The sequence below is a fragment of the Nitrospira japonica genome, from assembly GCF_900169565.1.
GTDB classification, from domain to species: Bacteria; Nitrospirota; Nitrospiria; order Nitrospirales; family Nitrospiraceae; genus Nitrospira_C; species Nitrospira_C japonica_A.
Map to the genome: position 1 here is coordinate 2,736,690 of NZ_LT828648.1, position 57,671 is coordinate 2,794,360.

The 57,671-nt window shown below is 59.1% G+C and carries 46 protein-coding genes (2 of these 46 cut by a window edge); 40 read left to right on the plus strand and 6 right to left on the minus strand.

Annotated elements, in window-relative coordinates:
- Both atpG and pfp read right to left on the minus strand, forming a co-directional pair.
- A protein-coding gene (atpG, locus tag NSJP_RS13140; protein WP_080887333.1) for an ATP synthase F1 subunit gamma crosses the window boundary here: on the minus strand, nucleotides 1–574 show its 5' portion. It extends 323 nt beyond the left edge of the window; the window shows 574 of its 897 coding nt (coding positions 1–574); its start codon is at nucleotides 572–574; the stop codon falls past the left edge of the window.
- Nucleotides 575–920: 346 nt separating this feature from the next.
- Complete coding sequence (gene pfp, locus NSJP_RS13145; RefSeq protein ID WP_080887334.1) at nucleotides 921–2,183, minus strand: diphosphate--fructose-6-phosphate 1-phosphotransferase; 1,263 nt, start codon at nucleotides 2,181–2,183, stop codon at nucleotides 921–923.
- 242 nt (nucleotides 2,184–2,425) lie between these two features.
- Between pfp and NSJP_RS13150 the strand changes: the two genes are divergently transcribed.
- The 34 genes from NSJP_RS13150 to NSJP_RS19765 all read left to right on the plus strand — a co-directional run bounded on the left by NSJP_RS13150 (nucleotide 2,426) and on the right by NSJP_RS19765 (nucleotide 48,778).
- Entirely contained in the window at nucleotides 2,426–4,837 is a 2,412-nt protein-coding gene (locus NSJP_RS13150) for a phosphoketolase family protein (RefSeq protein WP_080888595.1), read from the plus strand.
- Nucleotides 4,838–4,849: 12 nt separating this feature from the next.
- Nucleotides 4,850–7,018 (plus strand): glycogen debranching protein GlgX, encoded by a 2,169-nt coding sequence (gene glgX / locus NSJP_RS13155; protein ID WP_080887335.1) that lies wholly within the window; start codon nucleotides 4,850–4,852, stop codon nucleotides 7,016–7,018.
- Between the two features lie 43 nt (nucleotides 7,019–7,061).
- Complete coding sequence (locus NSJP_RS13160) at nucleotides 7,062–9,563, plus strand: glycogen/starch/alpha-glucan phosphorylase (protein WP_080887336.1); 2,502 nt, start codon at nucleotides 7,062–7,064, stop codon at nucleotides 9,561–9,563.
- A gap of 165 nt (nucleotides 9,564–9,728) precedes the next feature.
- Nucleotides 9,729–10,532, plus strand: a complete 804-nt coding sequence (gene ppk2, locus NSJP_RS13165) for a polyphosphate kinase 2 (protein ID WP_080887337.1) — start codon at nucleotides 9,729–9,731, stop codon at nucleotides 10,530–10,532.
- Between the two features lie 28 nt (nucleotides 10,533–10,560).
- Entirely contained in the window at nucleotides 10,561–13,296 is a 2,736-nt protein-coding gene (locus NSJP_RS13170) for an MGH1-like glycoside hydrolase domain-containing protein (protein ID WP_155970191.1), read from the plus strand.
- 118 nt (nucleotides 13,297–13,414) lie between these two features.
- The gene (locus NSJP_RS13175) at nucleotides 13,415–13,780 is read left to right on the plus strand and encodes a hypothetical protein (protein WP_080887338.1); all 366 of its coding nucleotides are present in this window, start codon (nucleotides 13,415–13,417) and stop codon (nucleotides 13,778–13,780) included.
- A 103-nt stretch (nucleotides 13,781–13,883) separates the two neighbouring features.
- The gene (locus NSJP_RS13180) at nucleotides 13,884–14,735 is read left to right on the plus strand and encodes a DUF481 domain-containing protein (protein WP_080887339.1); all 852 of its coding nucleotides are present in this window, start codon (nucleotides 13,884–13,886) and stop codon (nucleotides 14,733–14,735) included.
- Between the two features lie 326 nt (nucleotides 14,736–15,061).
- A complete protein-coding gene (locus NSJP_RS13185) occupies nucleotides 15,062–16,876 on the plus strand; it encodes a mechanosensitive ion channel family protein (protein ID WP_080887340.1) in 1,815 nt (604 codons plus the stop codon).
- A gap of 104 nt (nucleotides 16,877–16,980) precedes the next feature.
- Complete coding sequence (locus tag NSJP_RS13190) at nucleotides 16,981–18,438, plus strand: patatin-like phospholipase family protein (RefSeq protein ID WP_080887341.1); 1,458 nt, start codon at nucleotides 16,981–16,983, stop codon at nucleotides 18,436–18,438.
- Between the two features lie 103 nt (nucleotides 18,439–18,541).
- On the plus strand, nucleotides 18,542–19,819 hold the full coding sequence (locus tag NSJP_RS13195; RefSeq protein WP_172834335.1) for an OmpP1/FadL family transporter: 1,278 nt from the start codon (nucleotides 18,542–18,544) through the stop codon (nucleotides 19,817–19,819).
- A gap of 63 nt (nucleotides 19,820–19,882) precedes the next feature.
- Nucleotides 19,883–20,656 carry a bestrophin-like domain gene (locus NSJP_RS13200; RefSeq protein ID WP_080887343.1) on the plus strand — a complete coding sequence of 258 codons (774 nt, stop codon included), beginning with the start codon at nucleotides 19,883–19,885 and terminating at the stop codon, nucleotides 20,654–20,656.
- A gap of 141 nt (nucleotides 20,657–20,797) precedes the next feature.
- A complete protein-coding gene (locus NSJP_RS13205; RefSeq protein WP_407938657.1) occupies nucleotides 20,798–23,158 on the plus strand; it encodes an arylsulfatase in 2,361 nt (786 codons plus the stop codon).
- 26 nt (nucleotides 23,159–23,184) lie between these two features.
- Nucleotides 23,185–23,622 (plus strand): hypothetical protein, encoded by a 438-nt coding sequence (locus tag NSJP_RS13210; protein WP_080887345.1) that lies wholly within the window; start codon nucleotides 23,185–23,187, stop codon nucleotides 23,620–23,622.
- Entirely contained in the window at nucleotides 23,619–24,167 is a 549-nt protein-coding gene (locus NSJP_RS13215; RefSeq protein ID WP_080887346.1) for a DUF4136 domain-containing protein, read from the plus strand. The genes NSJP_RS13210 and NSJP_RS13215 overlap by 4 nt, the downstream gene beginning before the upstream one ends.
- A gap of 69 nt (nucleotides 24,168–24,236) precedes the next feature.
- Nucleotides 24,237–25,067 carry a hypothetical protein gene (locus NSJP_RS13220; protein ID WP_080887347.1) on the plus strand — a complete coding sequence of 277 codons (831 nt, stop codon included), beginning with the start codon at nucleotides 24,237–24,239 and terminating at the stop codon, nucleotides 25,065–25,067.
- Nucleotides 25,068–25,127: 60 nt separating this feature from the next.
- A complete protein-coding gene (locus NSJP_RS13225; protein ID WP_080887348.1) occupies nucleotides 25,128–29,216 on the plus strand; it encodes a hypothetical protein in 4,089 nt (1,362 codons plus the stop codon).
- A gap of 342 nt (nucleotides 29,217–29,558) precedes the next feature.
- Nucleotides 29,559–30,035, plus strand: a complete 477-nt coding sequence (locus tag NSJP_RS13230; protein ID WP_080887349.1) for a hypothetical protein — start codon at nucleotides 29,559–29,561, stop codon at nucleotides 30,033–30,035.
- A 148-nt stretch (nucleotides 30,036–30,183) separates the two neighbouring features.
- Complete coding sequence (locus NSJP_RS13235) at nucleotides 30,184–31,056, plus strand: universal stress protein (protein WP_080887350.1); 873 nt, start codon at nucleotides 30,184–30,186, stop codon at nucleotides 31,054–31,056.
- 57 nt (nucleotides 31,057–31,113) lie between these two features.
- Nucleotides 31,114–32,646 (plus strand): arylsulfatase, encoded by a 1,533-nt coding sequence (locus NSJP_RS13240; RefSeq protein WP_080887351.1) that lies wholly within the window; start codon nucleotides 31,114–31,116, stop codon nucleotides 32,644–32,646.
- An 82-nt stretch (nucleotides 32,647–32,728) separates the two neighbouring features.
- Nucleotides 32,729–33,142, plus strand: a complete 414-nt coding sequence (locus NSJP_RS13245; protein ID WP_080887352.1) for a DUF4870 family protein — start codon at nucleotides 32,729–32,731, stop codon at nucleotides 33,140–33,142.
- 37 nt (nucleotides 33,143–33,179) lie between these two features.
- A complete protein-coding gene (locus tag NSJP_RS13250; RefSeq protein ID WP_080887353.1) occupies nucleotides 33,180–33,761 on the plus strand; it encodes a lipid-binding SYLF domain-containing protein in 582 nt (193 codons plus the stop codon).
- Between the two features lie 81 nt (nucleotides 33,762–33,842).
- Entirely contained in the window at nucleotides 33,843–34,898 is a 1,056-nt protein-coding gene (locus NSJP_RS13255; RefSeq protein ID WP_080888597.1) for a DUF1254 domain-containing protein, read from the plus strand.
- A gap of 25 nt (nucleotides 34,899–34,923) precedes the next feature.
- Complete coding sequence (locus tag NSJP_RS13260; protein WP_080887354.1) at nucleotides 34,924–35,505, plus strand: HdeD family acid-resistance protein; 582 nt, start codon at nucleotides 34,924–34,926, stop codon at nucleotides 35,503–35,505.
- Between the two features lie 150 nt (nucleotides 35,506–35,655).
- Entirely contained in the window at nucleotides 35,656–36,381 is a 726-nt protein-coding gene (locus tag NSJP_RS13265; RefSeq protein ID WP_080887355.1) for an outer membrane protein, read from the plus strand.
- Between the two features lie 42 nt (nucleotides 36,382–36,423).
- Complete coding sequence (locus NSJP_RS13270) at nucleotides 36,424–37,413, plus strand: AAA family ATPase (protein WP_080887356.1); 990 nt, start codon at nucleotides 36,424–36,426, stop codon at nucleotides 37,411–37,413.
- A 115-nt stretch (nucleotides 37,414–37,528) separates the two neighbouring features.
- A complete protein-coding gene (locus NSJP_RS13275; protein ID WP_407938658.1) occupies nucleotides 37,529–39,082 on the plus strand; it encodes an arylsulfatase in 1,554 nt (517 codons plus the stop codon).
- Nucleotides 39,083–39,147: 65 nt separating this feature from the next.
- Nucleotides 39,148–41,679 (plus strand): fused MFS/spermidine synthase, encoded by a 2,532-nt coding sequence (locus NSJP_RS13280; protein ID WP_080888598.1) that lies wholly within the window; start codon nucleotides 39,148–39,150, stop codon nucleotides 41,677–41,679.
- On the plus strand, nucleotides 41,666–42,622 hold the full coding sequence (locus tag NSJP_RS13285; protein ID WP_080887358.1) for a DUF58 domain-containing protein: 957 nt from the start codon (nucleotides 41,666–41,668) through the stop codon (nucleotides 42,620–42,622). Before NSJP_RS13280 ends, NSJP_RS13285 begins: the two co-directional genes overlap by 14 nt.
- Nucleotides 42,623–42,631: 9 nt before the next feature.
- Nucleotides 42,632–43,135 (plus strand): DUF4381 domain-containing protein, encoded by a 504-nt coding sequence (locus NSJP_RS13290; RefSeq protein WP_080887359.1) that lies wholly within the window; start codon nucleotides 42,632–42,634, stop codon nucleotides 43,133–43,135.
- Nucleotides 43,122–44,162, plus strand: a complete 1,041-nt coding sequence (locus NSJP_RS13295) for a vWA domain-containing protein (RefSeq protein WP_080887360.1) — start codon at nucleotides 43,122–43,124, stop codon at nucleotides 44,160–44,162. Before NSJP_RS13290 ends, NSJP_RS13295 begins: the two co-directional genes overlap by 14 nt.
- 232 nt (nucleotides 44,163–44,394) lie before the next feature.
- Nucleotides 44,395–46,245 carry a VWA domain-containing protein gene (locus NSJP_RS13300; protein ID WP_080887361.1) on the plus strand — a complete coding sequence of 617 codons (1,851 nt, stop codon included), beginning with the start codon at nucleotides 44,395–44,397 and terminating at the stop codon, nucleotides 46,243–46,245.
- Entirely contained in the window at nucleotides 46,242–47,591 is a 1,350-nt protein-coding gene (locus tag NSJP_RS13305) for a BatD family protein (protein ID WP_080887362.1), read from the plus strand. The genes NSJP_RS13300 and NSJP_RS13305 overlap by 4 nt, the downstream gene beginning before the upstream one ends.
- A gap of 73 nt (nucleotides 47,592–47,664) precedes the next feature.
- The gene (locus NSJP_RS13310) at nucleotides 47,665–48,258 is read left to right on the plus strand and encodes a hypothetical protein (protein ID WP_080887363.1); all 594 of its coding nucleotides are present in this window, start codon (nucleotides 47,665–47,667) and stop codon (nucleotides 48,256–48,258) included.
- Nucleotides 48,259–48,310: 52 nt separating this feature from the next.
- A complete protein-coding gene (locus NSJP_RS19765; RefSeq protein ID WP_080887364.1) occupies nucleotides 48,311–48,778 on the plus strand; it encodes a glycine zipper domain-containing protein in 468 nt (155 codons plus the stop codon).
- A 27-nt stretch (nucleotides 48,779–48,805) separates the two neighbouring features.
- Here NSJP_RS19765 and NSJP_RS13320 read toward each other — a convergent pair whose 3' ends face one another.
- Together NSJP_RS13320 and NSJP_RS13325 are read right to left on the minus strand one after the other, a co-directional pair.
- Entirely contained in the window at nucleotides 48,806–49,087 is a 282-nt protein-coding gene (locus tag NSJP_RS13320; protein WP_080887365.1) for a hypothetical protein, read from the minus strand.
- A 30-nt stretch (nucleotides 49,088–49,117) separates the two neighbouring features.
- Complete coding sequence (locus NSJP_RS13325; RefSeq protein WP_080887366.1) at nucleotides 49,118–49,513, minus strand: DUF3597 domain-containing protein; 396 nt, start codon at nucleotides 49,511–49,513, stop codon at nucleotides 49,118–49,120.
- A 332-nt stretch (nucleotides 49,514–49,845) separates the two neighbouring features.
- Between NSJP_RS13325 and NSJP_RS13330 the strand changes: the two genes are divergently transcribed.
- Nucleotides 49,846–51,285: a DUF1254 domain-containing protein gene (locus tag NSJP_RS13330; RefSeq protein WP_080887367.1), complete on the plus strand. Its 1,440-nt coding sequence runs from the start codon at nucleotides 49,846–49,848 to the stop codon at nucleotides 51,283–51,285.
- A 22-nt stretch (nucleotides 51,286–51,307) separates the two neighbouring features.
- Nucleotides 51,308–52,825 (plus strand): DUF3943 domain-containing protein, encoded by a 1,518-nt coding sequence (locus tag NSJP_RS13335; RefSeq protein ID WP_155970193.1) that lies wholly within the window; start codon nucleotides 51,308–51,310, stop codon nucleotides 52,823–52,825.
- 72 nt (nucleotides 52,826–52,897) lie between these two features.
- Here the strand turns inward: NSJP_RS13335 and NSJP_RS13340 are convergent, their stop codons facing one another.
- Nucleotides 52,898–53,434, minus strand: a complete 537-nt coding sequence (locus NSJP_RS13340) for a hypothetical protein (protein WP_080887369.1) — start codon at nucleotides 53,432–53,434, stop codon at nucleotides 52,898–52,900.
- A 428-nt stretch (nucleotides 53,435–53,862) separates the two neighbouring features.
- Nucleotides 53,863–54,441, minus strand: a complete 579-nt coding sequence (locus NSJP_RS13345) for a lipid-binding SYLF domain-containing protein (RefSeq protein ID WP_080888599.1) — start codon at nucleotides 54,439–54,441, stop codon at nucleotides 53,863–53,865.
- Nucleotides 54,442–54,773: 332 nt separating this feature from the next.
- Between NSJP_RS13345 and NSJP_RS13350 the strand changes: the two genes are divergently transcribed.
- The 4 genes from NSJP_RS13350 to NSJP_RS13365 all read left to right on the plus strand — a co-directional run.
- The gene (locus NSJP_RS13350) at nucleotides 54,774–55,439 is read left to right on the plus strand and encodes a hypothetical protein (protein WP_080887370.1); all 666 of its coding nucleotides are present in this window, start codon (nucleotides 54,774–54,776) and stop codon (nucleotides 55,437–55,439) included.
- A gap of 107 nt (nucleotides 55,440–55,546) precedes the next feature.
- On the plus strand, nucleotides 55,547–56,155 hold the full coding sequence (locus NSJP_RS13355) for a BON domain-containing protein (RefSeq protein WP_172834336.1): 609 nt from the start codon (nucleotides 55,547–55,549) through the stop codon (nucleotides 56,153–56,155).
- 17 nt (nucleotides 56,156–56,172) lie between these two features.
- Entirely contained in the window at nucleotides 56,173–57,159 is a 987-nt protein-coding gene (locus NSJP_RS13360; protein ID WP_155970195.1) for an HAD family hydrolase, read from the plus strand.
- A gap of 18 nt (nucleotides 57,160–57,177) precedes the next feature.
- Nucleotides 57,178–57,671, plus strand: the 5' portion of a protein-coding gene (locus NSJP_RS13365; RefSeq protein WP_155970197.1) for a hypothetical protein. Its footprint extends 523 nt past the window's final position; the window shows 494 of its 1,017 coding nt (coding positions 1–494); it begins with the start codon at nucleotides 57,178–57,180; the stop codon falls past the right edge of the window.

Here is a 57,671-nt window from a genome sequence, read left to right on the forward strand (position 1 = left end):
GGAGCAGCCGTTCAACGACCACCCGTTGTTGTATGGCCGACTTGAACTCGTTGTAAATCGCATAGACCGCGTCGATGCGATTCGCCGAGTAATTCTCAAGGGCCTGGAGTTCGTTGCCCAACAACATTCCATGCTCAAATGAGAGTTTGTCGAAGACGTCCACGATCTCACGACGCACTGTCCAGCCGCGTCGTCGGAAAAAATCGCGTCCTTTCCGGCCGATGACGATGACCTGGACCTTGGCTCCGGCCGACTCGAATTCTTTCAAGGCCGCCGCCGCCGTTCGCAGGATGTTGGCATTGAAGGCGCCGCACAACCCTCGGTCGCTCGTGACCACGGCTACCTCGATACGATGACCTTCCCGCTTCTTGAGAAGGGGGTGTGCGTCCCGGTTCACGCGCCGGCTGAGGGTGCGAATCGCGTCACGCATCTTCAGCGCATAGGGCCTGGCGGCAAGAATGCGTTCCTGCGTACGCTTGAGCTTGGCCGCCGCGACCATTTTCATGGCTTTCGTGATCTTTTGTGTTTTCTTGACGGAGTCGATTTTGCGTCGGACTGATTGAAGACTCGGCATCGATTACCCTCGGCGGCTTGCGTCGGAATACGCGTAAAATCGCGAAAGGCTATCATCGGTGTCGAAAAGGGTCAAGCCGTTGATCCGAGGACTTGGAGTATCCTCGACAGAGAAATCACCGGATCAAGAGGGTGGAGCATCGAGGCCCCGCATCGGGGGGCGCCGATTCCGGACAGCAACAAGCCGAGTTCCGGTCCGATCCCCAGACGGCGAGCAATGGGGATCATGACGGCGCAGATCGCCAAAAGAATGGTGAGGGGTTGCGACTGGACCGATTCGTGGCCTGTGGCAGAGCACCGAGCCGCGCTGAGTTGAGAGAATCTCCAGGGACGTCGGGCTCTACACGTCAGCGACGTGTCTCGCGCTCGTGTTCGGCTACGGAAGCGAATCGGTTCAGGAATACCTCCGGGGTTGCACACGCTGCTCGGGCCACGGAAGTCAGCCTCTCGGTGTCCTCAAAATCTTCTCGTTCCAAGCGGGTCATGTAGCGGCGGGCGATACGATAGGAATCGGCTTCGATATCCACCATTCGGACACGGGTCCGTCCAGTCACGGGATCCAAAATTCCATGGAACGGCATGGGTCGGAATTTGCCCTCGACGATGGATACCATTGCGCCTGTTCCCCCGGACATCAGATATTCGGCGGCGCAGCATCCCAAGTCCCGACAGTACTCCATGTCGAATGGTATGGGGTCGGCGCAGCGCAGCTCAAAGCCGATATCTTTCACCCTGATCCTCGGAGCGAGGCTGCAGAGCGCCAATCGCTTGACGACTTCGCCCTTCAAGACGTGTCCCAAGTCCAGTTCGGCCAATTCCATGTGGCCGTGCTCGTCCCGGGAGACGGTCGATACGGCGGCCAAGTCTTGAGGCGCGATGATTTCTGCGAGCCCCTCTGCGAGGACGACGACTCCGTCTTCTCGTCCCTGAGCAAGCCGCTTGATGATCGAGCCCGTTACGAGATCCGCGATCTGGCCCAATCGGACCGGGCGATTGGGAAACTCCTCCGCTATCAGCGTGAGGGTCGCTCCGGCTGCTTTGCCGATTCCCAAAGCGAGGTGCCCGGCTTTTCGTCCCATGGCGACGACGAAAAACCAATCGGAGGTTGTCGAGGCATCTTCGAGAATGCTCTTGACCGCATGGGTGCCTTCATGGCGGGCCGTTTGAAAGCCGAATGTCGGGACGCCGGGCGGCAAATCGAGATCATTATCGATGGTCTTGGGCACGTGCACGACGCGCAACCGCCCTTCTGCGGCCCGTTCGAGTGTCAGCGCCGAAAAACACGTGTCGTCCCCTCCGATGGTGATCAGTCCGGTCGCCCCCAGACTCTCCAGGCTTCGCAAGGTCTGGAGGAGATGCGCCTGATTCTTGGTCGGATTGGCTCGTGCGGTTTTGAGGATGGAGCCGCCTTGAAAGTGGAGGCGGTCGACATGGGACAGCGTCAGGGGCACAATCCTGCTGACGTCGCCGTACATGATGCGTTTGAAGCCGTGCTCGACCCCCAAGACCGTGTTGCCTTCCGCAAGGCAACGCACGGTTGCGGCGGCGATGACCGCGTTGATGCCCGGTGCCGGACCTCCACCGACGAGTATAGCAATGGTCGTGCTCATGGAATTCCCTCGCGCATAAATGAATCGCCCGATGCGGGCCGCATTCGCGGCCGATCGGCCATGATCAGGCCGGAAACGTTCGAGAGACAAGAGACAGGCTTGGTCTCACATGATTGGTATCAGAGGTGCGCGGCGTTCTCAAGAGCCGACGCCTCGGTCCAAAAAATCCTTTGGAATTCGTTTTGGGTTTGAGCGACAATTGCCGCCAGTCGTTTCATGGTACGCAACGGGAAGGAGCAATGATGGCTAATGAGTTGTCAGAAAAAGAACTCAAGTTGATCCACGCCTATTGGCGTGCCGCAAACTATCTTTCGGTCGGACAGATCTATCTGTACGACAATCCCTTACTCAGAAAACCGCTAAAAAAAGAGCACATCAAGCCCCGTCTCTTGGGTCATTGGGGTACCACTCCCGGGCTGAATTTCATCTATGCCCACTTGAACCGAGCCATCAAGCAACGGGATCTCAGCACGATCTATATCACGGGACCCGGCCATGGCGGACCGGGGCTCGTGGCCAACGCCTATTTGGAAGGGACCTACAGCGAGGTCTATCCGAGTATTTCACAGGATGAAGAGGGGCTGAAACGGCTGTTCAAGCAGTTTTCGTTTCCGGGGGGGATTCCCAGTCACGTCGCTCCGGAAACGCCCGGGTCGATTCATGAAGGCGGCGAATTGGGCTACGCGCTGTCACATGCCTATGGAGCGGCCTTTGACAATCCGGATCTGCTCGTCGCCTGCGTCGTCGGGGATGGAGAGGCGGAAACGGGACCGATGGCGACGTCCTGGCACTCCAACAAGTTTCTGAACCCGGCGTCCGACGGCGCCGTGCTTCCTGTCCTGCATCTGAACGGCTACAAGATCGCCAATCCGACCGTGTTGGCCCGCATCAGCCATGAAGAATTGGACCAGTTGTTTCGCGGGTATGGATACCGGCCGTACGTGGTCGAAGGGCACGAGCCGGCGAAGATGCATCGGCTCATGGCCGCCACGCTCGACACGTGTCTGGATGAGATCCGCCGCATCCAGACACGTGCGCGAAAGAACGGTGTGACGGAACGGCCCCGCTGGCCCATGATCATTCTCCGATCGCCCAAAGGATGGACCTGTCCCAAGACCATCGATGGAAAACGCACGGAGGATTACTGGCGGTCGCATCAAGTCCCGATGGGTGAAATGCATGAGCAGCCCGGGCACGTAAAGATTCTCGAAAAATGGATGAAGAGCTACAAACCGGACGAGTTGTTCGACAAGGCCGGCCGGCTCAAGCCCGAGCTCGCCGACCTGTCACCCAAAGGCGATCAGCGTATGAGTGCCAACCCGCACACCAATGGAGGTCTCCTTCTCAAGGAATTACATTTGCCCGACTTCCGTGACTATGCCATTCCGGTGAAGCAACCGGGCGGCATCATGGTTGAGTCGACCAGGGTGATGGGGAAGTTTCTGCGCGACACGATGAAATCGAACATGCAGAACAGAAATTTCCGTTTGTTCAGTCCGGATGAAAACAACTCCAACCGCTGGCAGGACGTGTTGGAGGTCACCAATCGCGCGTGGATGGCGGAGCGCTTTCCTTTTGACGACCATCTGGCGCCGGATGGCCGCGTCATGGAGATGCTCAGCGAACATCAGTGCCAGGGATGGCTGGAGGGATACCTGCTGACGGGGCGCCATGGATTTTTTTCCTGTTATGAAGCGTTCATCCACATCATCGATTCCATGTTCAACCAGCATGCCAAGTGGTTGAAAGTGTGCCGTCACATTCCGTGGCGGCGATCTATTGCGTCGCTCAATTATCTGCTCAGTTCGCATGTCTGGCGGCAGGATCACAATGGGTTCAGCCACCAGGACCCGGGGTTCATCGATCACGTCGTGAACAAGAAAGCCGAGGTCGTGCGCGTCTATCTGCCGCCGGATGCCAACACGCTGCTGTCCGTCACGGATCACTGCCTGCGCAGCCGCAACTACGTCAACGTCGTCGTCGCCGGCAAACAGCCGGCTCCCCAGTGGCTGCCGATGGACGAAGCGATCAAGCATTGCACGGCCGGCATCGGGATATGGAAATGGGCCAGTAACGATCAGGGGAGCGAACCGGACGTGGTAATGGCCTGCTGCGGCGACGTGCCCACTCTCGAAACGTTGGCCGCCGTGGAGTTGCTTCACCAGCATCTTCCCGCTCTGAAAATTCGGGTGGTCAACGTCGTCGATCTGATGAAGCTCCAGCCCGCCAGCGAACATCCGCACGGCCTCACGGATCACGACTTCGACGCCCTCTTCACGAAGGACAAGCCGGTCATCTTTGCCTTCCACGGCTATCCCTGGCTGATACACCGCCTCACGTACCGTCGTGCGAATCACGATAATTTTCACGTTCGCGGGTATAAGGAGGAAGGAACCACGAGTACGCCGTTCGACATGGTGGTGATGAATGACTTGGACCGGTTTCATCTGTTCGGCGACGTGATCGATCGTTTGCCGCAGTTGGGACCGCGCGCCGCCTATGCCAAACAGGCGATTCGCGACAAGTTGATCGAGCATAAGCAATACATCTCGACGTACGGTGAAGACATGCCCGAGGTCACGAATTGGCAATGGGGAAAAGCGGCGGCGGCGCGGACCAAGCGCAGGAGCTCGACTGAGGGCGACAACGCCTGAGGGGGGGGTAGATTGCCGGGCAGAGGCGTAGCGGTAGGAACGAGTGCTCCCCTGGGAGCCACGGTCTCTCCTCACGGTGTGAACTTCAGTCTGTATTGCCGGAGCGGTTCTCTCGTCGAATTGTTGCTGTTCGATCGGGTCGATGATCCGGCACCCAAAGAGATCATCGCGCTGGATCCGTCGCGGAACCGCACGTTCCATTACTGGCACATCCATGTTCCCGGTCTTTTCGCCGGTCAGCTCTACGGCTATCGCGTACATGGAGCCTCGGATCCGGAACGCGGGTTGAGGTTGGACTCCCGCAAGATCCTGCTGGATCCGTATGGCCGTGCCGTTGCCGTCCCCGAGCGCTATTGCCGTTTTCCCGCATCTCGCTCCGAGTTGACCTGCGATCGTGCCATGAAGAGCGTAGTGGTGGATCCGGATACCTACGATTGGGAAGGAGATCGTCCGCTCAAGCGACCGTCGGCTCGAACGATCATTTACGAAATGCACGTACGAGGGTTTACCCGTGATCCCAGTTCCGGTGTCGCACAAAAGTCTCGTGGAACGTACGCGGGGTTGATCGAGAAGATTCCGTATCTCAAGCAACTGGGTATAACCGCAGTGGAGTTGTTGCCGGTATTCCAGTTCGATGCCCAGGATTGTCCTCCCGAGCGGGTGAACTACTGGGGGTATTCGCCGGTGTCTTTTTTTGCTCCTCACCAGGCATATAGTTCACGTCAGGATCCGGTGGGAGCGATCGATGAATTCCGCGACATGGTCAAGGCGCTGCATCGGGCGGACATCGAGGTCATCCTGGACGTCGTCTATAACCACACGGCGGAGGGAAATGAGGACGGTCCGACCTTCTGTTATCGAGGGCTGGATAATGCCGCGTATTATCTTTTGGAGCAGGACCAACGCCGCTACAGCAATTATACGGGGACCGGCAACACGCTCAATGCCAATCATCCCATCGTGCGCCGTTTGATCGTCGACAGCCTTCGTTACTGGGTCGAAGTGATGCACGTGGACGGTTTCCGGTTCGACCTGGCCTCGATCCTCACGCGCGACGAAAGCGGTCGTCCGTTGAGCAATCCGCCGATCCTCTGGGACATCGAATCGGACCCCGTTCTGGCGGGGACGAAGTTGATCGCCGAAGCATGGGACGCGGCGGGACTGTACCAGGTCGGATCGTTCGTAGGGCACGGTTGGAAGGAGTGGAACGGCCTGTTCCGTGACGATGCGCGGGACTTTTTCAGGGGTGAGCGCGGATCGGCCAGGCGATTCGCCGACCGTCTGGTCGGCAGTCCCGAGCTCTACGGTCATAAGGAAAGGGAGCCCGAACAGAGCGTCAACTTTGTCACCTGCCATGACGGCTTCACGCTGAACGATCTCGTTTCGTATAACGACAAACACAACGAGGCCAATGGGGAACACAATCGCGACGGCTCCGATGACAATAAGAGTTGGAACTGCGGCGTCGAGCGGCCGGCAATCGATCCGAACGTTGAACGGTTGAGAAATCGGCAGGTCAAGAACCTTCTGGCCGTCACGCTCTTGTCGTTGGGGATGCCGATGATCGCCATGGGTGACGAGGTCCGGCGCACGCAAGGCGGTAACAACAATGCCTATTGTCAGGACAACGAAACGAGTTGGTTCGACTGGAGGCTCGTCGACAAGCATCCCGACATTCATCGGTTCGTGGCCTTGTTGAATGCCCGGCGGGCCTTGAGGGATGTCGAGCATGAACACCGGCAAACGTGTCTGAGCGACCTCATCCGCCATGCCACGAAAACCTGGCATGGAATCAAGCTCTACCAGCCGGATTGGAGCGTCGATTCGCACAGCATTGCCTTGACCGCTGCGCTGAAGCAGGAAGGATTGCTGGTTCACATGATCCTGAACGCGTATTGGGAGCCGCTGACATTCGAGCTCCCGGTTGTACGTGACGGCGCGTCTGCATGGCGACGTTGGATCGACACCGCGTTGGACGCGCCGCTGGACATTGTGCCTTGGCAAAGTGCCCCGGCCATCGCTGCATCCCATTATCGGTCGGAAGGCCGTTCCGTCGCCGTGTTGTATTTGCGTTCGAAGGAGCCGATTCAGGTTCGCGAGTTCGATCAATCCTTCTCGGCCCGATATGGTCGTCACGACGAGGACGTTGCCCTGACGCCGCAACTGGGGAATGCGGGTTGAGCAGTGGCGGAGTCGGTCATTTGTATGGAAGGGGGTATCCGGTATGGCGACAGGAAAAGGCGAACAACCATCGGCGGCATCCGACCAGCTGCAGCCGTTGCGTGATCTCTATGGGTGCGGACCCGTCGAAATCACCGGTACAAGGGACGCGCTGTACGAACGGCATCTGACGTTCGATCATGTCGTCGACGTCAATCGGGCTACTGACCGCCAACAGTTTGAATCCGCCGCCCGTTCGATCCGCGACGTCCTTTCCCAGCGCTGGCTTCGCACCGAGCAAACGTATGCCGCGGTCAATCCGAAGCGTGTGTATTACCTTTCCATGGAATTCCTTCTTGGCCGGTCGTTCGCCAATAACGTCATGAATGCGCTGCTTCATCCGGCGGTCATAGACATGGCTCGACAAAAGGGCCTTGACGTCATGGCGTTGACAGAAATGGAGCCGGATGCCGGATTGGGAAACGGAGGGCTCGGGCGGTTGGCCGCCTGTTTCATCGAATCGATGGCCACCCTCCAGATTCCCGGCATGGGGTACGGGTTGCGGTATGAATACGGAATATTCCGACAGTCGCTTCAAGACGGATGGCAAGTCGAACAGCCGGACAACTGGCTGCGAAGGCCGGATCCTTGGGAGGTGGCGAGAATCGATGAAGCCGTCGAAGTCAGACTCAATTGTTCGTTCGAATTGCAGGCCGGTGCGCTGAAACCGGTGTTCGGACGGCCGTCGATCCTGCTGGGCATTCCGTTCGATCGTCCGGTCATCGGATACGGGGGAAAAACGATCAACACGCTTCGACTGTGGGCAGCCGGGACGCCCGACTATTTTAATTTTCAGCGATTCAGTCGAGGCGACTTTGTCGGCGCGTTCGCGGAATCGCTCGGCGCGGAGTCCCTCACCCGTGTTTTATATCCCGATGACTCCACCTCCATGGGGCAGGGATTGCGCTTCTTGCAGGAGTATTTTTTGGTCGCCTGCGCGTTGAGCGATCTCATACGGCGCTTTAGAAGCGGAAATTCCGATTGGAATGTATTGCCGGAGAAGGTCGCCATCCAGCTGAACGATACCCATCCGGCACTGGCCGTTCCGGAACTCATGCGTATTCTCGTCGATGACGCCGGGCTCGGCTGGGACCGGGCGTGGGATCTGACACAACGGACGTTGGCGTATACCAATCACACGCTGTTACCCGAGGCGCTCGAAAAGTGGCCGCTTGCATGGTTCGAAGCCGTGGTGCCTCGACACCTCGACATTATCCTGGAAATCAATCGTCGTCTCCTGGGCGTCGTGCGGAGCCGCTGGCCGGTGAATGACGGTCGCGCGGAGCGGATCAGTCTCGTGGAAGAGGGGGAACATCGCAAGATCCGTATGGCCAATCTGGCCGTCGTCGGATCGCACAGCACCAACGGCGTGGCGGCGATTCATTCCCGGCTCTTGCGGTCGACCACGCTCCGCGATCTCGCCGAACTGTATCCCGATCGTTTCAACAACAAGACGAACGGAGTCACTCCACGGCGCTGGCTGCTGACGTGCAATCCGGGACTGGCGCGGGTGATCTCCGAGGCCATCGGCGCCGGCTGGGTCACCGATCTCCGCCAATTGGGCAGGCTCAAGCCGCTGGCCGGAGATCCAAGCTTTCTTGACGCGGTGTTCAAAGCAAAACGAGAGGCCAAGGTGAGGTTTGCGAATTGGCTCAAGTCCACGACGGGCGAACACGTCGATCCGGATACCATGCTCGATTGCCAGATCAAGCGCATTCATGAGTATAAGCGCCAGTTGTTGAACGCATTGCACATCGTCGTCCTGTACAACAGGCTTCGCGACAGCCGGAACATGGAGTTTCCGCCCCGCACGTTCATTTTTGCCGGCAAGGCGGCTCCCGCCTATACGCTGGCGAAGCTGATCATCAAGTTCATCAATAATCTGGCGGGCACCGTCAATGCCGATCCCGCTGTCGGTGGGCGATTGAAGGTGTTGTTCCTCCCGGATTATCGCGTCTCCTTGGCGGAATACCTCATTCCAGCGAGCGACGTATCGGAACAAATCTCGACCGCCGGATACGAAGCCAGCGGAACGAGCAACATGAAGTTCATGATGAACGGAGCTTTGACCGTCGGCACGCGTGACGGGGCGACGATTGAAATGGCGGAAGAGGCCGGCGAGGAGAACTTCTTCCTCTTCGGCCTCAGTGCCGGGGAAGTCGCCGATAGCCGCGGCTGGTACGACCCTCGCTGGCATTATGCGCACGAACCGGAAACGAAACGGGCATTGGACTTGATTGCGAGCGACTATTTCAGCCGGAACGAGCCGGGCGCCTTCCGGCCGATTTGCGACGTGCTGTTGAAGCGGGACTTCTACATGCACCTCGCGGATCTCAAGTCGTATGGCGAGACTCATGAAAAGGTGGGCCGGCTGTATGCCGATCAGAAGGGCTGGGCCGCGAAGGCCGCGATCAACATTGCCAGTTCAGGAAATTTTTCCAGTGACCGTACCATCAACGAGTATGCCGGGCAGATCTGGCGTGTGACTCCGTGCCCCGTGCCATGACGAGGCGAGCGACGGTCGGAGCGGGCGGTTCCCTCGTTGACTGGCTGTAATCGGCCCGCCGCTTCAGGGCCGTGGGTACTGCCAGCGAAATAATGGCTTGTGATATAGTGCCGCCGTGTCCTGCGTCCCTCGTTCTCATGCTCGCCCTTCACGAATGGACGGCCTATGAGTCAAAAAGACAGCGATAAGTCGAAGCTGAAGCGGAAGGAATACGAGAGAGAATTGCGCAAACTTCAGGCCGAACTGTGTCATCTCCAGGCCTGGGTCAAGGAGAAGGGGCTGCGCATCATCGTCGTGTTCGAAGGACGCGACGGAGCGGGGAAGGGAGGCACAATTCGGGCGATCACGGAGCGGGTCAGCCCGCGCGTCTTTCGGGTCGTCGCGCTGCCGGCCCCCTCCGATCGAGAGAAAACCCAAATGTTCATGCAACGGTATGTGCAGCATTTCCCCGCGGCCGGTGAAATCGTCATTTTCGACCGCAGTTGGTACAACCGGGCCGGCGTCGAGTACGTCATGGGCTTTTGTTCCAAGGAGGACCACCGCCGGTTTCTCGACCTCTGTCCGATCGTGGAGCGATACGTCGTGGACGGCGGAATGACGCTGGTCAAGTACTGGCTTGAGGTGAGCAACGAGGAGCAGGAACGGCGCTTCGAGGCTCGCCTGGAAGATCCGCTCCGTCAATGGAAGCTCAGTCCGATGGACCTTCCATCCCGGGAAAAGTGGTATGAGTACTCGCGCGCTCGCGACATGATGCTGGAAAAAACCGACACCAAGCACGCGCCCTGGCATATCGTACGCTCGGATGATAAGAAACGAGCCCGCCTCAACTGCATCAGCCACCTGCTGAGCCTGATTCCGTATAAGAAATTGCCTCGTGAAAAAGTGAAGTTGCCGGGCCGCTCGAAGAAGCATAAATACGACGACCAAGCCTCATTGAAGGGGCGGCGGTTCATACCGGCAAAATATTGACCGTACCGAACGACCACAGGAGGAATCCATGAAGGCTGAGGAAAAGAACGCCACGGCCGAGCATGCTCGTTTGCGCGCGGACGGCTCCGCATGGAAGCGGTGGGGGCCGTACTTGAGTGAGCGGCAGTGGGGAACGGTTCGGGAGGACTACAGCGAGAACGGCGACGCATGGAACTATTTTACGCATGATCACGCCCGCTCCCGTGCCTATCGCTGGGGTGAGGACGGACTTGCCGGCGTGTCCGACGAGAATCAGCGGCTCTGTTTCGCCCTGGCGCTATGGAATGGAAAGGATCCGATTCTCAAGGAACGCTTGTTTGGCTTGACCAACAGTGAAGCCAACCACGGCGAAGACGTCAAAGAGTACTACTTCTATCTCGACAGCACGCCGACGCACTCGTATATGAAATTTCTCTATAAGTATCCCCAGGCGGCGTATCCCTATAGTGATCTCGTGACGACGAATCAGCGGCGCACCCGGGAGGAGATGGAATACGAATTGCTCGACACCGGAGTCTTCGACCAGGACCGATACTTCGACGTGTATGTCGAATATGCCAAGGCGAACCCGGAAGATCTGTTGATACAGCTGACGGCGGTCAATCGCGGACCGGACGCTGCCGAGTTGCATCTGTTGCCGACCCTGTGGTTTCGCAACGACTGGGCCCAGTGGCTGGCCAAGCCGGCCAAGAAGCCGGTATTGAAGCAGGTGAAGGGTCCCAAAGGGACCAGCGCGGTATCGGCCGCGCATCCTACACTCGGGGAATACAGCTTCTACTGCGACGGGGACGTCCCGCTGCTGTTCACGGACAATGAAACCAACAACAAGAGACTGTTTCCCGATCATCCCAATGCGAGCCCTTATGTGAAGGACGGCATCAATAATTACGTGCTGCATGCTCAGAAGGATGCGGTCAATCCTGATCGAGTTGGCACGAAAGTCTCGCCGCATTACCGGTTCACGGTCGAGCCGGGCCGGTCGGCGACAGTGAAATTGCGTTTGATCCGACTCGTCGGTCCCCGGGAAGATACCGCGCCGTTCGGCGCGGCGTTTGACAAAATCCTCAGCGAGCGCGTCAAAGACGCCGACGAGTTTTACAAGGCGGTGACTCCGCCTTCCGTTGCTCCTGACGCGGCCAACGTGATGCGCCAGGCCCTGGCGGGCATGCTGTGGAGCAAGCAGTACTATTTTCTCGACGCGGACCAATGGCTCGAGGAACACCGCGCGCATCCGTTGCATCGGGAAAGTCGGGAGTTTCGCAATCGCGAATGGTTCCACATGATCAACCGCGATATTATTTCCATGCCGGACAAGTGGGAGTACCCCTGGTATGCCGCATGGGATCTGGCCTTTCATACGTTGCCGCTGTCGATCGTGGATCCCGACTTTGCCAAACAGCAAATGCAACTGATGTTGCGAGGCGTCTATCAGCATCCCAGCGGCCAGATTCCTGCTTATGAGTGGAACTTCAGCGACGTCAATCCTCCGGTACATGCGTGGGCCACGTTGTTTCTTCACCGCACCGAGCTGGCGATTCGTGGCGAAGGCGATATCGATTTTCTCAAGTCCGCTTTCAACAAACTCTTGCTCAACTTCACCTGGTGGATGAACCGCAAGGACCGTTTCGGAAAGAACGTGTTCGAGGGCGGATTTCTCGGGCTCGACAACATCGGCGTGTTCGATCGAAGCGCGGCCTTGCCCACGGGAGGCCATTTGGAGCAGGCCGACGGCACGGCCTGGATGGCGCTGTTCAGCCAGAACATGCTGGAACTCGCCGTGGAGATCGTCCCGCACGATCGCGCCTATCTCGACATGGTCTCGAAGTTCGTCGAGCACTTTCTCTATATCGCCGCGGCCATGAACAAGCCGGGACCCGATGGCATGTGGGACGAGGAGGACGGGTTCTATTATGATTTGCTGCGGCTGCCTGACGGGAGCGCCACGAGGCTCAAGGTTCGTTCCATGGTGGGATTACTGCCGCTGTGTGCGACGTCTGTGGTCGAAGAATGGCAGCGCGCCAGGGTTCCCGAGGCGACGGCCCGATTTCAAGAGCGGGTCCTGCAGATGCCGGAGCTTCTTCGTTCCGTGCATCTCACGGGTCCCGGCCATCAGGGAGTGAACAACCGTGGAATCTTCGCGCTGGTCAATCAGGACCGGTTGCGCAGGATCTTGTCGAAGATGCTGGACGAACAGGAGTTCCTGAGCCCCTACGGCATCCGGTCGCTGTCCAAGTATCATCAGACGCATCCCTATGTGTTTCATACCGGCGGCCAGGAGTACCGGGTGGACTATCTGCCGGCAGAATCGAATACGGGCATGTTCGGAGGCAATTCCAACTGGCGCGGACCGGTATGGATGCCGGTCAATGCGATGATCATACGAGCCCTCCTGTCCTACTATCTGTACTATGGGGACAGTTTCAAGGTGGAGTGCCCGACCGGATCCGGCCGGATGATGAATCTCTTCGAAGTGAGCAAGGAGATTGCCGACCGTCTGACCGGCATCTTTTTGCGCGACGCGCAGGGAAAGCGGCCGGTATACGGCGGCTGCAAGAAATTTCAGGACGACGCGCACTGGCGCGACCATATCCTGTTCTATGAATATTTCCACGGGGACGACGGTGCGGGGCTGGGAGCCAGTCATCAAACGGGGTGGACCGGGCTGGTGGCGAAGATGATCGAGCTCTATGGAATGCTCGACCCGAAGAAACTTCTCCAGGAAGGAAAACGCGGCACATTCGTGGAGCGAGCGCCCATTAACTAGGGAAGATCAGAATAGACAGCGCGCTGATTTTCCGGTAGACTGCAGCGCCTTTCCGTACGGGACGGGCAATATTCGAATCATGGGCGCAGGAATTCACTGTCGAGAACAGGAGGATGGCATGGGGAAACATTTCGCTACTGGGCTGGTGCTCTTTGGACTGATGACGATGGTCGCCGGCTGCACCAGTTATTACCGCGTGACCGATCCGGCTTCCGGCAAGACCTACTACACCACGGAGATGAAGGATGCCGGCAGAGGCGGGGCCGTGAAGATCAAGGATGCAAAATCAGGAAGCATGGTGACGTTGCAGTCTTCCGAGGTGAAGGAGATCAGCGAGGAGGAATATGAAGCCGCCCTCAAGGCTCCCTCGATGAAGGCGACGGCTCCCATGCCCTCTGCTGAGAAGGCAACGGCACCTATGCCTTCTGCTGAAAAGGCGACGGCTCCCATGCCTCCTGCTGAGCCTCAACCGGCCGCAAAGTAAACAGAGGTTGCCCCTGCCGTGCCGGTTACCATCACCGGCATTGACGGGGATGCTGAAGCTGGCTATAACGAGCAGAGTTTTGTTGGTTTCCTGGGCGGCTGTCATGGATCGGTATTTCCGCACAATGGTATATATCTTGGCGCTGATCATTCTTCTGTCAGGATATGGCTCTCCCGTGTTGGCCGAAGAAACCTCCCCCGACGCCCCGTTTTCCGACAAGCTGATGATCCGCGGCGGCTGGGCCTATGTATTCGGAGCGACGGCCAATGCGTCTGTCGCGGGTCCCGTGTTGGGTCTTGGGGCCGCCGTGGATTTCACCAACACACTCGGTGGAAACAGCAGTACCGACGCGTTCAGAATCGATGGGCTCTATCGGTTCAATGACCGGCATGCCGTCGGCGTCTCCTGGTATCGAGTCGGATTGAGCGGCAACAAGGCTCTCACCCAGGACATTCAGATCGGTGATAACGCCGTGTCTGCCGGCGCGACGACGCAGACCGGCTTGAGCTTCAATACCTACCGGTTGCTCTACAACTATTCCTTCTATCGGACCGACAAAGCGGAGCTCGCATTCTCTCCCGGATTGTACATGATGAAGACCAACTTCAACTTTGCAGCTCAGGGGACGATCAACGGTGTGACGAGAAATACGGCGCTGGTCAATGAACAGATCACGCTTCCCCTTCCTTCGGTCGGTCTCGTCGCGAATTACGACATTACCAAGAAGCTCCAGTTTCAGAGTCGGTTCGATTTCTTCTATTTGTCCATCAACTCCTATTCGGGATCGATGTTCGAATTCTACGGTGGTCTGGAGTATCGGCTCTTCAAGCATTTTGCGATGGGGGCCGCATATGACCGATTGATCGCCGGCCTAAGAGGAGATGGAGACAAAGGATTCACCGTGAATTTCAGTTACAACCTGGCCTACGTGTATGCCACGCTTTATGCCTTCTAGGCTGGACAACGCCTGATTCTCGATGAACCCGTGTCCTTCAGGACACCGATCCGCTGAACTCCGGCCCGTCGTTCTTCATTCTATTTCTTTTTCAAAGGTTCTTCATCCGCTGCTGCGCATACATCGAAGTGCCCTAATCACGGACGGTTGCCGATGGCACATCGGTATGACAAACGAGGCAGCGCGGATGTCCGACGGAGGCGGGCTGAGAATCTGCAGCCACGCGGCCACCGACGGATCGCTCCATCGAACGCTATGACAGTGCATGAGAACGAGTTCGTGCGAATTCGGCGACATCGCAACGCGGTGCGCGGAAGGAGGATCTTATGAACTGGCTGAAAGGTGTGATGCCTCTGGCTGTGATCGGCAGCGTGGTCGTCCTGGTCAGCGTGGTCAGGATGGAGCCCGTCATGGCCGAATCGGAGACGGCACAACCGACCTTCAAAGAACTCATGGAACGAAAGGCCAAGGCCAATGCCAATGCCGGGCCAGAAGTCGCAGCCGGGATGCCGGACGATGCACTGGGACGTGGGACGCCGCGGTCCAGTGTCCAGGGGTATTTGAAGGCGGCAGGGGAGCGGAACTATACGCGGGCCGCGGAGTTTTTGGACCTTCGGAATCTGCCGACGGGCTTGAGCGAAAGCCAGGGGCCTGAGCTCGCGCGTGAACTGAAAATCGTCTTGGACCGGACGCTCTGGATCGATGTGGAGACGCTCAGCGCCAATCCGGAGGGAGAGTCCAACGACAATCTTCCCGTGGTGCGGGAGCGGATTGGGGGGCTGTCCATTGAGGGCAAAACGTACGACTTGCTCATGCAGCGGGTGCCACGCGGCGACGGCGTCTATATCTGGAAATTTTCAAGTCTGACGGTAGCGGAAATCCCAATGCTCTATCAGCAGTTCGGGTACGGCCCGCTGGAGCATGTGTTGCCCGCCTGGTTGTTCGACGTCTCAATCTTGGGCGTCCATCTCGTGGTCTGGGCCGTGGCGGTCGTGATCAGCATCCTGTTGATCCCGGTCGCCCGTCTTGTGACCTGGCTGCTGGTTTCCCTGCTGGGTGCAGTGCGGGCCGACCTGGCGCAACAATTCACTCAGTATTTCAGGGGCCCGTTCACCCTTCTCGTCTGGACGGTTCTCGGACGCGAAGCGATCGGTCTGATCGGGCCATCAGTGGCGGTCCGCGCGCTCGGGCAGGCCCGTACCGTCCAGGTGATCGCGCTGGCCTGGTTTCTCCTTCGCTTCGTCGACTTCGCTGCGCATCGCATCGGGATCAATCTCGACCACCAGGGACTCAGCGGGTCACGCGTCCTGCTCGTGCCTGTGGCCAGATTGATTAAGGTCCTCGCGCTTGCCGGCGCGATCCTCCTCTGGCTGGACAACGCGGGATACAAGGTCACGACGCTGCTTGCCGGCCTCAGCATCAGCGGTGTCGCCGTGGCGCTGGCTTCGCAAAAGACGTTGGAGAATATCTTCGGTGCGCTGACGCTGTTTACGTCCCGGCCGGTGAAGGTCGGAGACTTCTGCCGGTTCGGCGACAAGGTGGGGACGATCGAGGAAATCGGCCTGCGGGCCACCCGCATCAGAACACTGGACCGTACGGTCATCACCGTCGCCAATGCCGAATTTGCCAATCTCCATCTGGATAATTATTCGGAGCGCGACCGGTTTTGGTATCACCCGACTCTCCAGCTGCGGTACGAAACCACGCCGGATCAAATTCGGTACATCCTGATCGAGGTGCGCAAGATGCTCTATGCGCATCCAAAGATCGTCTCGGAACCGCTCCATGTTCGTTTCAAGGGATTCGGCGCCTATTCGCTCGACATCGACGTCTTTGCATACATCGGAGTGACGAACTATACCGAGTCCCTGGAGATTGCCGAAGACCTGAATCTGCGGATCATGGACGTCATCGCGGCGGCCGGGTCGGACTTCGCATTTCCCTCAGAGGTGCAATATTCACTTCCGGGGAAGCCGTTCGACGAGGAGCGGGCCAAGGCGGTTACCGCCGCCGTCAAGGACTGGAAGTCGAAGCGGGAGCTGTATCTACCGGACTTTCCGTCCGACAAGATTGCCGCCTTGAAAAGTACGCTGGCGTATCCGCCGGAAGGTTCGCCGCACTATGCGCAGGCCAAAGCATGAGGACCGAATCGTCCGTGTCCTGGCTGGTACCTGTTAATTTTGACAGTTTCGACGTCCTGGGTTTCATGGCAAAAAGATCGCGGATTTCATAGGAAGAGGTTGGAATGATGCAATGGAGAATCGGAAAGTCGCCGTGGTTCGCGGTGCTGCTTCTGCTGTCGTTTGCCGGGTGCGAATACGTCCGGCCGACGTTGAATCAACCGTTGGAGACGTGGAATCCGACTGGCGGGTATCGCTTCACCAACGTCGCGCCGCCGGAGTCCGACAACAGCGATAGTTTCCTGTTCGTCGCCGCGTTTTCCGGGGGAGGTACGCGTGCTTCTACGTTGGCATTCGGCGCCCTGCGCGAGCTGGCCCTGCAGGAGATTGTTTGGGAAGGCAAGAGGAAGCGTCTCCTCGACGAGCTCGATCTTATTCATGCCCTGTCCGGCGGAACGTTCACGGGTGGATACTATGCGCTGTACCGGGACCGGATTTTTCACGATTTTGAGTACCGGTTCTTGCGAAAGAATTGGGAGAACGAACTCAAGGCGCGGGTCTTCAAATCGCCCAGCAACTGGATCCGGCTCTGGTCGCCCTATTTCGGCCGCGCCCACCTGATGTCGGAACTTTTGAATGAAGCGCTGTTCGATCACAAGACCTATGCGGATCTGGCCGCGCTGCATCAACGGCCGATGCTGATCATCCATGCGTCCGATATGGCCACGTTGGCGCGGTTTGAATTCACGCAATTCCAGTTCGATATTATCTGTTCCGATCTCAGCCAGCTGCCCATTGCCGATGCTTCCGCCGCCTCGGCTGCGCTTCCCCTCGTTCTGAGTCCGATCTCGCTGAAGAACTATGCGAACAACTGCAAGTATGAGGTGCCGGCATGGTTGGAAGAGGCGAAGCGTCGGGGCAAAATTGGAGGTCAACGAGCCAACGAGTTGCTCTCTTACACAGACGTCAAGAAACGTCCGTACATCCACCTGCTCGATGGCGGTCTGTCGGACAATCTTGCGCTGCGTGGCATCATCGAAAACAGCGGCTTGCAGGGAGGGTTTGAAAAGCTGTTGGTTGCGGCGGGCGTGAAGAACATCAAGAAATTTGTCATTTTGACCGTGAATGCCGAGACGTCTCCGGATGTGATGGAATTCCGCAGCGATCATGTTCCGGTCATTTCCAAGGCCATGAGCTCATTGGTCGACATTCCGATCAACCGGTACTCTTTCGATACCACGACGCTCATCAAGATGGGCGTGGAAAAATGGCGGACGGAACTCCAACTCAAACCGCGTCCTCCGGGGGGGCCTTTTGCCGAAGACGCCGACATTTATTTCATCAACGCCAGTCTAAATGAGATCGAGGATCCGGACGAGCGCATTTCCATGATGAAAATTCCCACGACGTTGTATTTGACGGACGACCAGATCGACCGACTGGTGACGACGGCCGCGAAGCTGATTCGAAACGACAAGGAGTTTCAGCGGTTGATGAAGGATATCAAAGCACCGGATATTCCGGCGCCGTCGGAGCGGACGTCGGAATCGCAGCCGGTTGGAGCGGAGGCCCAGCCGAAGTAGCAGATGGCGGCGCTGCCCCATTGAGTGGCGAAGCGCTTGTAAGAGGGATCATGAAAAGGGACTGGGAGTCATGATGGCAAAGTATCGACATGCTGTGTCCTGCGTGGCACGTGTCGTGTGTCTGGTTGTCCTGTTGTCCGAGTCGGAGACGTGGGCCGGTGGGTTGTCTCTCTACGAGATAGCGACGGCCGACGTCGGTCTGGCCAGTGCCGGATGGGCTGCCCGCGCACAGGATCCCGCCACGTTGCTCAAGAACCCCGCCGGCATGAGCCGGCTGACGGGGAATCAGTTTCAGGCCGGCGCGCAGCTGTTGCAGGCCGGCATCGGCTTCAGTCCCTCGGCCGGAACGACAGTGGACGGGAACAGCGGCGGCAATCCGGTCGGCGTACTGCCGAGCATGAGCCTGTTCTACGTTCACGGCTTGGGCGAGGACGTGAAGGTGGGACTCGGCGTCTTCTCGAATTTCGGGCTCGGTATGAGCTACAACTCCGGATGGGTCGGCCGCTACTACGCGCAGGAAAACACGCTGATTGGGATCAGCATAATGCCGGGCCTCAGCTATCGCATCAATGACAAGTTCTCCATCGGGGCCGCGGCCAACGTCATGATCGGCTATCTGAACTACAGCGCTGCCGTGAACAATCGAGCGTTTCTTAATGTTCCTGACGGAAACATGCAAATGACGGACACGACCGTCGGGGCCGGCGGCAACGTCGGGATACTCTTTGAGCCTCGAACAGGCACCAGGTTCGGCGTCACGTATTATTCCCAGATCAAGCTGAACTTCGGTGCCACGCCTACCTTTACCAATCTGACCGGTCCGTTGGGCACGGCATTGCAGAACAACGGCCTATTGAACCGCACGCTCGATCTTGGGATGACCGTGCCGCAATCGGTCATGGTGAGTTCGTATCATGAGTTCACGGATCGCTGGGCGATGATGCTGGACTTCGGCTGGCAGGACTGGAGCCAGTTCGGCAAGGTGGACGTCGGCGTCACCGGGGGCAACGCCACGCCGAGCCTCACCACCGCCATCAATTATCAAGACACCTTCCACGTGGCGCTGGGAAACCGCTATCGGCTCGCGGAGGCCTGGCTGCTCAACAGCGGATTCGCCTGGGACAGTTCGATGCTCAAGGACCAGGACCGCACCGTGACCCTTCCGATCGGGCAGCAATTCCGGTTCGGGCTGGGCGCCGAATGGCAGGCCAATCCCAAGCTGAATGTGGCGTTCAGCTATGAACTGGCCTACGGCGGCGACTTGCCCGTGAATCAGAATCGAGGTCCCCTGGCCGGGGCCGTGGTCGGACAATTCCCGGGAACCTACATCAATTTCTTTCAGGTGAGCTTCATTTGGGGCAAGGGGGCGGGCGCGGCGTGAACGGAGAACACGTCGAGTTGATTTATCGCGGGAGGAAACGGCGAGACGAACGCGTCGGGTGTCATGAGTTATAACGCGAGCACGGAGCTGCTGCTCGTCGGCCTCTTTGCCGGCATGATGATCGCGCTCGTGATCGGACAGCGTCTCGGCCGCCGGGACCGGTCTGAGGACACGGACTCGACGCTCCTACGGCTGACGGCCGTGGAAGCGGCCATTTTCGGCTTGATGGGTTTGATGATCGCCTTTACATTCTCAGGGGCCGCCGATCGATACGAAATGCGGCGGCAGCTTGTGGTGGATGAAGCCAACAATATCGGCACCGCCTATTTACGATTGGATCTCCTTCCTGCCTCCAAGCAGCCGGCTCTACGCGAGCAGTACCGGCAATATGTGAAGGCGAGACTCGGCGCCTATCGGGGGTCGGACCTCGACATGTCGAATGCCGAGATGGCCAAGGTGGCTGCACTCCAGCAGGACATGTGGAGCGGGACGGTGGCCGCCCTGGAAGCGGTGGACCCGGAATTTGTGGACTTCGTCCTGTCTCCCCTGAACGACCTGATCGAAATTACGACCAGCCGGACCATCGCTGCCCTGTCGCATACTCCGAAGCTGATCATGGCCATGCTCTTACTACTGAGCCTCGTGTGCTCACTGTTGGCCGGATATGTCATTGCCGGTATCCAGACGCGTCAGGTGGGACTTCACCTGCTTGCGTTCGCATTCGTGATGACCGCGACGATCTTTCTCATCATCGATCTGGATTATCCGCGCGATGGAATCATTCGTCTGGATTTTGCCGACAAGGCATTGGAAGACCTGTTGGTCCGTATGAAATGACGGCGCGGCCCTGGACGATGACGGACGAAACGACTCGGATGCACCCATGGTCCGGGAACAATCTAACCTAACCGGGAGAAGACGCTGATGAGTCGATGGACAGCGTGCGGTCGGGCCTGTATTTATGCGATAGGCGTATTGATGATGGTCGGGGCCGAGAACGTCCCGGCCGCAGAGAGGCTGGACCGCACGGTGTTGCCGATCCGGCAACCGAAGCTGCCGGCCATTACCGCGCTCGACGCCAGAAACGTGGCCGCGCCCCCTCGCTTTGAAATCAGCGCTCCTCGCGGAGCCCCCAATGTGCTCATCCTGCTCATCGACGACTTGGGATTCGGCATGTCCAGTGTCTTCGGCGGGCCCATTCGTATGCCGACGGCCGAACGGCTGGCCGCCAACGGACTGCGTTACAACCATTTTCATACCACGGCCCTCTGTTCCCCGACCCGCACGGCATTGCTCAGCGGCCGCAACCATCACATGAACAACATGGGCGGCATCACCGAGATCGCGACGGCGTTTCCGGGCAACACCGGACAGCGTCCGAACGAAGTGGCGCCGCTGGCCGAAATGCTGCGGCTGAACGGGTACAGCACGGGCTTCTTCGGCAAGAACCACGAGACCGCTACGTGGGAGGTGAGTCCATCCGGTCCGACCGATCGGTGGCCCACTCGGTCCGGTTTCGACAAGTTCTATGGATTCATCGGCGGCGAAACCAATCAATGGTCTCCGCTGGTGTATGACGGGCTGACGCAAGTGGAACTGCCCCAGGACTCCAACTATCACTTCATGAACGACATGACGAATCAGGCGATTCATTGGATGCGGTCACAGAAATCGCTGACGCCTGACAAGCCGTTCTTTATCTACTTTGCGCCGGGAGCGACGCACGCGCCTCACCACGTTCCGAAGGAGTGGATTGCGAAGTACAAGGGGCAATTCGACGGCGGGTGGGACCGCTTCCGTGAAGAGACGCTGGCCCGTCAGATCAAGCTCGGGGTGGTGCCGGAAGGTACCGCACTTGCGCCCAAACCGGAGGCCATCAAAGACTGGGACAAGCTGACGGCGGACGAGAGGAAACTGTTCACCCGCCAGATGGAAATCTTTGCGGGATTCGGCGAATATACGGACAGCGAGATTGGCCGCCTGCTTCGGGCTCTGGAAGAGACCGGGCAGATGAACGATACGTTGATCTTCTACATCCTCGGTGATAACGGTACGAGCGCCGAAGGCGGCCCGAATGGTCTCTTCAACGAATACACGTATTTCAACCATGTTCCGGAATCCGTCGAGAGCATCCTCCAACATTTCGACGAACTCGGCGGGCCGATGTCCTATAACCACATGGCGGCTGGATGGGCGGTGGCGGGAGACACGCCGTTCGCGTGGACCAAGCAAGTCGCCTCCAATTTCGGCGGGACCCGCAACGGCCTGGTGATTCATTGGCCGAAGGGCATCAGTTCCAGAGGCGAACTGCGGAGCCAGTTCCATCACGTCATCGATGTCACACCGACGGTCCTGGAAGCGGCGAAGCTACCGGAACCAAAGGTGGTCAATGGAAGCAAACAAGAGCCGATTGAGGGCGTCAGCATGGTGTATTCCTTTGAGGATGCGAACGCAAAAGGGCGCCACCACGTCCAGTATTTCGAGATCATGGGCAATCGCGGTATCTACGCGGATGGGTGGCTCGCCGGCACCGTGCATCGGGCTCCTTGGGAATATGAGCCGCGCCGGACGCTTGTCGACGACAAGTGGGAACTGTATGACGCGCGCACGGATTTCAGCCTGGTCAACGATCTGGCCGGCAAGAATCCGGCCAAGCTGAAACAACTGCAAGACCTCTTTCTGAAAGAAGCCGTCAAGTACCGAGTCCTCCCGATCGACGATCGTTTGCTCGAACGTCTCAACCCCGCCACGGCCGGAAGACCGGATCTGATGGCGGGCCGCACGAGCTTGACCGTCTATGAGGGCATGAAGGGCATGTCGGAAAATGTCTTCATCAACACGAAGAACCGATCGCATTCCATCACGGCTTCGGTCGAAATTCCGGAAGGCGGGGCCGACGGCGTCCTGCTTGCCCAGGCCGGGAGATTCGGCGGCTGGAGCCTCTATATGAAGGACGGCAAGCCGACCTATACCTATAATTTCGTCGGACTGCAGCGCTTTACCGTGTCATCGCCGGAGCCGCTGGCGGCAGGAACGGCGACCGTCCGGTATGAATTCGACTATGACGGCGGCGGACCGGGTAAGGGGGGAACGGGCCGGCTGCTTGTGAATGGCAAGCCGGTGGCCCAGGGTCGGATCGACCATACGCAATGTTGTGTATTTTCGGCCGACGAAGGGGCCGACGTTGGCATGGACGACGGAACGCCCGTGTCGGAAGACTACAAGGCTGGAGACAACGCGTTCACGGGAAAGATCCAGCGCATCACGATCGAACTGGCGCAACAGAAACTCGGAACGGCCGCCGAAGAGGCGTCCGGTGTCGTGAGACGCGCCGATTAAGCGAACCCTGAAAGAAGGGAGTGTATATGGATCAACGCCGTACCGTGCCGAGGTCACACCCGATCCTGGCGAGCCTGCTCATGCTGGCCGCACTGGTCGGATGTTCCAGCAAGCCGGCTCATTATGAATCGAAATGGCCGCTGGTCCCCATACAGAACCTCAACACCGTCGTCGGTGAATGGCAAGGCGTCGTGATGAAGGAGCGCCGCGTGGTGCCGGCCGGTGAGGTCAAGCTGATGATTCGCGAGAACGGCACCTATCTCTTCGTCGGTCAAACCGCGTCCGATATGGTCCTCGGCACCGGCAATGTGGAGGTTCGTGACGGTCGTTTGGAGGGAGGCTCGGATCTCCGAACCATTACCGGCACCCTCCACGACAAGAAGGGCAAGCCGCTCCTTTTCATCGTGGCGGCCAACCGGCAGACGGGCGACCGCTTTCACGGAGAGTTTACGAGAACCGAATGATCGCCGACCACCACGCGATGGCGGGTTCGCTGGCGTGTCTGCTTTTCGGCCTCGCAGCCTGCACGTCCATCGACGTCAGGACGGAACACGATCCTGCCGCCGATTTTTCACGCTTCAAGACCTTCGCCTTCGCCGAGCGGCCGGTCGCCGAGGAAAGCGGCCTCGACAACGACGCTGCCGCTCGCGACCGGATCGAGTCGGCCTTGTCGCGTGAATTGACGAACAGGGACGTGCATCGCGTTCGAGTGGAGCAGCAGCCGGATCTCACGGTGTATTATGCCGTGGCGGTCCATGAAAAAATTCAGAAGGCCTGGCGCACCGGCTACGGCTGGGGGGCGAGGTACGGCGGCGGCCAAACCACCTATCCCTATGAAGAGGGTACGCTGATCGTGGACCTGGTGGATCCGGTCAAACAGGAGTTGATGTGGCGGGCGACGATGAATACGCATCTGGAGGAGACCTCGACCGGAAGGCTCGATCAGGCAGACCGGGCGATCGCGCGGGCATTCGAGCAGTATCCTCCCCGCACAGAGGCTGCCAAGTGATCGAAGCGGCGGCCATAACGCGCGAAGCATGAGCAAGCGAGAGAAGAGGTAATTGTTCAGGAGACGACTATGACCGAACGTTGGTTACGATGGAACACTGCGGCAGGGTGCGGAGTGCTGGCGATAGTTGGATTGGTCTGGTCGGTCATGCTGCCGGCGGCCGTCTCGGCGCAGTCTCCTCCGGCCCCCGCCGACCAGGGGCGAATCAAACCGTCCGAACAGGCGGTTGCGCCTGAACCGGAAACCTATAGCGAGCGGGTTCTCGTGAAGCCGACCGAGGGGTATATTGCCGCATTCGGCGGTTATACGTTCGGGGGAAAATTCAATACCGACGGCATCGGGAATCTGGCCGGGGATAGCTTCGGCAATCGCAACCTCGCCGACTCCGGGGTCTATGGCGCCAAGGCCGGAGGATTCTTCTCCGATGAACTGAGCTGGTTTGGAGTGGAACTCGAGGCCTTCAATACCACGCCCAACATTCAGCAGCAGGGTGCCGCGCCGGGCAGTTACATGCGCGTCACGACCCTGGCGGTGAATGCGATCTTCCGAGGGCAGTTCTCCTGCACCACGACGACGGACCATACGGAGCAGGTGACTCGTCGAATCGAGATGCGGTATGAGAAGGAGTTTTGCCGGCTGCAGCCCTACGTCGGAATCGGTCTGGGTATCAATTGGACCTATCTTCAAAACAGCAACTTTACCGCCCGTGACAATTTTGTGCCGGGCCTGAACGTGTTGGGCGGGTTGCGCTACTATCTGACCGAACGCATCGGCATTTTCACCGAGTACAAGTACAACCGGGCGACCTTTGATTTCGTGTCCGGCACCGGGCCGCTGACGGGCTTTCAAGGCACATACTCCATCAACCACATCGTCGCCGGATTCTCCTACCATTATTGAAACGGCAGACCCCTCAATTGTTGCGCCTCCGGCACGCCGTGCCGTAGAGTGCTTTCTGCTATGACCGGGGCCCGTTCCACCTTCCGCCATCCGAGCGTCCGTACCGTCGGCTACGTCCTGTTGGGATTCGGCCTCTCCCTGATCCTTTTCCTCTTGTACCTGCAGACGTCCCATGCCTTCAGGCACGTGATCGTCCCGCTGACGAATGCGCTGCTCCAGGGCGACCTCGAGGCGGAGAACGGATCGCTGACGCTGCCGGCCACGCTCGACGTCACGGGGGTGTCGTACCGCGAGCCTGAAATAGGCCTGGTCGTGAACGTCGGCCGGCTTCAGTTCAGCTTGGGGGCCTTGGCGTCTCTTCGCGAGGGGGCGGTGGTTCTCGACGACATCAGGATCGATCACGGGGAAATCGGACTCGTCGTGTCACCGGAGCCGAACGGAACGCCTCCGGACGTGGCATCCTCTACGGACAATCCGTTTCTTCGTGTGGTCATACGCCGCGGTCATATGGAGGCCTGCGCCCTGTTCGTCAAAACGCACGATCAGGATTTTACCGTGACGGACCTCGACGCCACCGTGAAGGACGTGGGATTCAAACGAAACGGTACCATCGATGCGCAAGGGGAGTTGATGCTTCGGCGTCAGGCGAATGGAAATCGTTGGGCGGGCCGGGTGGTCGTGACCGGATCGCTCCGTCAGGATGCCGGCGGCGGGCGGCTCCAGTGGGACGCGGTCAATGAACTGATCGTTCGGGATTCGCCTTTGAACGCAAGCGGAATCGCGGCGGGGATTCTCTCGGTCGATCAGCGGACGACCGGGAGCTACGATCTCGTTGACGCGGCGCTGCAAGCCGAATCCGTCTTTACGGTCAGGCTGGGAGAGAACCGCCTTGTCGATGCGTCCGCGACGCTGCGGAGAACCGGTGCGGGACGGCAGGCGGAGACGGATCTCGGCTTGCGGATTCAGGAAGTCACGGAGCAGGCGCTCAATCTGCTGGTGGACGAACAGCAGGCCATTCGCCTTCGTGCCGCGCACGTCGGCGGGTATGTGGACGTCCATGCCGTGGGGGCACGGTATGCCGTTCGCTCGGTCTTCGCGGGAGAGAAGCTGCAGGTCGTCTTCGATGAGGCCGTCACGCCTCCATTAGACATCGATCTTGCCCAGACCGGGACGTTCGACAGTGATTCGATGAACCTGGCATTGGAGATCTTTGATGTGCATGCGGCGGATCAATACAAGGTTTGGCTGGCGGGAGAACTGACGCGGACCCTGACGTTCAGGCTCGGCGCGGGTCAGGCCGAGCAAGAGGATCCGGAACCGGGGAATGCCGCTCAAGCCGACTGGGCTCTCAGGATCAATGATTTGAGCGTGGCCGACCTGCGCCAGTGGTTCGGAGTGTTTCGCTGGAAAGGATTGGATGGCTTGCAGGAGGGACGGGTGGGAGGCTTCATGACGGCCTCCGGACGCCGCAGCGGGAAGGCAGTGGATCTCGCCCTCAACCTGACAGTCACGGATGTCGTCATGGCAGCCTCCGACGGGGTGCAACTCGCTCCGCCGGTGACCTTCAAGCACGTCGGCCGCGGCACCCTGATCGAGTTCACCAAACTGAAGATTTCCTCGTTTACGACCACGGCATCGGTCTTGGGAGAACGATCCACGGGGATGCTGAAGTTGTCGGGCATGGTTGATCTGGCCTCACAGGGAACGGAGCTCGATCTGCACGGCTCCCTGGCGTTGAACGATCTGCACGCCGGCGCGCTCAACCCCGTGTTGGCCCGATGGACGACCGCGGGGTTCAATCGAGGGCACTTCAACGGGACCGCGCAAGCCTCGGTCACCGGAGCATGGATCAGGTGGGACATGGACCTCCAAGGCCGGCAGATCAGTTTGTACCTTCCGAATAGGGTTCACCCGACTCATCCGGCGGACTTGGTGGTGAAGCAGATGGGGCGCATCGATCGGACAGGACAGGTGCTCCATATCGACAAGGCCGTCCTCCACACGTTTCAACAATCACGTCCGGTCCTTACGGCCGTCCTGGACCATCCGATCCAGATGGCCTTGAATCGCACGGGACGGACGCGGCCGGCCGCACGGGGAGACAATCCGTTGGCCACGTTGGGGATCGAAATCCACCGGTTGGACGTCGAAGATGTGAGGCCTCGGCTCGAATTCCTGAAGCTGGCGGTTCTTGACCAGATCAAGACCGGGTTCGTCGATTCACGGCTGACGATCCGTTGGTGGGGAGAGGCGGAGCCACTGGCCGTCTCGGGGACGTTCGATTTCGAGGGTGTGACCCTCGACGCCGGCCCCCTGCGGATCGCCAAGCCTCTTACGCTTCGTAACCGAATCGAAGCCACAGTCAAGGACTCGTCCTTCGTCGAACTGGCGACATGGAGCCTGCGCACGTTCGACGGGGCGGCAGCCGTGGCGGACGCCCGCCTCAGCGGCACGGCCGACCTGTCCGACGGGACCATGGATCTCAGCATGCGGTTCGGTGCGCAGGACATGCCGGGGCTTCTGCTCCGCCTGGGTCTGCTGGATAAGCTTCGACTCAAGTCTGTGACAGGCGGATCCGTTACGGCAGACGTGCGGGCGTCCAGTCAAGGCGGCGAGGCTCCCGTGTCGTTGCGGATCGGCATTCGCTCGCGAAGTCTTCGCTTCACACCGCTTCCACGACATATTCTGACCTACGACGTCGACGCGCGCGGGACGGTGGAGGTCAATGGACCCAGGACGGCCGTTGAGTTGAAGCCGCTGGTTCTGACATTCAGACATGCAGCAAAGGGGGCCGGTTCCATGTCGGTCTGGGGACGATGGCCGATCGCCGCGTCGGAATCCGAGGCGACGGCCAGGCTTGTCACCAAACAACTGGACTGCGGACCCCTCATCGACCTCTATGGAGTATTGCCCGGGCGTCTTGCCGGTCCGCTTCCACTGAACGCCGATCTGAACGTGATCATGGACAGGAAGAGTGGAGCAGTGACTGTGAATGGACAGGAAACCATTGGCCCGGCGAGGGTGTCTCGAAAAGACGGGGGGCCGGTCGAAGCCACGGTTCGACTCGGGCAGGACGTGACCTGGCACGATCGGTCGGTGACCGTCTCAAAGTTGACCCTGGCATCGGACCGGCCCAACGGCACGGCGGATCACGCGTCGGCAAGAGGGTACTTCAATTTCGGGCGGGTCAGGGAAGCGGAATTCGAAGGAAAAATTGCTTCGTTGGATGGGGGATGGTATGGCGCGCTGCTTTCCAAACAGGATTCCGCGTCAGGCGCGCCGACTCACTCCGAAGGAGGAGCCGGCGCGACGACGTCCGGTCCGAAGCCGGAGGCTCCATTCACCCATCTTGACGGCGTGCTTTCGATCGGTTCCGTCTCCTACGGCGGGATGACGATCGGCCCGGGCCGGTTGACCGTGAAGGGAATCGAAGAGCGGATCGACTTGGTGGTCGAACCGACCGGAATGGCCGACGGCAAAGTCGAAGGGTCGCTGGCGTTGACCGGACGAGAAGGGGCTGGGCGTTTCGAATGGATCGGCAAGGGCGAAGCCCTGAATATCGAGACTCTGTTGAAAGCGCTCGAACCGGGAGAGACGGCGCGCTTGACCGGCATCGGATCGTTTCAAACGTCCGGAACCGGAACTCCGAGCGGGACGCAGCAGGGAGATCCGGCGAAGGGATCGCTCAGTTTCACCGTGACGGGCGGACAGTTTACGCGGATACCGCTCGCCAGTTTTCTCGCCAAGGAAACCCACGTGGAAGAGTTCAATCGAATGGGATTTTCAGAGTTTCGAGGAGACATGCGTTGGGAGACCGGGAATGTGTTCATGGATCGGATCGTGGCGACCGGGAGTGTGTCGTCGCTGGAAGGCAGCGGAAAGCTCGGGTCGGACGGCGCGCTCGACGGACTGATCTTTGTGAAGATCGGCCCCTCGTTCCGGCGAAACCTCAAGATTCCCTGCATGTCGGCTATCCTACTCCTGCCGGATGGGTTTGCCGCGCTGCCGTTCGCGGTGCGCATCAGCGGCACTGCAAAGGCTCCGGTGTATCGGGTCGATCCGTCTCCTTGGGACCAGGCTAAAGGTACGATCACCGATGTCGCGGGAAAAATGAAGAATCTGGTCATGGGATGCCGGGAAGGGTCATAGGGATCGGCAGGAAAACTCGAAGCACGAAATACGAAACCAAAAGTCCCAAAGCCGCATTTCTTGTGGTTTCGAATTTCGGATTTCGGATTTCGAATTTCGGGTTTGGCCGTGACTGTTGGGTGCTAGTGCTTGGGTTTTGTGATTTAAGTATTGGGATGTGGAGCTTTCCCCCCTTGGGCCCCCTGTCAATTTTGACAGTTTCTGCCACTTGGTCAAAGTGATAAGAGTGTGATAAATAAGTGCCTCGTTTAACGTGATGCCGGCCCGATGACGTACGGAAATCAACGTGCTGTTCGTTCCGGCCCACCGTTCCATAACTCCCATTTCAGAAAGGATTCCCTCATGTACAAAGTGATGTCGGTGGTGTTGGCTGGAGCCATGTTGATGGCCGTTCCGGTGTTTGCGGCGGACGCACAATCGGACACGAATATGGAGATCTTGAAGCAGAAGCTCAAGGCGGACAAGAAGCTGTTGGTCGCGAGCAACATGGAGCTCACGGATGCGGAAGCCAAGCAGTTCTGGCCGGTGTACGAGTCGTATCAAAAGGACTTGGAAGGGGTGAACCAGCAGCTCGGCAAGACGATCATGGAATATGCCGAGGCGTTCAACAAGGGAACGATTTCGAACGATACGGCCAAGAAGCTGCTCAATGAGGCCCTGTCGGTCGAGGAGCAGGAAACCAAGCTGAAGCGCACCTATGCGGACAAGCTGGAAAAGGTCATTCCGGCCACGAAGGTCGCGCGGTACATTCAGATGGAGACCAAGATCCGTTCACTGATCAAGTTTGAGATGGCTCAACAGATTCCGCTGGTGTACTAGTTCGAACACAGCGGTGAGTACGCCGGTGCCCCCTTCCCTCTCAGCAGGGGAGGGGGCACTGTTTTCATGGCCCATCACGTGTCGGTGAAGGACGGGACGAACCAATCGGTCAATGTGATTCATCGGTGGTTTGAAACGAGGAGGGAACATGCCAGCAGCGGATTCCAATGACGTGGCGATTCTGCAACAGGTGTTTCATCCATCCGATTTTACCCCCGCCAGCGAAACGGCTTTTGCGCACGCGCTGAAGGCCGCGCTCGTCGCTCAGGCCGATCTCACCATTCTTCACGTATCGACGAAGGAAAACTCCGACTGGACGGAATTCCCAGGCGTCAGGGCGACGTTGGAGCGGTGGGGACTTTTGCCCAGGAACAGCTCGACGTCCGACGTCGCGAAACTGGGCATCGGCGTCAAGAAGATTCAAGCGCGGCATGACGATCCGGTGGAATCCGTGACCGCCTATTTGAAGAGCCACAACGCGGACTTGATCGTGCTGGCGACCGATCAAAGCAAGGAGCAATTTCAGTGGCTCAGCAAGTCGGTGGCCGAGCCGATCGCGCGCAAGACCCGCCTGATGACCTTGTTCATTCCGAAGGGACTGAACGGATTCGTGTCGCTCAAAGACGGCTCCATCTCGTTGAACAGCATCCTGATCCCCGTCGCGACCGTTCCGCCGCCGCAGCCGGCTATTCAAGCCGCCGTCCGTCTGGCCCGCCGCATGAACATTCCCAAGGGCGTATTCAATCTCGTGCACGTCGGAGACAAGACCACCATGCCGGCCGTGAGCGTTCCGGACTTGCCCGGATGGACGTCGAACGTGCTGACCAAACAGGGCGAGGTCATCGACGTCATCGTCGAGACGGCGGCCGAGGTCAAGGCCGACCTGATCGTCATGACCACTGACGGACGAAACGGATTTCTGGACGCCTTGCGCGGGAGCCATAGCGAACGGATTCTCCGGCGAACACCCTGTCCGCTGCTGGCCATCCCGGCCGGCGGGTTCATCTCATCCGTGATGTGACAGGATCGACAACGTGTCAGGCCGGTAACGAGCCGATTACTGCGTGTAGGAGGGATCATGAAACGGATGCTGTTCCTGATGGGCCTGGCGATGGTCTTCTTCAGTGCCGGGGCGATGTGCCAGGAAGCTCATGCGGCAGACAAGAAGCCCAACATTCTCGTGATCATGGGCGACGACATCGGCTGGTTCAATCCAAGCATCTATCATCGCGGGATCATGGGATATCAGACGCCGAACATCGACCGGATCGGCCATGAGGGCGCCATGTTCACGGACTGGTATGGCCAGCAGAGTTGCACGGCCGGCCGGGCGGCGTTCATCACGGGCCAGTCTCCGATTCGGACTGGTCTCACGAAAGTCGGGCTGCCTGGCGCGGATATTGGATTACGCCCGGAGGATCCGAGCGTGGCGGAGATTCTCAAGCCGCTGGGTTATGCCACCGGGCAGTTCGGAAAAAACCATTTGGGCGACAAGGACGAGTTTTTGCCGACGAATCACGGTTTCGACGAGTTCTTCGGCAACTTGTACCATTTGAATGCCGAGGAGGAGCCGGAGAATCCGGATTACCCGAAGAATCCCGAGTTCCGGAAACGCTTCGGGCCCCGCGGTGTCATCCATTCGTTTGCCGACGGAAAGATCGAAGATACAGGCCCCTTGACGCGCAAGCGGATGGAAACGGCCGACGAAGAGTTTCTTGCCGCCGCGCTCGACTTCATCGACCGCCAGCATAAAGCGGGAAAACCCTTCTTCTGCTACTTCAACAGCACACGCATGCATGTCTTCACGCATTTAAAGAAGGACAGCGAGGGGAAGACCGGACTGGGCGTGTATCCGGACGGCATGGTTGAGCACGACGGTCACGTCGGGCAGTTACTGAAGAAGTTGGACGATTTGAAGATCGCCGACAACACCATCGTGGTCTACACCACCGACAACGGCGCCGAGGTCATGACCTGGCCTGACGGAGGCAGTACGCCATTCAAAGGTGAGAAGGCCACCAATTGGGAAGGCGGATTCCGAGTACCGACGGTCATTCGCTGGCCTGGAGTGATCAAACCGCACACTATCTACAATGACATGTTCGCGCATGAGGACCTCATCCCGACGTTCGCCGCGGCAGGCGGAGACACAGATGTCGTCGAACGCTGCAAGAAAAGCTGCCAGTCGGGAAAGAAGTCGTTTAAGGTCCATCTCGACGGGCATAATCTCGTGCCGTTCTTCAAGGGCGAGGTGAAGGAGTCGCCGCGCAAAGAATTCCTCTACTGGAGTGATGACGGCGATCTACTTGCCTTGCGATTTCAGAATTGGAAAATTGCCTTCAAGGAGCAGGAGCATACGGGTTTCAACGTCTGGAAGCGAGAATTCACGAACCTCCGTTTCCCCACTCTCTACAACATCCGAGCGGACCCGTTTGAACGGGGACCGGAGTCCATTGAATATGGCCGGTGGGCGGCGGACAGAATGTTCGCGGTCGTTCCCTCGCAAGCTGTGGTGGCGCGTTGGTTAGCGAGTTTCAAAGAATTTCCAATCCGTCAGAAACCCGCGAGTTTCAACCTTGATGAGGTCATGCAGAAGATGTCGCCGAAGTAGGCGACGATGCTGAGTCGTCGGCTTGTCCCGAAGCAGGTGATCGGAATGGCCGTGGTTCACAACCTGATGTGAGCCATCACACATGGCGAGTCAACCAACTGAAACATCCGTAGATCGTCCGGTGGACCCACTCGTCACCTGGGCCAGGGTCGTGTATGCCCTGCACGCGTTCAGCCTGCTCACCGCGATCATCGGCACGGCGACGCTGGTCGGCGCATTCCTGACCGGTTGGCCGTCGATCATCGCCGTGATATTGAACTATCTCAAGCGGAGCGAGGTGCGCGGAACATGGCTCGAATCGCACTTTCGATGGCAGATCCGCACGTTCTGGTTCGGACTGCTGTGGGTCTCGCTCTGCGTGGCGTTCGTCGTTGCGACATTGGGGATCGGCATCCTCGTCGCGTGGCTCCCGCTGGGCGTGGTCGGTCTGTGGTTCGTCTATCGGATCGTGCGCGGTTGGGTGACCCTTGGAGACGGCCGGCCGATGTACGCGTGATCCAGCGAGAGATGACTAAGGAAGGATTGGTTGCCGGATGACCATCATCAAGAAGAGCGCGATCCGGTCTGCGCTGATTCTCGTCATAGTGACGGCCGTCGGATGTGCCGGAGGCCTGGTCGGGAGTAAAGAGAAGAAACTGGCTTACTTTAACAGCCTGGAGCAGGAGACGCTGGCTCGATTGGTCAAGGAACATCCGAAGGCCGAGCAGGAATTGCGGGATTCCGTCGGTTACCTCGTGGCGGAAAAAGACGTCGTGAAGGTCCCCATGTTCGGGGCCGGCGGAGGGGCGGGCGTGGTGTTCGACAAGGAGACGGCCACGCGATCGTATCTACGGATCCCCGAACTGCAATTTGGAGCCGGCTGGGGCGGCCGCGCCGAGAAGGTCGTGCTGATCTTTCAGGACGTGCACAAGCTGCGCGATCTTGCCGACGGCAAGTGGCATGCCGGCATGGAGGCGGAGGCGACGGCGAAGGTGGCAGACGTCGGGCTCGCGGGAAGCGGAAATACCACGGAGCTTCTCAAGAAAGGATTTTCCACCTACGTGCTGACCGATGCGGGTGCTTCCGCGACGGCGACCGTCAGCATGATACGGGCGCAACCTTATTCGATCGATTGAATCGAGACGAGACGTCGGGATGATCAATTGCGGCGAGGTGCCGCAGCATACAGCATCTGAATCAGAAGGGAACGCATCATGATGAAAGCGGTTGTCGGAGCATTGACGATAGTGATGGTCATGTCGGTCGGCGCGCACGCGAAGTCCGGTTCGCCCGCCAAGTCTGTTTCTCCGGCTCCTGCCGGCAAGCCGCTGCTCGTGACGATGGACAATTTTATCCGGGCCGAGTCGGATCTGTATTTCGGCAACGTCGTCAAGGACAAGGGATTCGGCCGTTTCTCGCATACGCGCCAGGTGACCCCCGTCAACAAGCAGCCGATCGTTCGCATGAACCGTGACACGCTGTATTCGGCCGCCGTCTTCGACCTCGACGCAGGCCCCGTCGCGATCACGCTGCCTGACTCCGGAAGCAGATTCATGTCCATGCAAGTGATCACGGAGGATCACTTTACGCCGCTGGTCGCGTACAAACCCGGGAGCTATGCCCTGACCCGAGAGGACATCGACACGCGCTACGTCCTGGTGGCCGTTCGTGCGCTCGTGGATCCGACCGATCCCAACGACCTGGATGAGGTCCATGCCCTGCAAGACGCGATCAAGGTCGAGCAAGCGGGTAGCGGGAAATTTGAAGTTCCACGTTGGGATCCGGAGAGTCAGAAGAAGATCCGGGAAGCCTTGATCGTATTGGGATCGACGTTGTCGGATTCGAAGCACATGTTCGGCACCAAGGAACAGGTGACGCCGCTGCGGCATCTCATCGGGTCCGCGGTGGGATGGGGAGGGAATCCCGATACTGAGGCGACCTACCTCGGCGTGACCCCAGAGCGAAACGACGGGAACCAGGTCTATAAGCTGACCCTCCGCGACGTGCCGGTCGACGGCTTCTGGTCGATCACGGTGTACAACGCGAAGGGCTATCTGGAAGCGAACAGGTACGACACCTATTCATTGAACAGCATCACGGCGAAAAAGCGGATCGACGGCTCGGTGACGGTGCAGTTCGGCGGGTGCAACGGGAAAATCGCCAATTGTCTGCCGATCATGCGGGGATGGAACTATACCGTCCGTCTCTATCGCCCGCAGCCCGAGATCCTGAGCGGCGGCTGGGTCTTTCCGGAGGCGCAGCCCGTGAAATAAACTTCCGAATCGGGAGGAACAACAGATGATCGCCTTTCGTATGTTGGACCAACTGAGCAGGAATTGGGGCTGGATTGCGTTGCGGGGAGTCGCGGCGGTGATTTTCGGCGTCCTGGCATTTGCCTGGCCCGGAGTCACCCTCGTTGTCCTGGCGTTGTTTTTCGGTGCGTATGCATTGATAGACGGGATCTGCGCGTTGGTGGCGGCCTATCGAGGGCGGGAGGGAAGCACGCCGGTCTGGCCGCTCGTTCTCATCGGTTTACTGGGCGTCGCAGCGGGGATTGCGACGTTTCTCTGGCCAGAAATGACGGCGCTCGCGCTGCTCATGTTCATCGCCTTCTGGGCCTTGTTGATCGGTATCGCTCAGATTGCCGCCGCAATCCGTCTGAGGAAGGAAATCGACAACGAGTGGATACTGGGGACGTCGGGCGCGCTGTCCGTGCTGTTCGGCGTACTCATGATCGCAAGTCCGGGAGCGGGAGCGCTCGCGGTGGCCTGGATCATCGGAGGTTATTCGGTCGCGTTCGGCCTGCTCCTCATCGTGTTGAGTCTTCGCCTGAAGAAAGTGGCCGACCGAATGGCGCCGAAGCTGAGCGCGCCGGTATAGACCTGTGATCGTAGTTGCGCTGCGACACTCAATGTGTCGGCAGTACATCGGGAGATGGAACTTGATGCTACCCAGATGAGATGGTCGGTAGGGTAGGAACGTCACTGTGGAACTGAAACCATAGGTGCGCATCCCTTTGAGGAGCAGTCTATGAACCATCGACATGACATAAGCAGAGATCAAGCCTGGCCTCAGAGTGGCCTGGCGGTCTTGTGGGTACTTGCCTTATGTGTCGGCGTTTCGATTCTTCCGGGCATGGTCACGGAATCGGTGGCGGACGATTCGCTCCGAAGCAAGAAATGGGAAATCCTTCTGTCGCCGCAATATACCTTGACCAAGAATCTTGGATTCACGGGCGGCACCACGGCGAAGATAGACGATACCTGGGGGTTCGGCCTGCAGATCGGTTACAATTTCAACGAACATTGGAATCTGGGCGGATTTTTTTCCTGGAGCCAGCCCGATTATCAGGCGGTGGTCCAACCGGCTCCCGGCAATTCTGGGCCTGCTCGCAACATCAGCGGAAATCTGCAGATGAACACGTTCGGCGGCGTGCTCACGTATAACGTGCTCTCAGGTCCCCTCACGCCCTATGTCGAAGGAAGTCTGGCTGGGACCTATATCAACACGGATATCGCCGATGGACCTCCCGTTTCCGGTTGCTACTGGGACCCTTGGTTCGGCTACATCTGCGGCACGACGCAACCGACGAAGTCCGGCACCTTCATGACGTACGGAGTCGGCGGCGGATTGCGTTGGGACATCAATCGGTACTTCTTGGTTCGTGGCGGGGTCAGGCAACAGTGGATAGACTTATCCAATACGGGAATTCCAGGTTTTACGACATTCAAGCTCGACATTGGCTTTAAGTTTTAATTGAGCGGCAACCCTCACAGCCGTCCAGAGGATTCTCAGGACATGACGCCACGCGAGGCCATCGCCGATCTTCAACGCAAAATGGAGTCGTCGATCATCGGCCAGCGCGGCGTCATCCGCCAGATCCTCGTCGGCTTGCTGGCCAACGGACATCTCCTGCTCGAAGGCCTTCCCGGTCTTGCGAAGACACGAGCCGTTAAAAGCCTGGCAAGGAATCTGGACGCCACGATGAGCCGCATCCAGTTCACGCCGGATCTTCTGCCGTCCGACATTACCGGGACCGAAGTCCTGTATCAGGAAGGCGGCAAGAATCTGTTCAAGTTTCAGCAGGGGCCGATTTTCGGCAACATCATTCTGGCCGACGAGATCAACCGCGCGCCGGCGAAGGTGCAAGCCGCGCTGCTCGAAGCGATGGAGGAACGGCAAATCACCGTCGCTGGTACGACCCATACGATGCCTGATCTGTTCATGGTGTTGGCGACGCAAAATCCCATCGAGCAGGAAGGCACCTATCCCTTGCCGGAGGCGCAGCTCGACCGGTTCCTGATGAAGGTGCTGATCGATTATCCCGACCCGGAGAGCGAAATGGGCGTCTTGCAATTGGTGCGGAGCGAAGAATCCGCGGGGGTCCAGCCAGGTTCGCACGGTCAGAAACAGGAAGACGGAAGGATTTCCGCCGACACGATTTTGGCCGCCCGGCGCGAGATCACCGGCATCCATGTGTCCGACGCCGTCGCCCGATACATCGTGGACCTCGTCAACGCCACAAGACATCCGGATAAATTGGGCGAGCAGCTCGGTAAATGGATTCAGGTGGGATCCAGCCCTCGGGGCGGCATCGGCCTCGATCGCGCCGCCAGGACGAATGCCTGGTTCGAGGGCCGCGATCACGTGACGCCCGACGACGTCCGCGCCATGGCGCACGGTGTATTGCGGCACCGGATGATGCTGTCGTACGACGCGAATGCCGACCGGGTCACGTCGGATCACGTGATCGACACACTCATCGAAGCGGTCGCGGTGCCGGCATAACGGAGTCGGGCCGGTGAAGCATTCGACGTACATCGACACACGGCGGGAAGGCGACTGGTTCGTTGTTTCGACAAGGAGGTATGACATGCGTTCCAAGCTGAAAGCCTGCGCGATCATGGTCGCAGGGATGGCTGTGTTGGCCGGTCTGCCGGCACAAGCGGAACAGAAGAAGCCCAACATCCTGGTCATTTTTGGCGACGACGTCGGTCAATCCAACATCAGCGCGTATACGCACGGGTTGATGGGTTATAAGACGCCGCACATCGACCGTATCGCCAAGGAAGGCATGCTGTTCACCGACTACTATGCCGAAAACAGCTGCACGGCCGGCAGGTCCACGTTCATCACCGGTCAAGCCGTTCTGCGGACCGGACTATCGAAGGTCGGCATTCCCGGTGCGTCGGTCGGCTTGCAGAAAACGGACATCACGATCGCGGAGGCGCTCAAGCCGCTGGGTTACGCGACCGCCCAGTTCGGCAAGAACCATCTCGGCGACAAGGATGAATACCTGCCGACCAACCATGGGTTCGACGAATTCTTCGGCAATCTGTATCACCTGAATGCCGAGGAAGAACCGGAGCGGCCGTACTACCCGCGGGATGACGCGGGGTTCGTCAAGGCCAACGCGCCACGCGGCGTGATCAAGTCTTCAAGCGACGGCAAGATCGAGGATTCGGGACCGCTCACCCGCAAGCGCATGGAGACGGTCGACGACGAGACCACTCACGCCGCGCTGGAGTTCATGAAGAAGCAGCACGCGGCCGGCAAGCCCTTCTTTACCTGGATGAATTTCACGCGCATGCACATCTTTACCCATGTGCGGCCGGAGTATCGCGGCAAGAGCGGGATGCAGGGCAATGAGTATGCGGACGGCATGTGGGAAATGGATCAGAACGTGGGCAAGCTGCTCAAGCTGCTTGATGATCTGAAGATCGCCGACAACACCATCGTCGTCTTCACGACCGACAACGGACCCAACGCGTTCACCTGGCCGGACGCAGCCACGACGCCGTTCCGTTCCGAGAAAGACACAAACTGGGAAGGGGCCTTCCGGGTGCCGGCGATGGTGCGCTGGCCGGGTCATATCAAGCCGGGAGAGATTTCCAACGAAATGGTCTCCGGCCTGGATTGGTTCCCGACCCTGCTGGCGGCGGCGGGCGATACGACGATCAAAGATCGGTTGCTCAAGGGCTGGACGCCGTCCGGCGGCAAGACGCACTTCAAGAATCACCTCGACGGCTACAATCAGCTCGATCATCTCACCGGAAAGAGCGCCAAGGGCGCGCGCGATGAGTTCTTTTACTTCAACGACGACGGTGATCTGGTCGCGGCGCGAGTCGGCAACTGGAAACTCGTGTACGAGCGGCAGGATCAACCAGGCCAGTTCGACGTCTGGGCCCATCCGTTCACGCCGCTGCGGGTGCCGAAAATGTTCAACCTTCGGATGGACCCCTATGAGCACGCCGAGGTCTCCGGAAGCGGCTACGACCAATGGCGGGTGGAAAACGCCTACATCATCTTCATGGGCACGATGAAGTCGGCCGCGTTTCTCGAAAGCTTCGTGGAGTACCCACCGAGTCAGCGTCCGGCGAGTTTCAGCATCGACCAAATCCGTAAGGGTGTGGACAAGAAGATCGACGAATCCTTCAAGAAACGAGGCTTGGAATAGCGGGATAGGGTGCCGCCTGCCTCAGCGGCGGGCGGCGCCTCCATGACATGAGCAAGCCGTTCACCATGGCATCGCGCGCGGATTCTCAGGTGAACGGGGAAGACGCGGTCGCGGTTCGACGGTCTGCTCAGCACGCCATACCGATGACGGCGCTGTTGCTTGCGGCATCGGGAGCCGCCGCGCTTGTCTATCAGGTGCTCTGGATCAAGCAACTCTCCCTGATCGTCGGGGTGGACGTCTACGCCGTTGCCGCGGGCATCAGCGCATTCTTCGGCGGCATGGCCTTGGGAAGCCTGTTGTTGGGCCGGGTGGTCGATCGCGTCCGCCGGCCGCTGTTGTTTTACGGGGGCATCGAAGCGGGCATCGCGGCGCTGAGCGTATCGGTGACCGTTGCGCTTCCCCATACGGCGGAACTCTTCGCCACGGCCGAAGCGGCGGTCGGACCGGCGGCATGGACGATTCCGCTCGCGCTGGTGGCGGTCCCGGCCGTTCTCATGGGCGGAACGCTGTCTGCGCTGCTCCGCTCGCTTCAGCCGTTACAGGAAGCGATCAGTTTCGTCGCGGCCGGCCTATATGCGAGCAATACGCTGGGGGCGGTGGCCGGCGCCCTCCTCTGTTCGTTTCTCTTGATTCCCTTTCTTGGCATTCGCGGCGCGGCTCTCGCGGCCGCGGCGGCCAATCTGGCCGTGGTGGCTGGTGCCATCGCTCTCGACCGGATGTCAAGGCCTTTCGACGTGGACGATCGGTTTCCGCCCGCAGCCGTCGTGCCGGGGAACATTCCGCTCGCGCTCGTGCTCTATTCCATCGCCGGAGGAATCGCGTTGGGGTATGAAGTGGTCTGGTCCCAGGCCATCGTACCGTTCATGAGTACCAGGAGTTTCGCTTTCTCCATCGTGCTGGCGACCTATCTTGCAGGGCTCGTGATCGGCTCCGCACTCTGTGCGCGACATGCGGATCGTCTTCGCCATCCATGGGCAGCCTTCGGGTTCTTGCTGGCCGCGGCCGGCGCAGTCGCATTGCTGGAGATCGCGTTACTCGGCCGATGGCTCGTCATCGTGCAAACCCAGGCGGAGGCGGCCGTTCTGGCATTGACGAGCAGTCCTCTGTTCGGAATGTGCACGCGGTTTGCCGTCGCGGCGGTGTCCATCGTGTTTGTGCCGACGCTGCTTCTGGGCGCGGCCTTTCCAGTGGTGATTCGACTGACGGTTGACGCCCGGCATGTCGGACGTCAGACCGGGGCCGTGGTGGCGCTCAACACCGCGGGTGGTATTGCGGGAACCCTGGTCACCGGGTTCGTGCTCGTTCCCATGCTCGGACTCGTCCATGCGCTTGCGGCCTTGGCCATCGCCGCATCGGTCGTGGGTGGTATCGCGGCCATGCGGGAAGCCGAAAGCGGCTCGATGCTGCGATGGGCGACGCTCGGTACCGGCGTCCTGACGGTCCTGGTCGCGGTCGTCACGCCGGCTGACCGTCTGGCCTCGTTACTTCCGGGGGCGCGAGCCGGAACGCTCCTCTTTTATGACGAATCCCCGGGCGGGACAGTGGCGGTGGTGGAGAATCGGGCCGGTCACAACCGGTTCAGGCGGCTGTATATCGAGGGTGTGTCCAATTCCGGAGACGCGATGCCGTCGATGCGCTACATGCGGCTGCAGGCGTTGTTGCCGCTGGTCATTCATAACGGCGAGCCGCGATCGGCACTGGTCATCGGATTCGGGACCGGCATTACGGCCGGCGCGCTGTTGGCCTATGAAGACTTGGAACGCCGCGTCGTAGCCGAACTTCTGCCGGCCGTCGTACGGACCGCGCCGCTCTTTCCGGCCAATCTTGGCGCGGGAGACAATCCGAAAATCGACGTCCGCCTGCGCGACGGCCGCCGAGAACTGTTGCGCAGCCAAGACGAATACGACGTGATCACGCTCGAACCTCCGCCGCCCTCGGCCGCAGGGGTCGTGAACCTCTATTCGACCGAGTTTTATGCGCTCGTCGGCAAGCGTTTGAAACCATCAGGACTCCTCGCGCAATGGCTGCCTCTGTCGACCCAGAACGACGAGGACACGCGTTCCCTGGTTCGAAGCGTTCTCGATAGCTTCCCGCACGTCTCGCTTTGGACGACGGAATTCAACGAGATGTTGCTGGTCGGTTCCTTCGAGCCGCTGCAGCTCGACGTGCCGAGGATCACGGAACGACTGAGTCAACCTGGCGTGGCGACGGCGTTACGCCAAGTCGGAATTGCATCTCCCGCGGCCCTACTGGCCCTCTGGGTTACGGATCGAGCCGGGCTCGAGCGGTATGCCGCCGGCGCTCCTGCCGTCACGGACGATCGTCCCCGCATCGAATATGCGTCCTGGGTCAGGCCGAAGGAAGTGGCGCAGACCTTACCCGGCTTGCTTGCCCTGTATGAGGTTCCACCCCTGCGCGGAGACGACGAGATGTTGCGGTCACGGATGACGGCGGACCGTGAGCGGTTGATGACGTTTTATCGGGCCGGACTCCACGCGTACGACGGTGATCGCCCCTCGTGGAGGGAAGAGATGCGACGCGTCATGAACGGAGATCCGGACCCCTATTATGGTTGGTTCATCCATGAGGAAAGCTGAATTACCGGAAGCCTCGATTCCGGGGGTCTATGTCTCGGTCCCCGAGTTGATGGCGTTGGAGCACAAGGCTGCGGGTCTGACGTTCCTGCCTCGGAGAACGAGCCGCAGTGTCTTGTCAGGGCGGCATACCTCGCGGATGCGCGGGCGGGGGTTGAACTTCGAAGAGATCAGGGACTACCTGCCGGGCGACGACATTCGAAATCTGGACTGGAAAGTCACGCTCCGGTTGGGAAAACCCCATGTCCGCACCTATACGGAAGAGCGGGACCGTCCGGCGCTGTTCGTGATCGATCAACGCATGCCGATGTTCTTCGGATCACGACTGGCGCTCAAGTCGGTGGCCGCCGCGCAGGTTGCGGCGTTGGGGGCCTGGATGGTGCTTCACGCCGGCGACCGGGTCGGTGCAATGGTCTTCAACGACCATGAGATTCGCCATATCCGTCCGCATCGCAGCCGGAGCCGCGTCGAGGCCCTGTGCCGTGCCGTCGCGGACATGAATCGGGCGCTTGCTGCGGGAAGTCCGGTTCACGCGGAGTATTCCCAACTGGACCGGGCGCTCGAACGAGCGCTGCAGGCGGCTCATCATGATCATTTCGTCTGCATCGTGAGCGATTTCGCCGGTATGAGCGAGCGGACAGACCAGCTGCTTCGCGAGCTCCGGGTGCATAACGACTTGGTTGCCGTATTGGTCTTCGATCCGCTCGCGCGGAGCGCCGTCGGGGACGGACAACTGGTGGTGACTGAAGGAACACTGCAAGTCGAAGTCAATTTGAACGAACGGCAGGTTCGGGAGCCGCTCGAATCCTTCTTTGCCGGCCGGCTCCAGCACGTCGCGGCCATGTTACGCCGAAGCGATGTGCCGTTGCTCGCGATCGATTCCGGTGAGCCGGTGATCGAGCAAATCAGACGCCTGCTGGGCCGGCGTGTACCACTTGTGAAGTGAGAGTTTGACATGGACCAGGGCGCTCATAGTCTCGAAGCTCTCAAGGAAATTCCCCTTCCCGATCCTGTCCCTTATATCCCGCAGACCGTCGGTTGGCTCCTGATCGGGGCGCTCGCGTTGGGGGCAATCGGCTATGGTCTTTGGCGAGTGGTTCGGTACCGCGCCGCCAATCGATATCGGCTGGCGGCCCTGAAAGAGTTGGCGGAGATCGAGTCACGGATCGACAATGCCGATGAGCGACATCGGGCCTTGACTGCAATCCCGGCCTTGCTCAAGCGAACGGCCATGGCTGCCGCCGGACGACAGACCGCGGCGGCCCTCTCTGATCGAGCCTGGTGGGAATTTCTGGATCGGACTTATGCTTCGGGAGGATTCTCCAACGGACCGGGCCGCCTCCTGACTCTGTTCTCGTATGCCGAACCATCGAAACTTGCCGTAGTTCCCGAATCCGAGATCAGAGACGTCATCGTATTGGTGCGCCGCTGGATCAAAGAACATCATGCTCATCTTTGATGTTCCGTGGGTCTTTGCCCTGTTGCCCATCCCGCTGCTCGTATGGTGGCTGCTCCCTCCGTACCGGGAAGCGAGCCGGGCCGTTCGGGTTCCATTCTTTGAGGAAGCCGCGCATGCTGCCGGCCTCACGCCGGCGCGAGGCGCGGTCGTGCTCAGGACGAACTGGGCGCAAAAACTCATCGCGCCGGTTTCGTGGGGACTGCTCCTCCTGGCGGCCGCCGGTCCGCAATGGGTCGAGCCGCCCATCGAACGGGTGGAAGCCGCCCGCGATCTCATGCTGGCGATCGATCTGTCCCAGTCCATGGAGGCCAAGGACTTCACCGACCGGGAGGGGCGGCGCGTCGATCGGTTGACCGCGGTCAAGACAGTGGTGGACGATTTTATCGACCGGCGGAAGGGCGACCGAATCGGGTTGATCGTGTTCGGCTCCGCCGCCTTTCCGCAGGCGCCGCTGACCCTGGATCATGCCACCGTACGGCTGCTGCTCGACGAGCTTCGGATCGGCATGGCCGGGCCTCAGACCAGCATCGGCGATGCGATCGGCGTCGCCATCAAGATGACCGAACGGTCCAAGATGAAAGAACGGGTTCTCATCTTGTTGACCGACGGGAACGACACCGCCAGCAAGCTTCCGCCGGAGCAGGCGGCCAAGATCGCCAAACAGCAGGGAGTCACGATCCATACGATCGGGATCGGCAATCCAAAGGCGGAAGGGGAGCAGCGGGTCGATCTGCACGCGCTCGAACAGCTTGCCCAGACCACGGGTGGCCGATCCTTTCGAGGAGAACAACGGCAAGGACTCGAAGGTATCTACAAAACGCTCGACGAGATCACGCCTGAGAAAGTGAAGCGATCGCTCTATCGTCCGAAGCGGGCGCTCTATTTCTACCCGCTTTGCGTCGCGGCATTGCTGCTGGTCGCCTATCATCTCGCGATGCTCGCTTGGACAGCTATTGGCGAGAAGTCTCAAATCCGAAGCACGAATATCGAAATTCGAAACAAGGGGAATATGGAGACCGGAGCTTGAAATGCGATGCTGCAACTCTTGAATCTGAGCGGATTCTGTTGATTCAAGAGTGTCATGAACTGATGAATATATTCGGCGCAATTCTCCGGAAAAGCGAGTCGAATGTGAAGCAGGATCCCTGAGTTTCGAATTTCAAGTTACATGGTCCCTGTTCGATTTGCGACATTCGTATTTGTAGGCAGTATTCATAGCATTTCGAATTTCGATATTCGAATTTCGAGTTTGTATTCCCATGCTTGAGCTCTTTCACTTCTTGCGTCCTTGGTTCCTACTCCTGGCTCCTGCCGGTCTCGCCATCGCCTGGCTCTGGGGCAAGCAGGCCGATCCGAAGGCACGGTGGCGCGGTATCATCCAACCGGCCTTGCTCGACCACCTTCTCGTCGGTGAACCGTCCGGTGTCCGATTCACGCCCATTCATTGGGTGGCCGTCTCGTTGGTGCTGGCCGGCGTTGCGGCAGCCGGGCCGACCTGGGAGAAGGAACCGCCGCCGTTTCTGGAAGACCGCGCGCCGATGGTCGTGGCGCTCGATCTGTCGCCTAGTATGGACGCAATCGATCTCCCGCCGACCAGACTCGAGCGTGCGAAACAGAAGATCCATGACGTGGCGGCCCTTCGCTCCGGATCGCGAACCGGTTTGGTCGTGTACTCCGGCACGGCTCATCTGGTGTTGCCACCCAGTGAAGACCCGGCGCTGCTCGCTCTGTTCCTGGAGGCACTGGACACGAAGCTCATGCCGGTCGCCGGCCGACATGCCGCCGACGCTCTCGCTGTGGCGGACCGGATCCTGGCCGTGGAATCCGTGCCAGGCACCGTCCTGTTCATGACGGACGGATTCAATCCATCCGAGATCGGAACATTTGCAGAGCATGGACAAACGTCGCCGCATCAGGTGATCGTGCTGGCTGCCGGGACGGCCGAGGGAGGGCCGATCAGGGGCGACAAAGGACGAATGGCCGTGGATCGGCAGGGAAAACCGATTCAGGCCCGGCTGGATCGTGAGGTCTTCTCGCGATTGAGTTCGGAAGCGGGAGTTCCCGTCGCAAGCGTCACGCTGGATGAAAGCGACGTCGAATGGGTCCAGCGGCGGGCCATGCACCACATGCAGGTCATGCAGGAGAAGACGGCCGAAGTCCATTGGAAGGAATTCGGCTACTACGGCACGTTCCCGATTCTATTGCTCGCTGCCTTCTGGTTCCGTAAAGGATGGACGGTCAGTTGGCTCATGGTATTGCTATTGATGGTAATCACGGGGATAGTCTGGCCATTCGAGTTGCGAGCTGAGCCGCACAGTGAAAATTCGAAATTCGAATATCGAAATTCGAAACAGCTTGCTAGCTCTGAGAAAACAACACAGGGAGAATTGGCACAATCGAAATCCGAAGCACGAAATGCGAAACAAATTCGAAATCAGAATCTCGAAATGCGAAACATTGAAAAAGGCACGAGTCTACATTCAGATGAGCCATACGCAACAGTGTCTTCTGATCAATCTTCCAGTTTCGGGTTTCGTGCTTCAATATTCGAGATTATGGCGAGTTGGTTCATGACGCCAGACCAGCAGGGTCGGTGGTATTTCGAGCATGGCGACTATGTCACCGCTGCCGGACGGTATCGCGATCCGATGTGGAAGGGACTGTCCTACTATCGAGCCGGCGACTATGCCGCGGCGCTCGCGCAGTTTGCCAGGTTGGACAGCGCGGAGGCGATGTTTCTCATGGGGAACTGTTATGCGCGCATGAAGGACTATCCCGCGGCAGTCGGCGCCTATGACAATGCCCTGAAGGGGCGCCAGGTGTTTTCCGAGGCAACGGAGAATCAAAAGCTCGTGGCGGGGCTCATTCCGAAGAAGCCCAAGGATCCCGAAGAAGGCGAAGCAGACCCGAATCTGGATCCCGACGATATCAAGTTCGACGAGAAAGGCAAGAAAGGCAAGGCTGGAAAGGTTCCGCAGTTCAAGGTCAAACCGGAGCAGATGGCCGAGATGTGGATGCGCAATCTCACCATTTCGCCGGCCGACTTTCTGAGGGAGAAATTCCGCATCGAAGCGGAAGGCAAGACGAAAGCCACACGAGGTTCGTCATGATGCTGCCGCTGATGCTGCTTGTGTGTCTGCTTCCGGGGTATGTGTTCGCCGGCGATGGCGCGCAGTGGATGGTGCGGGCCAGGCTCGAACCGTCCGGACCGGTCGTCGTGGGACAACCGGTGCAGCTGGTGGTGGACGTCCTGGTCACCACCTGGTTTGCCGGTGCTCCGCAGTTTCCCGCCTTGGACGTACCCGGGGCGCTGGCGACGCTTTCAGATGACCAACCGGCTCACTTGACCGAGGATATTCAGGGCACGAGATGGTTTGGAATTTCCCGTATTTATCGGATTACTCCTATGGAGCCTCGCGAGTACGCGATTCCTCGGTTGCAGATCCTCGTGCATCCCGGTCTGGTCGAGAAACCCGTGCGCCTCTGGACGCCGGCGCGAAAGCTTCATGCCCGGGTGCCCCCCGGTGCGGAGGGCATGGCGCAGTTCTTCGCGACGACGCATCTCGACGTGAGCCAGCGGTTCGATCGTCGGTTGGACGGATTGCGGGTCGGGGATGCCTTTACCAGAACCCTGACGCTGACGGCTGATGGGATGCCGGGAATGTTTCTTCCTCCGCTCTCGTTTGCCGAGGTGGATGGATTGGCTGTGTACTCGAAGGCTCCGGTCGTGGAAAACCTCTCCAAAGACCGCCAGGGTTTTGTCGCGGGACGCCGGACCGAGTCGGCGACCTATACGATCCAACGTGCCGGGCACTACCGCCTGCCCGAGGTGACGGTTCAGTGGTGGGATTCGGTCGGAAAGAAGGTGCGCGGCGAGACCATTCCCTCTGTCACGTTCGACGTCGCGGCAATTTCCGGCTACCGGCCTGAGATCGCCATTCCGGAGGAGGTGGCTGCCGCTGGCGCGACGCGAGCGGAGGAAGCACTCAAGCCGTCGCGGGTCTGGATGGTCGGCCTCGTCGGCCTGCTCATGGTACTCGGATGGCTTTGGCCGCGCCTCAAACGATATGGCGCACAGTGGGCAGAGCATCGAGCAATACAGCGGCGAATCTACGAATCGTCCGAAGCCGCGGCGTTTGCAAGACTCTCCAGCGCAGCGGAAGGGAACGACGACGAGGGCACGGTGAGATCGCTCTATCGCTGGCTGGACCGATGCGAGCCGGTGGGCAAGCCGGCGCTGGCCGAACGAGCGATCGACCTGGCAGGCGATGATCAATACCGGTTGGCAACCGAGACGTTATTCGACAGACGTTTCGGATCCACACCACCTTCGCCGGACCACTCGATTCGCGACCTCGAACGTGCCCTCACGCGAGTGAGAACACGGCTGAGTGAAGATCATGCAATGTTCCGGCGGCAAAGCGACAACAGTCTGCCGCCGCTCAATCCCGTGTGACGAATGGTCGAATGATGTAGGTCAATCTATCCCGTCGGATGCAGCCGATCGATGAGATCGAGAAGGGAGCCCTATGAAATTCCAATTCTGGACGGCGATCATCGGACTGATCCTGTTCATGTCTTGTGCCGGCTACGCTGCCGACAAGGATATCACCGTGGTGCGGGTCACTCCGGCACTGGATATGGATCAGATTCGGTACATCCTTTCACATGAACGAGAGCAGGTGTTCGAGCGCGGCATGGTTTTGAATGAGAAGCAGTGGGACAAGTTCTGGCGGGTGTATGACGAATACGAAAAGGAAAGGCAGAAATTGGACGCCAAACGGCTGCGCCTGCTCGGGACCTTCATCAACAAGCATGGAACGATGAGCAACGAGGAAGCCACGAAGCTGGTCGACGCCTCAAGGAAAAACCAACAAGCGGACCTCGCTCTGCGCCAGAAGTACTTCAAGATATTGAGTAAGAAATTGAATCCTGTCGCAGCCGCCAGATTCGTCCAACTCGACGACGTGGTCGGCATGGTCGTCCGGCTCTCGATTTTGGGCAACGTGCCCCTGATCACTGGAACCGCGGAGGCTGTGGCCGAACCGGAATCCTCTCCTCAGACGGGTGAGCGACAGCCGGGTCCATCGGAGCAGTCGAGTCCGGCCGCTCCGCAACCGTGAACGGTGATGGCTGATGAACGCTGACATGCTGGATAATTTGTAGGAGGATCAGATGCTGTATACATTTTCGGTCATCGTTATGATGGTTGTTGCTCTACTGGCAGGGGAGGCATCGGCCGGGTTGGACGTCTTCGTCTATCCGAGCAAGGGACAATCGAAAGACCAGCAGGAGCAGGATGAATTCGCCTGCTACAAGTGGAGCAAGGAGCAGACGGGGTTCGATCCCACTCAAACGGTGCAGCAGGCTGCTCCGCCCCAACAGCACGGGCAGGTCGTGCACGGTGCAGCGAGAGGCGCCGCTCTCGGTGCGGTCGGCGGAGCCATCGCCGGCGATGCGGGAAAGGGAGCCGCCATAGGTGCGGCAGTCGGAGGCACCGGCGGAGCGATGAGGAGACGCCGCCAGGCGAGAGAGACTGAAATGGCCCAGCAGCAAGCTGAACAGAAATACGAGGCCAGCGTCGCGGGATACAAGCGGGCGTTCACCGCTTGCATGACCGGACGGGGATATACTGTCAGCTAACCAGCCTCAGTCGTATTGAGGTTAATATCACGCCTTCGCGAAGGCGTTCTTCACGAGAGACGCGACAATCATGAGCAACCCGCCGCCGACTCCGCCTCCGGCAATGTTGCCGATGATCGACCCCAAATCGCCGCCTTGGGACAAGGCAGGAGCCAGTGCTTCGATGATGGCCCCTCCAACTCCTCCACCGAGTAGACCGGCCAAGGAATTGCCCAAGGTGCCGAGGCTCTTGTCCGGCATGGCAGCCCCAGCCGCATTGCCTCCCACTGCTCCGCTAATCAGATTGATGATGAGACCTGTGGTGTCCATACGACGCCCTCCAAGTGTGGCTCATTCCAACTAACTCAGCAGCTCTTTCGGAATGTTGCCGCCGTTGTCCGCGAGTTTCTTGAGCACGGTCTTGTGCAGCCACATGTTCATCTGCGCGGAGTCGCCCATCTTTTCTTGAGGGCATCCCAGTTCCGTCGCCAGCTCCTTGCGCGCCGTGAGACTGCTGTCGATGCCGAGCAGCTTCAGCAGGTCCACGATCGAGGTCTTCCAGTTGAGCTTTTCCTTGTGCGTGGCCGCCATGCCTTCCAGTTTTGCGACGATGTCCACGACCGTCATGGACTTGGGGGGCACGGTCTTGGGCGGTACGGATGAGGCTGACGATGTTTGCGGTGCGGTCTGCTGACCGGCCTGCGCAGTCGAATGACCCAATCCAAGTTTTTCAAGGATCGTGCTGAGAAGTCCCACGGAGACCTCCTTCCATACCCGGAATTACTTTGCCATTGCAGCCCAAACCTCTGACCCTCTTAGCATAGGCGGCCTGGCTCCGCTACTGTCAGTTATGACAGAGAGGTGAACAAGGACAAAATGTCCGCAACGGAATGGATACTCAGCCTGCAATTTTGCCAGTTCCGTTACGTGTTCAAACATGTTATGCCCAGGTTGCCGTGAGGGCGGCACGGATAGCTGGGGATTGGGCATCGATCCCACTCAGCAGAAACGCTATATAAGCCTTGCCTACAGGGAGATGGCGAGTGAAGGAATCATGGAATCTTTTGCAGATACGGAAAGGAGCGGCCATGATTGAGAAACTTGCCGGATTGAGTCTTGCTGCCATCTTGGTCTCCACATCGGCATGGGCTGAAGAGTATGCGTTCACGAACGGATTTCCGACGCCGAAGGCCGCGCAACGGGTGCAGGACGAACAGGACTATCAGCGGGCGATCCAAACCTACCGGTTCTTCTATCCGACTGTCTCGATGGAGGCCACATTTCAGGGGACGCGCGACGCCGGAGCCGTGGACAATAAGAGCGCCATGATTCTCTCCGGAGGTCCGCGGCACGTGTTGTTCACCGGCAATGCCGATACTCCGTATATGGGCGGCGTGTTCAATCTCAAAGAAACCGGGTCATTGGTGATCGAGCTGCCGCCTGGAGGATATCTCGGCATCGTCAACGACCATCACTTCGGATGGATTCACGATATCGGATTGCCGGGCGACGACGCCGGCCGAGGGGGTAAGCATCTGATCCTGCCGCCGGATTATCAGGGCGAAGTGCCTGCCGGATATTATGCCGGCCGTTCAAAGACTCATTTCATATTGGTGGGCGCCCGCGCGTTGCCGCCCGGCGGCGACATGAATGCCGGTCTCGAGGCTCAACGACAGGTGAAGATCTACCCGCTCTCGCAGGCCGATAACCCACCCGCCTATGAGTTCGTGGACCGCACGAGAGACAAGATCGACGTGACGCTGTTGCGCTGGGAAAGTAATCTGAAGTTCTGGGAGAGACTGCACAAAGTGCTCCAGGAAGAACCGGCGATCGAAGAGTTCCGCCCCATGTACGGCATGCTTGCCATGCTCGGCATCGAGAAGGACAAGCCCTTTCAACCAGATGAACGGATGAAGAAGATCCTGCTACGTGCGGCAAAAGACGGACGCGCGCATATGCTGGCGGCAGGATTTGCCAGCAACCGCCCGGACCGGTTCGTCTGGAAGGATCGTCAGTGGGAATATTCGACGCTGCGCTGGGAGAACGGCGATTTCGAATTGCCGACAGGCATCGATCTCGAAGCGCGCGATCGCTGGTTCTCGCAGGCCGTCGGCATGTCGCCAAAGATGGTACTGCGAGTGGAAGGAGCCGGGTCGCTCTACTGGCTCGGGCTGCGCGACAAGAAGGGCAACTACCTCGACGGCGGTAAGACCTATAAACTGTCGATCCCCCAGCCTGTGCCGCAAAAGCTGTTTTGGTCGGTGACGGTCTACGACAATCAGACGCGCTCGATGATTCAGACGACCCAGGACAAGGCCGCGCTGCGTTCGCTCGTCGAATTGAAGGACGTGCCGCAGACCGGTGTCACCGATCTCTATTTTGGTCCCAAGGCACCGGCCGGACAGGAAGGCCGGTGGATCAAGACCATCCCCGGCAAGGGTTGGTTCGTCTACCTCCGACTGTACGGTCCGGTGGGCCCGGCTTTCGATGGGTCCTGGAAGCCTGAGGATTTTGAAGAAATAAAGTGACCGTCGTGTGCCGCAGGCGGGAATGAAACGGAAGGCAGTTCGATGGCTCCTGTTCCTCATCGGGGTCGTGGCGCTAACGTTCGCGCCGATTCATTCGAGTTTGGCTCAGGATCCGACTGTCGATTCCAGCCCGATTCAGGGCCCTCCCTCACCCTTTGAGCCTCCGCCCGCGCATGTGCCGCATCAACCTGCCGACAAGGTCATTCGCACCACTCGCGATTGGTGGAACGACAAACTCGTCTGGGAGACGGGCGCTGGCCGCAGTTATGTCCTCCCTGCCGGTGAAATCCTCGCCTATGAGTTTTTTCTGAACCTGTTCGACAGAAATTTCGTCGAGCCCAAATCCGACTATCAAACCGACTGGAATACGATCTGGAATCATCTGAGCGACGGCAAATGGGTCATCGACAATGACCAGTTCTCAGTCAATCAGTTTCTTCACCCTTACGGGGGAAGCATCTACTACGGCTTGGCCCGATCGACCGGGTTGAATTTCTGGGAATCGTTTCTCTACAGCGTCGCGGGGAGCTTCGTCTGGGAAATCGCCGGTGAGACGACTAATCCCTCGATCAACGACATGATTGCCACGCCGATCGGCGGGACGTTTCTCGGCGAGTCATTCTTTCGGATGGCCAGTCTGTTGTTGGAGGACAGCGACGGAAAACCCGGGTTCTGGCGTGAACTGGGCGCCGCCGTCATTTCACCTCCGATGGGATTCAACCGCCTGGTCTTCGGCGACAAGTTCGACGCCGTCTTTCCCAGTCACAAGCCCGCCACGTTCATGCGCCTGCAGGCGGGAGGCACGATTTCATCGAGCAGCAGGAATGTGTCGTCATCCGTGGAAGAGACGGGCGCAATTGCCGACTTCACGTTTAGCTACGGTTTGCCCGGCAAACCCGGGTACACCTACAAGCGGCCATTCGACTATTTCGACTTCCACGTCACCGCCGTCACGGCCAACGTTCTGGAGAGTCTAAACATCAGAGGATTGCTCCTGGGAACAGACTACTCGGCCGGGAATTCCACTCGGGGAATATGGGGACTGTATGGAAATTACGACTATATTTCCCCGCAAGTCTTTCGCGTCTCGAACACGGCTCTATCGCTTGGCACGACGTGGCAGAGTTGGTTGTCGCAAAACGTGGCGATGCAGGGGACGGCGCTCGCCGGCGCCGGTTACGGAGCGGCCGGCAACATCGAGCAGACAGGCGAGCGGGACTATCACTATGGGTTGACCCCTCACGCCTTGCTCTCGCTCCGCTTCATGTTCGGCGACCGGGTGATGGTGGATCTCAGCGGACGTGAATATTATGTGAGCAACACCTTTGCGTCGGAGGAGGGATGGGAACATATCATGCGCGGGGACTCGTCCCTGACCGTCAGAGTATATGACCGGCATGGATTGGCCGTGCGGTACTCTCATTCCCATCGAAACGCCAGCTATCCGGCGATCGAGTTCAAGGATCAATCCGTGGGAACGGTCAGCTTGATGTACGTGTTCCTCGGAGAAACCGGATTCGGCACGGTCGAGTGGCGATAAGAAGCTGAGAGGGGAGATAAGTCGGTTCGGAAATGGCGGCAGCGTGGCAGGTGGTCTGCCAATCGTCTTGACTTACAGGGGTGCCTGAGCGGAAATCGATTGTTTCCAAAAGAGGGCTCTGATTCTTTTCATTCCCAGTACGCGGCCGAGTTCCCTGAACCCGAAGAATGGAATGAAGGTTAAAAACGCCACGATGCACCAGGACAACAATTCATAAGGGCCCTTGCTCGCCATCTCGTCAATTCCACCCATCACGCCGTGTCCATGGATCAATCCCCGGACTGTCTTCTCTATCAGCGTGAATAAGGCCACCCAGAGTGTGAAGACGAATGTTTTATACAGTGTGCTGAGGACCAATGGCTTGTGCTGCAGTCCACGACCCAAACCCAGCCAATCTCCCACCATAATTACCTTCGCCAGGACGGCGGCCTCGATGAGAGGGAACCAGTATTCCGTATACTCGATATGGTATTGAGCCAGTATCAAGCGGCGATACCACGTGAACGCGACCAGAACAAGGGCGATGTAGCCGAATATGATCCAATACTCGATCACTTCCTCGATGATTTTATGCTTCCATCCGATCGGGCTCGATTGCTCGGAATTCATGATCTGCCTTCCCCTTTCATCTCAACGTTCGCATCAATATCCATCAATCCTACGGCAGGATCGGTACAGGCAGATCATGTACGGCGCTGTCTTCTTCCGGAGCGGTATTGTAGATCCGGAGCCCACCGATCGTGCCGGCACCCATTTTAGAGGATACTGGTCGGATTGGAATGTCCTGCCGCCGCCGCCTTCGGCAGGCGCCCGTCCAAAATGATCGAAGCCATGGGGATGACGTCATGGCGTGGCGCCCGCACCTCACCACCGGCCTGGATCCGCGCCGGCCAATGGACACCGTTCTATTGCGGAAGAGTGATCGGTGAGATCGTGCGGCCACGGTAGAGCGCGTCAGTGAGGTGCAATGCTCGGCTGCGTCGGCAATCGGAGAGTGCCTGGAGCCGAGACCGCCGGAGGTCAACCTGCGAGCAAGCTTATTTATTGAGCTTGGTGAATTTCGTCCCTTCGAACGACAAGTTGTACATCAGCCCCTTTTGGCCCAAGACGAAGCCGACGATAGGGTCCTTCAGATTGTGGGTATCGATGGCACCGCCGGCCCCCAACGTCACCAGTGAGACTGAGCCATCTACTCCGGCTTTCCACCCTTCGCTTTCCCTGAAGCGTTTCAGGGCTTCCTCCTGCAGGAATATGATGACTACCGTCTTGATTTCCCCGCCGAGCTGTAATCCGAATGAACCCTGAAACATGTTGTAGTAATCGACGGTATTGTCCCCGATTCTGAGCGCGCCTTCTCCATATTCTCCTCCGAAACCGGCTCCTCCCTTGAGGACTCTGGGAAATGCCAGCACGCCTTGGCTGCTCTCGAGTAGACCCTTGCCGCCTGGGACTTCCTTTTCGAATCTCTCAAGAGTGTCGGCCACACGGGCGTCAAGTTCTCTGGCCGAGGCGGCCCAGGCAGGACTGGCGAGCGATCCGGTCAAGAACAATAACGGCAGTGCCAGTACGACGACGAGCCGAATTCCACGGAGCCTTTCAGAGAATTGTGTCGTCATGGTCATCGGTCCTTTCCTTGGGATCTTGTCTGAGACGAATACTCGATCACGAGTGTTCAACGCGTCAGGCGCGCGCAGTATAAGAGCGTTTTCCGGGGGATGATACTGTCAAAAATGACAGGAAAGCAAACCGGCTCTGGGGTCAGCTTGCCATGGGGAATTCGATGCTGATGAGGCCCGCGGCGAATGATTTTGGTTCGTGGAGTGTTGTAAGCTCGTCCTGCGCAGACGGAGAGTCAAGAAGAGTCGCTTCATTCACGCCATACGAAGAGAGAGACGAAATTCGAACTCATCAGTGGATGAAATGTGCGTGCGTTGCGGCTGGAATAGCAATGCTTGCAGGCTGCACGCCGTTCCATCTGTCGGATATGTACAGCGTATCCACGCCCAAGCCGGCGTCCCTGGACGCCTCCGTATTGACCGCGCAGCCGCTCATGACCTTTCCCGCCGCCGCTCCCGCGGCCCTGCAGGGCTATCGTCCAGTCGTCTCTCACGCGCTGTCCGAAGCGTTGGCCGCTTCGACACCGTCCTTTCACGAGATCCCTCCGATCGAGACACTCAATCGAATTAGCAGCAACGGGTTGGTTGCCGACTATGAAGAAATGGCCGCCGGGTTTTCCCGCAGCGGCATCTTCGATCGCCAACGTTTGGAGAAGATCGGGGCGGCGCTCGGCGTGAGATATGTGCTTCAGCCTGGACTGGCGGATTTCAGTGAGGCGATCGGCGACCGTCTCATGTTGGCCGGCTGGAGAGTGGTGAAGATGCGCGCGGCCACGCTTCGGCTGTGGATGCGCTTGTGGGACATGCGGACCGGTGAAATTCTCTGGGAAGCGACCGGTGAAGCGACGGTGACCAGCGAGCTGATCGAGGATACGCCGACCATCCCGGTGCATGAAATCGCGCGGCGCCTGTGGGCTCGAATCCTTGCGGAGCACTTGCTCGGAGACAAGATTAAGGTGGGCTTTCAGTTACGTGACGAGAAGCCTGTCGTCAGATAGGACGGGGGATGCGATTCGCGCCGGTTGGGCGCTGTGCTGCTGATGACGGGGGAGGCGAGCCGGACATGTTAGGGGATGCACGGTTTCTGCGGTGTGCGAGCTGCGTCATGCAGTGGTCCTGCTCGGCCGGTCTGGTCGTGGCGCTTGTTGGGACCGCTGGTTGCGTGGGAGCCAAATACAAGGCGATGCTCGAAGCGGCTCAGAGTGAGTTAAGCCCTGCAGCGATCGCGCAGGACGATCTCCATAAGGTCCATATCCATGAGGCCATGGTCGCGGAGCAGGGACTGTCCAGCCTGACTCTGTCGATCAATGTGTTTATGGAAAGAGCCTATCTTGTCGGCCACGTGGATAACAGGGAACAAGGCGAAGCAGTCTTGAAGACGGCCCGGCACGTGCAGGGCATTCGATCGGTGGAGGGCTACTTGCCCGTGACCGCACCGAGCGCCGATGGAAACACCATGTCGGACAAAACTTCGGATGTATCCCTGAAGGCCCAAGTGATTTCGGCGCTCGCGATCGAGCCCAAAGTCGTCAAAAGCCGCGTGCATGTGGAGGTGTTGGACGGACATGTCGTGTTGCTCGGCGTCGTGTCCGGGGAGCCGGAACGTCACCATGCCGAGACCGCAGCAGCGGGAGTCGAAGGGGTGAAGGCCGTGACGAACTGGTTGCTCCTGCCAGAAAAAGGCTATATGACGATCCGGAAAAAGATCCGATGAAGCATGCGGAGGTTCTCATGAGGTTGCGGGCATTCATGATCGTGCTGATTGTTTTCGTTTCGGCGGGACCGGTCCCGGCCCAGGGGGATCCGCTGGCCTCCTGGAACGAAGGACCGGTGAAGAAGTCGCTGACGGATTTCGTCTCGCGGGTCACGACAGTGGGAGGTCCTGAATTCGTGCCACTGGCCGAGCGCATTGCCGTGTTCGACAACGACGGCACGCTATGGGCGGAACAGCCCATCTACTTTCAGCTGCAATTTGCCTTCGACCGGATCACCGCGCTGGCGCCGAAGCATCCTGAGTGGAAAGACACGCAGCCTTTCAAGGCCTTGATCGAGGAAGACAAGAAGGCGTTTCTAGCCGGCGGAGAGAAGGCGCTGCTCGAGGTGATGGCCGTGTCTCACTCGGGCATGACAACTGAGGAGTTCGACGCGACCGTCAAGGAGTGGATCGCGACGGCAAAACATCCCAGGTTCGGCCGCCGATACAATGAGATGGTCTATCAGCCGATGCTCGAGTTGCTGGCGTATCTGCGCGCGAATGGATTCAAGCCGTTTATCGTGTCCGGCGGCGGCGTGGAATTCATGCGGGCCTGGGTCGAGCCGGTGTACGGGATTCCCCCCGAACAGGTGGTCGGCAGCGTTGGCAAGGAGAAGTTCGAGCTGCGCGACGGCAGGCCGGTGCTGGTCAAATTGCCGGCCGTAGATTTCGTCGACGACGGCCAGGGTAAGCCCGTGGGCATTCAAAAGTTCATCGGGCGTCGGCCGATTCTGGCATTCGGCAATTCGGACGGAGACCACCAGATGTTGCAATGGACGGCCGCCGGTTCCGGTGCGCGGTTCATGGGCTTGGTCCACCACACGGATGCCGAGCGTGAGTGGGCCTATGACCGTGCTTCTCACATCGGCAAGCTTGACAAAGCGCTCGACGAAGCAACGGCAAAGGAATGGTCGGTCGTCGATATGAGGCGTGACTGGACACGGGTCTTCCCGTTCGACAAATGACCCGAGGCCGACCCGTTCATGTCGAGCAGAATAATGGCGCGGTTGGCGGGTGCAGGGTGGGTGACGGCGGTTCTTTTCGTGGCGCAGACCGGCGCGGCATCAGCCGAAACGAATTTCGAAGGCCGCGCGTTGCTCTTTTACACCGACGACGTGGGGATCTTTTCTGCCACGCGCCGGTTGACCAGGGACGAAGATCCGACCCAGCCTGCGCTCGACTCCATCCTGACGAACCAAGGATCGGATGTGGTTTTCGAACCCGATGCCATTGCCCGGACGTCCGTGGACAACCGGTGGGGTACCACGCACTTGAGCATCAGAGGACAAGGATTCATCTACGCGGAAAACCCGCGATACAATCACGGGACATTGAAAGTTCAGGCCCTCCAGGCTTTCACGCCAGATACCCACCTGCTTCTTCGATATTACTATGCCCCGAACCTCTTCCTCGGTGAGAACGAAGACCGCCGGCCCGGCGGCGAGGGGCTCGTGAACGAGGTGGTGACGAGCCAGAT

What these genes read in the sequence shown, in the direction of transcription:
- NSJP_RS13360 (WP_155970195.1), top strand. Translation starts at nt 56,173, where the DNA reads ATGAGGTTGCGGGCATTCATGATCGTGCTGATTGTTTTCGTTTCGGCG.
- NSJP_RS13350 (WP_080887370.1), top strand. Translation starts at nt 54,774, where the DNA reads ATGCTTGCAGGCTGCACGCCGTTCCATCTGTCGGATATGTACAGCGTA.
- NSJP_RS13210 (WP_080887345.1), top strand. Translation starts at nt 23,185, where the DNA reads ATGGATCAACGCCGTACCGTGCCGAGGTCACACCCGATCCTGGCGAGC.
- NSJP_RS13170 (WP_155970191.1), top strand. Translation starts at nt 10,561, where the DNA reads ATGAAGGCTGAGGAAAAGAACGCCACGGCCGAGCATGCTCGTTTGCGC.
- NSJP_RS13275 (WP_407938658.1), top strand. Translation starts at nt 37,529, where the DNA reads ATGGTCGCAGGGATGGCTGTGTTGGCCGGTCTGCCGGCACAAGCGGAA.
- NSJP_RS13355 (WP_172834336.1), top strand. Translation starts at nt 55,547, where the DNA reads ATGCAGTGGTCCTGCTCGGCCGGTCTGGTCGTGGCGCTTGTTGGGACC.
- NSJP_RS13330 (WP_080887367.1), top strand. Translation starts at nt 49,846, where the DNA reads ATGATTGAGAAACTTGCCGGATTGAGTCTTGCTGCCATCTTGGTCTCC.
- ppk2 (WP_080887337.1), top strand. Translation starts at nt 9,729, where the DNA reads ATGAGTCAAAAAGACAGCGATAAGTCGAAGCTGAAGCGGAAGGAATAC.
- NSJP_RS13335 (WP_155970193.1), top strand. Translation starts at nt 51,308, where the DNA reads ATGAAACGGAAGGCAGTTCGATGGCTCCTGTTCCTCATCGGGGTCGTG.
- NSJP_RS13180 (WP_080887339.1), top strand. Translation starts at nt 13,884, where the DNA reads ATGGATCGGTATTTCCGCACAATGGTATATATCTTGGCGCTGATCATT.
- NSJP_RS13310 (WP_080887363.1), top strand. Translation starts at nt 47,665, where the DNA reads ATGAAATTCCAATTCTGGACGGCGATCATCGGACTGATCCTGTTCATG.
- NSJP_RS13305 (WP_080887362.1), top strand. Translation starts at nt 46,242, where the DNA reads ATGATGCTGCCGCTGATGCTGCTTGTGTGTCTGCTTCCGGGGTATGTG.
- NSJP_RS13300 (WP_080887361.1), top strand. Translation starts at nt 44,395, where the DNA reads ATGCTTGAGCTCTTTCACTTCTTGCGTCCTTGGTTCCTACTCCTGGCT.
- NSJP_RS13240 (WP_080887351.1), top strand. Translation starts at nt 31,114, where the DNA reads ATGAAACGGATGCTGTTCCTGATGGGCCTGGCGATGGTCTTCTTCAGT.
- NSJP_RS13200 (WP_080887343.1), top strand. Translation starts at nt 19,883, where the DNA reads ATGAGTTATAACGCGAGCACGGAGCTGCTGCTCGTCGGCCTCTTTGCC.
- NSJP_RS13150 (WP_080888595.1), top strand. Translation starts at nt 2,426, where the DNA reads ATGGCTAATGAGTTGTCAGAAAAAGAACTCAAGTTGATCCACGCCTAT.
- NSJP_RS13190 (WP_080887341.1), top strand. Translation starts at nt 16,981, where the DNA reads ATGATGCAATGGAGAATCGGAAAGTCGCCGTGGTTCGCGGTGCTGCTT.
- NSJP_RS13185 (WP_080887340.1), top strand. Translation starts at nt 15,062, where the DNA reads ATGAACTGGCTGAAAGGTGTGATGCCTCTGGCTGTGATCGGCAGCGTG.
- NSJP_RS13340 (WP_080887369.1), bottom strand. Translation starts at nt 53,434, where the DNA reads ATGAATTCCGAGCAATCGAGCCCGATCGGATGGAAGCATAAAATCATC.
- NSJP_RS13160 (WP_080887336.1), top strand. Translation starts at nt 7,062, where the DNA reads ATGGCGACAGGAAAAGGCGAACAACCATCGGCGGCATCCGACCAGCTG.
- NSJP_RS13270 (WP_080887356.1), top strand. Translation starts at nt 36,424, where the DNA reads ATGACGCCACGCGAGGCCATCGCCGATCTTCAACGCAAAATGGAGTCG.
- NSJP_RS13265 (WP_080887355.1), top strand. Translation starts at nt 35,656, where the DNA reads ATGAACCATCGACATGACATAAGCAGAGATCAAGCCTGGCCTCAGAGT.
- NSJP_RS13255 (WP_080888597.1), top strand. Translation starts at nt 33,843, where the DNA reads ATGAAAGCGGTTGTCGGAGCATTGACGATAGTGATGGTCATGTCGGTC.
- NSJP_RS13215 (WP_080887346.1), top strand. Translation starts at nt 23,619, where the DNA reads ATGATCGCCGACCACCACGCGATGGCGGGTTCGCTGGCGTGTCTGCTT.
- NSJP_RS13205 (WP_407938657.1), top strand. Translation starts at nt 20,798, where the DNA reads ATGATGGTCGGGGCCGAGAACGTCCCGGCCGCAGAGAGGCTGGACCGC.
- NSJP_RS13345 (WP_080888599.1), bottom strand. Translation starts at nt 54,441, where the DNA reads ATGACGACACAATTCTCTGAAAGGCTCCGTGGAATTCGGCTCGTCGTC.
- NSJP_RS13220 (WP_080887347.1), top strand. Translation starts at nt 24,237, where the DNA reads ATGACCGAACGTTGGTTACGATGGAACACTGCGGCAGGGTGCGGAGTG.
- NSJP_RS13285 (WP_080887358.1), top strand. Translation starts at nt 41,666, where the DNA reads ATGAGGAAAGCTGAATTACCGGAAGCCTCGATTCCGGGGGTCTATGTC.
- NSJP_RS13230 (WP_080887349.1), top strand. Translation starts at nt 29,559, where the DNA reads ATGTACAAAGTGATGTCGGTGGTGTTGGCTGGAGCCATGTTGATGGCC.
- NSJP_RS13280 (WP_080888598.1), top strand. Translation starts at nt 39,148, where the DNA reads ATGGCATCGCGCGCGGATTCTCAGGTGAACGGGGAAGACGCGGTCGCG.
- NSJP_RS13235 (WP_080887350.1), top strand. Translation starts at nt 30,184, where the DNA reads ATGCCAGCAGCGGATTCCAATGACGTGGCGATTCTGCAACAGGTGTTT.
- NSJP_RS13290 (WP_080887359.1), top strand. Translation starts at nt 42,632, where the DNA reads ATGGACCAGGGCGCTCATAGTCTCGAAGCTCTCAAGGAAATTCCCCTT.
- NSJP_RS19765 (WP_080887364.1), top strand. Translation starts at nt 48,311, where the DNA reads ATGCTGTATACATTTTCGGTCATCGTTATGATGGTTGTTGCTCTACTG.
- NSJP_RS13225 (WP_080887348.1), top strand. Translation starts at nt 25,128, where the DNA reads ATGACCGGGGCCCGTTCCACCTTCCGCCATCCGAGCGTCCGTACCGTC.
- NSJP_RS13320 (WP_080887365.1), bottom strand. Translation starts at nt 49,087, where the DNA reads ATGGACACCACAGGTCTCATCATCAATCTGATTAGCGGAGCAGTGGGA.
- NSJP_RS13175 (WP_080887338.1), top strand. Translation starts at nt 13,415, where the DNA reads ATGGGGAAACATTTCGCTACTGGGCTGGTGCTCTTTGGACTGATGACG.
- pfp (WP_080887334.1), bottom strand. Translation starts at nt 2,183, where the DNA reads ATGAGCACGACCATTGCTATACTCGTCGGTGGAGGTCCGGCACCGGGC.
- NSJP_RS13250 (WP_080887353.1), top strand. Translation starts at nt 33,180, where the DNA reads ATGACCATCATCAAGAAGAGCGCGATCCGGTCTGCGCTGATTCTCGTC.
- NSJP_RS13295 (WP_080887360.1), top strand. Translation starts at nt 43,122, where the DNA reads ATGCTCATCTTTGATGTTCCGTGGGTCTTTGCCCTGTTGCCCATCCCG.
- NSJP_RS13245 (WP_080887352.1), top strand. Translation starts at nt 32,729, where the DNA reads ATGGCGAGTCAACCAACTGAAACATCCGTAGATCGTCCGGTGGACCCA.
- NSJP_RS13260 (WP_080887354.1), top strand. Translation starts at nt 34,924, where the DNA reads ATGATCGCCTTTCGTATGTTGGACCAACTGAGCAGGAATTGGGGCTGG.